The following is a 57,671-nucleotide window of genomic DNA, read 5'->3' on the forward strand; positions in this document are numbered from 1 at the left end:
CAGAGTTTGCACCAGTTGTCTTTGATCCAAATGTCCGCTCATCTGTTGTTAGTGATCGCGATACATATCGCGCAGCGGTTGAAAAATGGGTTGGTATTTCTAGTGTTATTAAACTTTCAGATGATGATATTTCCTGGCTTTATCCAGCTGAATCAATGGATGAAGTTGCACAGCGCTGGATCGTGGGCGGTGCTTCACTAGTTGTTGTTACTCGTGGTGCTAACGGAATCATTGGTTATACCGAACATGGCTTCGAAGAAGTTGAAAGCGCAAAGGTTATTGTGGTTGACACAGTTGGTGCGGGTGACACAGTTGGTGCGATTTTGGTCGAAGGAATTATCAATCACTCTGTTTCAGGGTTACAAGGACAGGTACTAAACGCTGTGCTGCATCGCGCAGCAATTGCAGCAGGAATTACCGTTTCACGTGCTGGCGCTCAGCCTCCACGACTGCACGAATTAGTAGAAGCGTTGGATGCATAATGCAATTTATTGATGATGCCGAATTTCAGCTGGCAATTGATGATGACAATGGTGCGCGTATAACATCGCTTAAATGGCGGGAAAATGAATTTGCTGTTCCCTTTCGCGGACAGGTTCATACCTCAGGGTGGTATTCGATGGCTCCGTGGGCTGGCCGCATCAAAGAAGGCTTAATTACCAATAGCGCAGGCCAACAAATTCAACTGCCCGCAACAATTGATCCACCACATGCAATTCATGGTTTTGGAATTATCTCTTCATGGCAAGAAATTGGGCCTGGTCGCTCATTGCTACATCTGCCATCTCCATATGGAAACGCAACAGTGGAACAAAAAATTGAAGTCTTAGATGATGCAATTCGTTGGTCGCTTGAATACGACGACAATGGCTGCGATCTTCCTGCCTGGCTTGGCTTTCATCCTTGGTTTGCACGTGATCTAGAACGTGGTGGTAGCGCCGAAATTGAATTTGAAGCAACTGAGATGTTGATTCGTGGCAGCGATGGAATTCCAACTGGACAGCGCAGTGCACCAACACCACCGCCATGGGACGACGCATTTACCGGCATCAAAGGTACGCCGGCAGTTGTTTGGGAAGATGTTGCACGCATTTCAATTGAATGTGATGCACCGTGGTGGGTTGTTTATTCTGAAGATTCTGATGGAGTTTGTCTGGAGCCACAAACCGCACCACCTGATGCGCAGAACTTAGGAATCACTGGTGAGAATTACATCGAAGCTTTGTTTGTTTTTGAATCACTGGAATAGACCATTTAACTAAAGAGTAGGATTTAGAGATGATTAATCGCGATCGTTTAGCCCAATTACGAACAATAGAAGATGAACGCTTTCTGGCATTACATCCAAAATCTGGCGAGCTCTTTAAAAAGGGTCAAGCAAATATGCCTGGTGGAGTTCCGATGTCATGGATGGCTAAGTGGCCGGGTCAGTACCCAATCTTTATTGATCAAGCAAAGGGTGCGCGCTTTACCGATGTTGATGGCAATACCTACATAGATTTTTGTTTGGGCGATACCGGATCTATGACAGGGCATTCACCTGATGCAACGGTTGCTGCAATTCGCGAGCAAGCAGGCAAGGGAATTACGGCGATGTTGCCTACGGCGGATGCGTCAATTGTTTCTGCTGAACTGTCACGTCGCTTTGGTTTGCCGCTATGGCAGTTCACTGTGTCGGCAACTGATGCTAACCGCCACGTTATTCGCTACAGCCGCATGATTACGGGGCGCTCAAAAATTGTCGTGATCGATCGTTGCTATCACGGATCAGTAGATGAAACCTTTGCAACCCTGGATCAGGCTGGAAATACAGTAGCCCGTGAAGGAAATATCGGTGCTCCTGTGGCACTTGATCAGACCACACGCGTAGTTGAATTCAACGATATTGCAGGTATGGAAAAAGCTTTGGCGCACGGTGATGTTGCCGCGATCTTGATGGAACCAGCCATGACAAATGTCGGCATCGTATTGCCACAAGCGGGTTATCTAGAAGCGGTTGCACAGTTAGCAAAGAAGTACGGCACCATTTTGATTATTGATGAGACCCACACAATCTCAGTTGGTCCTGGTGGAATGACTGCAGACCTTGGATTGAAACCAGATTTCTTAACTATCGGCAAAGCAATTGGTGGCGGAATTCCAACTGGAACATTTGGAATGACTCAGGCGATTGCAGATTCAATCAAGAAGATGGTTGAACTAGAAATTATTGACACTGGTGGAATCGGCGGAACGTTGGCGGGTAATGCGCTGTCATTGGCTGCAATGCGTGCAACCTTGACGCAGGTACTGACTCAAGAAAACTTTGATCACATGATCGATCTTGGTACCCGTTGGTCAGATGGCGTAGATGCTGCGATTGCCGAATTTGATTTACCCTGGAGCTGTAATCGTTTAGGTGCACGCGGTGAATACATTTTTGGCAAGGTTGCACCGGTCACTGGCGCAGATGCCAACAATGCCGGCGACTTTGAATTAGAGCAGTACATACATTTGCGTATGCTCAATGATGGCTTTTTGATTACGCCATTTCACAACATGGCGTTGATGTGTCCAGATACAACTGCCGAAGATGTGGATGCTCATACAACTGCTTTTCGCACAATGTGCGCTGAATTAGTCCAGAATTAACCAAATTCGCTAGTACTTTTTCGGGCAACTTAGTTACTCTCTGGGAATGCGTAAAGCCCTATCCGCGTTGGCGGTACTTGTCCTAGTTGCTTCACCATTACAAGCATCTGCTGCTGTTGCAAAAGCAGGTGGCGTTTGCACAAAGGCAGCGGCCACTTCAACTGTTAAGGGCATCAAATACACCTGTGTAAAGAGTGGCAAAAAGTTAGTGTGGAACAAGGGCGTAAAGGTGGTTGCTGCTGCAAAGCCAACACCTACAGCCACCCCCACGCCAACTCCTACGCCTGCAAAAACCTTTAACTCTTTATGGGAAAAATACAATTTAATAAAGCCAACCAGTGCTGAAGCAGTTGCAACTGCAGCGACCAAAGCCTTTAACACATATACAGATGTAGTGCGTTCACCAAATCAAGTGGTGATTGTAAAAACACAAGAAGGCGTTGATCCATTCTGGAACAACTTGCTGACTTCTGGAATGGGACTTGTTGCAAAGTCCTTTGCATATCCAAGTTTTAACGAACCTGTTTATGCGGTTGCCGGCTTAGATGCCGACTGGATGGTTAATACATTTGTTTCGCTGGGTTTTTCTAAAAATGTCGCCGAAGACAGAGGCCGTAGAGGCTTTGATGATGTTGTCGCAAATGCTGGCGGAAACACTGCGATTTGGAATATCGCAAACATTAATAAGAAGAATTTGTTGACTACCGATAAAGTCGGAATGTATCAAACGGCAGGACATGAATTTTTCCACCCAATCCAACAAAAACTTCTCGGAGCCGGAAATCTATTTCCTCCTGATGGATCAGGTGGTCCGCAGTGGTTTAATGAAGGAACCGCCGAATTTATAGGAATCCAAACAGTTAATAAATTAGGGCTGCTTAGCTATGAAAAAGAGGGCAGACCATATCTAGTTCGAAACGTGCTTTCTGATCCATCAACTAAGAGCGGAAAACTGGAAGATGCAAAATACAATTTAGGAAGACGAACCGATGTTTTCCCTTACAACATAGGAACTCTTGGCGCTGAATTCTTAGTTGCAAATGTTGGCATTCAGAAGATGGTTGATGTCTTCAGCCAAATGGGCACCGGAAAATCTTTTCCTATTGCCTTTAAAGATGCGACCGGTATTGAACTAGTGGAATTCTATTCGATGTTTGAAGAATCCCGGGCAATACTGGGCTTTCCTTTAAGTTAGTTAAAACCTAACGAGCCGTATAGCTTCAAGCCTTTTTCATTGTCAGCATCTACATACAAGATCGCATGCTTTAACCCTTTGTCTGCAAGGTAATTGATCGCCTCAACTGACAAGGCACGTGCAATTCCTCGGCCCGCGTGATCGGGGTGGGTGCCAACAACGTATAGCTCTCCCACTGGATCCTGATTGATTAAGTCTTGATGAATCTTGGTCCACACAAATCCTTCAATGACACCGTTTTCTGTCGCCAAAAAGAAGCCGCTGGCATCAAACCAGTGCTCGGCCATGCGGTTGTCGAGATCTTGCATAGCCCAATTACCTTGATCTGCGTGGTGAGCAAAGATGTAATTGTTCAGTTCTAGCCACTGTTGCTTGTGAAGAGCGGGTTCGAAAGTTTCAATTGTGTAATCGTGATCTGCTTGCGGCAGAGAATCTGCATTTAGATCGCGGTGCAGCTTAAGTGTGTGACGCATTGTTAGACATCAACGGTAAAGCGGTAACCAACATTTCGAACTGTACCGATGATCGATTCAAATTCAGGACCAAGCTTGGAACGAAGTCGACGGATGTGAACATCAACGGTGCGAGTTCCACCGAAGTAGTCGTATCCCCAAATTTCTTGTAGCAGTTGCGCACGTGTGAAAACGCGGCCTGGGTGTTGTGCCAGGTGTTTCAGTAATTCAAACTCCTTGAATGTTAGATCTAAAACTTCTCCACGTAATCTGGCGGTGTAGGTGGTTTCATCAATGCTGACTTCACCACTTCTAATTTCTGTGCCATGTGGATTTGCCGCAACCATTTCAATTGCATGCTTGCCAAGTGCGATACGAATTCGCGTATCAACTTCTGCCGGCCCTGCTGTATCAAGGATGACATCATCGATTCCCCAATCAGCGTTCATGGCTGTCAATCCACCTTCAGTTGTGATTGCAATAATTGGGCAACCAACACCTGTTGAATGAAGAAGTTTTGTTAAAGATTTAGTTGCCGGTAGATCGCGTCGTGCATCAATTAACAGGACATCGACTTCTGGAGCATCAACAAGGACGCTAGCTTCGGCAGGCAAGATGCGAACTTGATGCTGCAGCAAACCAAGTGCTGGAAGCACTTCTGCGCTGGCACCAAGAGTGTTCGTAAGTAGAAGAACTCTCGCCATTGGTACAGACTACCCCTGTGAAATCTTTGCTTCCAATCGCAATTGTGCTGGTCTTGGCTACTGGCTACGGGCTTTGGTATCAGCGTTCTCGCGGCAAGGTTGTCGTTAAATCAGACAAAGGTCTGATCACGCACAGCATGATTGGGGCGGCTTTAGGGTCGCGTGCGACCTTGGTGCAATTTTCATCAGCCTTTTGCAGTCCCTGCCGGGCCACCAGAATGTTGCTGGAAGATGTCACCGAGGACATGGGTGATGTTGTTTATGTCGAAATTGATGCCGAGACCAATCTAGAACTTGTACGTACCTTGGACATTCGCAGCACCCCGACCACATTGTTTCTAGACCGAACTGGTCACGAAGTTGGCCGAGCTATGGGCGCACCTAAACGAGACCAGGTTTTGAGCGCAATTTCTGCCATTCGTTAATGCGAATTAGTTGCAACTCGCAATAGTCCTGCAACTTCTTTACTCTTAGCGCATGTTGTTAGCAGCTACTAAGCGCCGTGTAATTGATTACGGCCGTATGTCTGCATCTTTGTGTATTGCTTAATTGTTTCTTCATTTAACAATTAACGCTGATTGACCAAACACACAACGACAAGGAAATTAAAATGACACAAACTTTGAATTTGAGTAAGAACACGACAATTATCGATGCACGCGGACCGCGTTTTGGCGCAGTTATTACAACCTTAGTTTTAGCAACTGCGCTTGCGACAAATAATGTGTGGGTAATTGGTGCCCAAGCAATTGTTTTTGCAATCGGTGCAATTAAAGGTCCACAATTCACACCGTATGCATTCATCTACAAGACTTTGGTAAAGCCTCGTCTTAAGGGTGAAACACCAGCTGAAGATGTGCGTCCACCACAATTTGCTCAATCCGTTGGATTGCTCTTTGCACTAACTGCAATTGTTGGATTAACCACTGGCATCGGTGTGCTCTTTACAGTGGCAGTTGCTTTTGCGCTTGCTGCAGCCTTCTTGAATGCAGCCTTTAACTTCTGCCTTGGGTGCGAGATCTACCTTCTCCTACTTCGCGCTCGAAGCAAGTAAGGGTAGGCTTTCTACATGGCTGCAAAACACGAGCTCCATGAAAAAGGATTGCGCTTAACACCACAGCGCGAACTTGTTCTGTCTGCTGTGCGCTCTCTTGGGCATGCAACACCTGAAGAAGTTGCAGAAAAGGTTCGTCAAACACATCCTGGAATCAACCTTTCAACTGTGTATCGAAACCTGGAAACCCTTGAAAACGTTGGTCTTGTGCAGCACACCCACTTGGGTCATGGCGGTGCTACCTATCACGCGGCTGAAGAGTTAACACATTTACACCTTGTGTGTGGCACCTGCGGTTCCGTTGGTGATGCACCAATCGATGTAGCAGCAAACTTTGTAAATGCATTGGCCGATGATTACGGCTTTAAAACAGATGTCACACACTTTGCGGTGTACGGCACCTGCGCTGCATGCGTTAAGCCCTAGTTTAATTTTTTGCGGGTACCCTTCAGCTATGAGCGCCGTTCTGGTTGAAGCAGGTCCTGATAAAGGCGCTGTGTGGCATTTTGGCGAACCAGTTAAAGAACAACGCGCACTAGAAGCCGGAACAGCGTGGGCGGATTTATCTCACCACAATATTGTTGCTGTTAGCGGCCAAGATCGCTTGAAGTGGTTACATGATTTAACAACACAGTTCGTAAGCGATTTGCAACCTGGTGTGTGGATGCCAAACTTGATCTTGGATGCAAAGGGTCATGTCGAATATCAATTCAACCTAGTCGATGATGGAACAACCACCTTCCTTGTTCTAGATCCTGGATATTCAGAGCAATTAATCGAGTATTTAACAAAGATGAAGTTCATGTTGCGCGTTGATGTGCGTGATGCAAGTAGCGAGTACGCAGTCTTGCGCGCACCTGGCAAACCAACTGAGATCGGTGGACCATTTGCTTTGGTTCCTCGCGGCGAAGTTGAAGAAATGAAAAAAACATTTGGTGGTGTTGCTACGCAGGCAGGCACCTGGGCATTAGATGCTGAAAGAGTTGCAGCACACCGTCCACGCATTGGTTTTGAAACAGATCACAAATCTATTCCAAACGAACTTGGTGTTTTAAATGGCGCTGTCCATATGAAAAAGGGCTGCTACCGCGGGCAAGAAACCGTGGCAAAGATTTATAACTTGGGCAATCCACCTCGCAGATTAGTGTTGCTACACCTTGATGGCAGCGATGTTGGATTTCCAGCCGTTGGCACAAAGATTGAAAATGATGGAGTTGTTGTTGGATTCATCGGCACAGTCGCCCGTCACCACGAATTAGGAACAATCGCATTGGCAATCGTGAAAAGAAATACGCCAATTGATGCAACGCTTAGCGTTGATGGCGTTCCTGCGGCACAACAGGTAATTGTTTAACCGCTATTCTTAAGCCATGGAGCTGTTCACCTCAATAATCCTTGGCCTTGTTGCCATCGTATTGGGTGTGGTGCTCATTGTTTATGCATTTAAAGGTCGCCAATCTCAAGCGCGACGAAGCACTAACTGGAGGCAACGTCCCTAATGGTTTTTACAATCCCTGAAGGTTTGCATCCAGATTTAAATCCATTGGCGTGGATGGTTGGTACCTGGCGCGGTAAGGGCCGTGGTGAATACCCAACTATCCCGGGTTTTGAATTCGCATCAGAGGTTGTCTTTAACCACGATGGTCGCAACTTCCTTAATTACTTTTCACGTTCCTGGATTATTGATGCTGAAGGCGAGATCGTTCGACCAGCAGCATCAGAAGTTGGCTTTTGGCGCGTTAAGCCAAACAACGTTCTTGAAGTTTTGATTTCACACAGCACCGGTATCACCGAAGGTTGGGTTGGAACATTTGATGGCCCGAAGATTCAACTAGTGATGGATCAAGGATATTCAGCACCTTCAGCCAAGATTGTTACTGCAGGAGTTCGCTTGTATGGCCTAGTTGCCGGCGAACTGTTTTATGCATACGACATGGCTGCTGAAGGTCAAGAGCTACAAGCACACGTATGGTCGTCACTAGAACGCCAATCAGAATAAATGTCTGAAAAACTAACATTGGGCGAAGTTTTAGCTGAGGTCACACGTAGCAATATTGTTGAATCTGTTCATTCAGGTCATATGGTTTTGCTTAATGCAGACGGTTCGATCCTTTTTCAAAAAGGTGATCCAACTTTAGATATTTACTCTCGATCTTCACTTAAATCAATTCAGGCATCTGCCATGGTGCGTGCTGGATTAGATATCGAACCACGATTGTTAGCACTTGTGTGTGCTTCGCATGCCGGTACGCCCATGCATCAGCAGGGAGCGCAAGCCATTTTGGCAAAAGTCGGTCTCGATGAACATTCGCTGCAATGCGTTTTAGACCGTCCGCTGGATGAAGAACTTCGTCGTACAGCTGAACCAACTCGGCTTGCCATGAACTGCAGCGGAAAGCACGCAGGAATGCTTGCCACTTGCGTTATTAATGGCTGGCCAACCGATACATATTTAGATCCAACACATCCATTACAACTTGCAATAAAGGCTGAAGTAGAACAAATGAGTGGCGAAAACATTGCAGGCATAAGTGTTGATGGATGTGGTGCTCCGCTATTTCTGTTTTCATTACTAGGTCTTGCCCGCGCTATTCGCAACTTAACAATCAGCACAGATCAAGTGCATCAAGAAGTAGCACAGGCATGTCGTGATTTCCCTGAAATGGTTTCTGGTCCCGGTCGTCTTGCAACACGCATGATGCACAATATCGATGGGCTATTTATGAAAGATGGAGCAGAAGCGGTCAACGTTGCATCACTCGCGGATGGCCGTACCTTGGCAATAAAAATCAGCGATGGCAATGCACGTGCAATGCCTGCAATAACAGCGGCAGCTTTAGCGAAATTTGGTATCGATGCACACGAAGTCCCCGTTAATACATTGGGTGCAGGCCTGCCAGTAGGCACCATTCGCGCAACGCTCTAGAGGCGCGTACCCTTACATACATGAGCGGGCGTATTGCAGTATTAATGGTGCATACATCACCCCTGGAACAACCAGGTATTGGTGATGCTGGCGGCATGAATATTTATGTTGTCGAATCTGCTCAACGCATGGCAGCTATGGGAGTTTCAGTAGACATCTTTACTCGCCGAACACATCCAAGTGAAACTGACATCGTGGAAATTTCTGCAGGTGTTCGGGTGCGTTACTTTGAATGTGGACACGGATCGTTAACGAAAGAACAGTTACCAGCTCATATTGCAGGTTTATCTAAAGAGTTTTTGCGCATCATTAAAGATGAAAATTACGATGCTATTCATTCCCATTATTGGATTTCGGGAAAAGTTGCGATGCCTGCGGCAAAAGAGCTCGGGATCCCGCTGGTTCACACTATGCACACAATGGCCCGCGTAAAGAACTTGAACTTAGCCGAAGGTGAATCACCAGAGCCAATGATCCGCGTGCAAGGTGAAACACAGGTTGTTGCAGCAGCAAATGCGTTAGTGGCAAATACTGATGCCGAAGCTGCCAGTCTTGTGTCTCTTTACGATGCTTGCCCAGACATTGTGCATGTTGTCAGCCCAGGTGTGGATCTGTACACATTCACGCCAGGCCAAGGTCGCAGTGCGGCACGTGAAATTGTTGGACTCCCACATGATTCATTAATTGTTTCATTTGTTGGACGAATCCAGCCACATAAAGGTCCAGAAGTTTTAATCCGTGCAACTAGCGAATTAGTAAAGCATTCACCACTATTGCGTCATAAATTAATCGTCAACATTATTGGTGGAGCATCTGGTGCAAATACCGAAGAAGTTGATCGTTTGAAAGAGCTGGCAACTTGGCTTGGTATCGATGATGTTGTTCGCTTTGCACCCCCTGCTCCTCGTGCAGAGTTAGTGCATTGGTATCGCGCAGCAGATTTAGTTGTTGTTCCTAGCTACAGCGAAAGTTTTGGTTTAGTCGCACTAGAAGCTCAAGCATGCGGAACACCAGTTGTCGCAACAGCTGTTGGTGGACTTCGCACTGCAGTTGCCGATGGTATTTCAGGTGTTCTTGTGGACGGACATGATCCAAAAGCTTGGTCCTCTGTCATTTCACGCTTGCTGCAAGAACCACAGCGCCGTGTGCTGTTATCAATGGGTGCTATAGAACATGCTTCTCACTTTGGTTGGGATGCAACCGCTCGCGGAACTTTAGATATTTACGATCAGGTAATTACTCAAACCCGCAAATCGCTGGAAGCGTAAATGGCTGCGATCGACCCCCGCATCACAATTGAAGAGTTTCTAGCTTCTCATGATCTGGAATACGAACGTAAAGATGACAATACCTTTTTAGTTTCACTCCCTGGTGAAAAGAAGTTACAGACACACTGCGCGCTAATAGTTGGCGACCATTCCTTAAGCATTAACGCTTTTGTTATCCGCAAACCAGATGACAACGAAGCTGGTGTTCATGCCTATTGCATGTTGAAAAACGCTGGCATGTATGGCATTGCATTTGCTACCAACGAACTTGGTGATATCTTCTTAGTTGGCCGGTTGCCTTTGTTTGCCGTCACAGATCGCGAGCTAGATCGATTGGTTGGATCTGTTTTACAGTACAGCGACAGTTCATTTAACCCACTTCTTGAACTGGGATTTGCTAATGCAATCCGTCGTGAATGGGCCTGGCGGGTTTCACGCGGAGAGTCCTTGGCCAATTTAGATGCCTTCAAGCATTTGGTTTAGACTGCAGCCATGACTAACTTCGAACTTGTACTTCTGCGCCATGGCGAATCTGAATGGAATGCCAAGAACCTTTTCACTGGATGGGTTGATGTTCGACTTTCAGATAAAGGTGAAGCAGAGGCCCGTCGCGGAGGTGCGATGTTGGCAGAGCGGGGATTGCTGCCTGATGTACTTCACACATCAATGTTGCGCCGTGCAATTCATACATCTCAGTTAGCACTCGATGCATGTGATCGACATTGGATTCCTGTGCAGCGGTCATGGCGGTTAAACGAGCGTCATTACGGCGCGCTGCAAGGCAAGGACAAAGCACAAACTTTGGCGCAGTACGGTGAAGAACAGTTCCAGTTGTGGCGCCGCAGCTTTGATGTGCCACCTCCACCAATCGATGACAACGATGAATTCAGCCAGGCTAATGATGCGCGTTATGCCGATATCCAAGCACCAAAGACTGAATGTTTGAAAGATGTTATTACTCGCATGCTTCCTTATTGGGATTCAGCAATTGTTCCTGATCTAAAGGCAGGCAAGCGAGTTCTTGTAACAGCACACGGTAATTCGCTCCGTGCATTGGTAAAGCACCTTGATGGAATTAGCGACGAGGATATTGCTGGATTAAACATTCCTACCGGTATTCCGCTGTATTACACATTGGATGAAAACTTTAAGCCAGTTGTTAAGGGCGGGGAGTATTTAGATCCAGCGGCTGCTAAGGATGCAATTGCAGCTGTTGCCAATCAGGGAAAGAAGTAAGGTTTAAGGAGTTACGCCAGAGTAATCATCGCGAGTATCGCGAACGATTGCATCTAGTGTTATTGCTCCAGCCTTGGCAAAGAACAAACCAACCTTCACGTTTGATCCAGCCACTCCACCAAATCCAGCCAAAACAGCCTTTGCGTTTGCTCTGTCACCTTCAAAAATAATTGGTGTGTTTTTTGGCAAAGCATTGTTGCCTGTGTAAGTAAGAGTAGTGCCATTAATTGCGATACCTAATAGTGCATCTTCAGCATCGCCATTATTAACAATAGTTCCTACCAAAACCGCGTTTCCACCATCTGCTGCAACTACAAGAAGGTTAACAATCTTGATGTTATTTCCATCTTTGATGATTGAACCTTCTACGCCATCTGTTACTTGCTTTACCTGGCGAGTCGAGGCGTTGTTACCTGCACCGCATCCAGTAAGTGAGACGGCTAATGCTGTAATAGCTAATACTGAAATAGTGCGACGCATAAGCGCAATTGTCTCACACCGAATAAGCAGTATTTAACGCTACTTTTACCGGGTTTTATGATCTTAAGATTGCTGGTAGAATTGACCCTCTAGCGAAGGGCATCACATGACATTTAAGGTCGGCGAAACCGTTGTTTATCCTCACCACGGGGCAGCATTAATCGAAGCTATTGAAACTCGTGTGATCAAGGGTGAAGAAAAGACCTACCTAGTGTTAAAAGTTGCTCAAGGCGATTTAACCGTCCGCGTTCCTGCAGACAACGTGGATTTAGTCGGAGTTCGTGATGTTGTTGATTCAGCAGGCCTAGATCGCGTGTTTAGCGTATTGCGCCAGCCATATACAGAAGAGCCAACAAACTGGTCACGCCGTTACAAGGCAAATCTAGAGAAGCTTGCTTCAGGTGATGTTATTAAGGTTGCCGAAGTTGTTCGTGATCTTTACCGTCGCGATTTAGATCGTGGACTATCAGCTGGTGAAAAGCGCATGCTCGCCAAGGCGAAGCAGATCCTGGTATCAGAGCTTGCTCTTGCAGAGCGCACTGATGAAGAAAAGGCTGCAGTAATCCTTGACGAGGTCTTAGCTTCCTAATTGATGAGCACACCTTCTCTGAAGGTTGTTGTGGCGATTACATCGCCAATTGCTTTCCATGAATTAAAGAATCAAAGCATCTTACAAACCTGTTGTGATACTGCAGGTACATTTGTTACCCGTTATGGTTTAGGTGCCCGCTTAGCTATTGCAGGAACCAAAGAATCTCTTGGACAGGTTTTAGATCTTGATTGCGAAAAGATTCAATGCGATCCAAACAATGCTCAAGAGTTTGCACAATCTCTGCGCAATTCCATACCTGCTGATTTAATAATGATTCATGATTCACAAAGAGCGCTAACCACAGCCGCCCAGTTTGATCGAGTTGTGCAGGCCCTAGCGCCAGGTATCGATGCGGTACGACCAGTTTCGGCCTTTACCGAGACCCTCAAATCAATTGGCACTGATAAGCACATTGAGGGCACTATTGATCGAAATTCAATGAAGAAAATCTCTACACCCGAGCTCATTCGTTACGGTGCAATCGACTTTGAGGGCACATCATCAACCTGGTTTGTTCCGATTAAAGTTGATGCGCAAATAGCCACAGTTGAAGCTGACTCAGAAAGTGCTCGAATTAACTCAGAAAAAGAGATTAATTTAATGAAGCATTTATTGGATAGGAACTAACAGCTCTGCAGTAGCTAAGTCCTGAGGGTACGTGATTTTAAAGTTAAAAACATCTCCAGCAACAGCAAGTATTTTTACATCTGGAAAAAACTCTTCCATGCAGGCGGCTGTATCTGTACCTACAAATCCTTTTTCAATTGACTTTTCGTATGCTGCTAAAAGGGGTTGCGCTCTAAAGCCTTGTGGAGTTTGAACACGTGCAACAGTTTCTATCCGCTCGGTATCCATCTCTCGAGGATCAAGAGCAATAGTTGGGATTGCCCCACCATGTTGCGCCGCACCAGCTGCAATTGCAGAGAACAGTTCTGGTGTCGCTAATGGCCTTGCACCGTCATGGATTAAAACAATGTCAATTTCTCCAGCAAGTATCGCTGGCTTCAAATACTGCAAAGCATTGAATTCGCTCTCGTGGCGGCTGGCACCACCATAAACAATTTCGATGTTTGTTGGCATTTCATCGGCTACTAACGCTTTTCGGGCAAACTCTTCATCATCTGGATTAATCACCAAAATTATGCGTGCACCTTCAAAGCTTGCAGCTGCATTTGTAAGTGATCTAGAAATAATGTGACGCCCATTCAAGGGCAACCACACCTTGTTTATGTCATGGCCAAAACGCGTTCCAGAACCCGCAGCCAAAACTATTGATGCAACTGTGGGCCGTAAACTCATATTTACTTCTGATCTGGTGCGTAGGTAAGGCCTAGTTCATCTTGCTTTTTGCGCAGCTGCACAATAAATGAATCCTGGTCTAATTCAACATGGTCATAGGTCAGCAGTTCGCCAACTCCAATTGGCTTAATGATTTTTGCCCCAGCGATTAATCCAATGGGTACCAAGTTGTCGCGCTTCGCATCAACTGCGTTATCGGCATAGCCACGCACTGTGTATCCACCGATTCCATCAATAACATCGCCTATTTCAAGGTTTTTCTTTGTCATTGTTACTACTTCAGCGTTTAGATGTGGTGCATACAATGATGATTCTCGGTCCAAGATTGCGCGATACACAGTGATCGGCGCTTCAATCGATGCTAAATGAAATGGACGATACAAAGCAAAGTAAGGACCTGGTCCCATGGCAAGATAACTCATCTCATGTGCAATGTAAGGATCGTTGTGTCGAACAATCACAAAGACTCCGGGCGCAACATCGCCTGTGCAGTAATCAACAACACCTGGTCGATCTAAAACGCCACCATCAGCAGCTAAAGCAAAAGTATCCTGCAGGGTTTTAACAGATGATGCAGGTCCATACATCCCACGCTTGGAAAGTTGTAATCCAGTCGTATTGGCAAGTGCGACCATTTCGGTCATTGTTTTTGATCCATCAGTAAAAGAGCACAACATCTTTGGATTCATCTTCTTTTTGACGGCAATTTCCCGAACCGTATCCGGAGTACTCAATGGCTCAAAGGGATTGTTCTTGCCCTTACCTGCACAGATAATTTCAAAGTTTAAATCACGAGCGTAATCAACTAAGACTTTAGCTTCAATTGGCTCGTCACCATGGCAAACTGCATAGATGACTCCATTGTCAGTTGCAACCTTGTGCAGCAAAGGTCCAATGGTTACATCCATTTCAACATTAAGTACCGCTACATCTTTTTTTGCCAGCAGAGATGTGTAGGTAATCTGCGCTCCAATATCTGGGACTCCAGTACCTTCAACTACTAAATCAACTGGAAGCTCCGAAACCAAAAGAGCGTTGGTGCTTCCGGTGTGCTTGCCCTCTAAAATTGCTTTCGACAAAACATCTTTATCGTCACTGAAAACAACATCTGTAATACCTAAATCTGCATACACAACTTTGACGCGCTCTAGATCTGAATCAACAACTATGGATAACGAAATTCCCTCTTTACGGCCTAATTGATTTCCAAAGCCGCGACCCATCTGGCCAGCACCCACCAGCGCAATACGGGTATCGCGACCCGTTGTGAGTGCATGATCTCGAAGTCGAGATGTATAGGTCACTAGTAACTCTTTTCCATGAATACAGCCTGTATGCGTATTAAACACCACCACAGAAGCCGATACGCTTAGACAATGAACATCTCCAAACTTCGTACCGGTGTCGGAGTTGATGCCCACAAATTTGGGGACAACGGTCCATGTTCACTTGCAGGGCTGCAATGGCCCGAAACTCCGCGCTTACTTGGACATTCAGATGGTGATGCAGCAGCACATGCTTTGTGCGATGCAGTTCTATCTGCTTGCCAGCTAGGTGATGTTGGGACTTTTTTTGGAGTCGATAAGCCCGAAATGGCTGGCGCATCTGGAATTGCAATGATTTCAACACTTCGCGATTTTGTGACTGCTCAAGGTTTTGTCATTAACAACGTCTCTTTGCAGATTGTTGGAAATCAACCAAAGATTACTGCCCGTCGTGATGAGGCACAAAAAGTATTGAGCGATGCACTAGGTGCGCCAGTTTCTGTTGCTGCCACAACATCAGATGAAATGGGCTTCACCGGTCGTGGTGAAGGAATTTACGTAATCGCTAATGCATTGGTCTTGGCACCATGAGTTTGAATTTGTATGACACTGCAACCCGTGAAGTTAGTGAATTCAAACCATTAGTTGCAGGGAAAGTTTCAATGTATGTTTGCGGCGCAACAGTTCAAGCTGCACCTCATATTGGCCATGTTCGAAGCGGAGTTAACTTTGACATTTTGCGTCGTTGGCTAACCAAGAGCGGTTATGACGTAACCTTTATCAGAAATGTCACCGATATCGATGACAAGATTTTACAAAAGGCAGTTATTGAAAAGATGCCGTGGTGGGCACTTGCCATGAAGTACGAGCGAATCTTCACAGATGCATACGCATCATTGAATGTATTACCACCAACATACGAGCCTCGCGCAACTGGCCACATCACCCAAATGATTGAGTTAATGGATCAGCTCATTGAAAATGGCGCAGCATATGCACCAGGCAACGGAGATGTGTACCTAGAAGTTCGTAAATTGAAGAGTTACCTAACTTTGTCTCGTCAAAACCTCAATGATTTACAACCGGCATCAGATGCCGATGAAACCTATAAAAAAGATGTGCGTGATTTTGCACTATGGAAAGCGGCAAAACCTGGAGAACCATCATGGCCTACGCCGTGGGGACCAGGTCGTCCTGGTTGGCACCTCGAATGTTCAGCAATGGCACATGCCTATCTTGGTGAAACTTTTGATATTCATGGAGGGGGATTAGATCTTGTCTTCCCTCATCATGAAAATGAAATTGCGCAATCAGAGGCAGCTGGATATGGGTTTGCACAACGTTGGTTACACAATGCATGGGTTACGCAATCTGGTGAAAAAATGTCAAAGTCACTTGGCAACACTTTGCAGGTTCATGAAATATTAAAAGATGTTCGTGGAATCGAATTACGGTGGTATTTGGGTAGCGCGCATTACCGATCAATGCTGGAATATTCACCAGAGGCTTTGCAAGAAGCAGCCGTCAATTTTAAGCGCATCGAAAACTTCTTAAATCGCGCAACCGAACTTGTTGGGGCTAAACCAACACCACGCATTAGCGCAGAATTTACCGCCGCCATGAATGATGATTTAGCGGTACCGGCAGCTTTAGCAACCATCAGCGAAAACCTGCGTTTAGGCAATCAAGCAATTACAGATGATGACATCTCTACGATCTCTAAAAATGCTGATGAAATTCGTGGAGCGCTAGAAATACTGGGTTGTGACCCATTTGATGCAGCATTTGCGTTATCTGGTGGCACAGACCTATCCGAAGCACTAGATGGCGTCATCACATTAGCTCTTGCGGAGCGTACATCTGCGCGTGAGCGCAAGGATTTTGCTGCTTCAGATGCCATCCGTGATGGGCTTGCTGCTTTAGGAATTACAATTGAGGACACTGCTCAAGGGCCTCGCTGGTCTATTAATTAATTACTGAAACGAGATCTGATCATGGCTGGCAATTCATCCCGTAAAGGCGCTATTCGCCAATCAAAAAAGGGACCATCTGCCGGTACTGGTGGAAATAACAAGCGTCGTCTTGAAGGAAAGGGTCCTACTCCGAAGGCTGAAGATCGTCCGTATCACGCAGCTGCAAAGCGAAAGAAAGCTGCAGAGAAAAAAGAAACACGATCTCCTCGTATCCCTAAAGGTGATCGTCCACGTGGTGAAATTGTTGCAGGACGTAACGCGGTACTCGAAGCACTTCGCGAAAATGTTCCATCTACAGAATTATTAGTTGCCCGCAGTATCGATGTTGACGATCGCGTCGCCGAAAGTTTAAAGCTAGCTCTGCACCATGGTTTGCCTATTCGCGAAGCACACCGTGCCGAAGTAGAAGGCATTTCACCAAATAGCCAAGGAATCATCCTTGCGATTAAACCTTTCCAGTATTCAAGCTTTGAAGAAATTATGGAACGTGCAAAGTACCCATCATTAATTGTTGCTCTAGATGGCGTCACAGATCCACGTAACCTTGGTGCAATCATTCGTTCCGCTGCAGCATTTGGCGCAGCAGGTGTGATCATGACAGAACGTCGCGCAGCAACAATGACAGCATCTGCTTGGAAAGCATCATCTGGCGCAGCAGCTCGCTTGCCTATTGCACAAATTACAAATCTTGCACGAACAATAGATGCAGCCAAGAAAGCTGGAATGTTCGTTGTTGGCCTCGATGGGGAATCTGATGACACAATCAGCAATATGAAGGTTGCAACTGAGCCTTTAATGATCATTGTTGGCTCTGAGGGCAAGGGTCTTGCACGATTGACTAAAGAAAAGTGCGACCTTGTTGTGTCGATTCCGATTAGCACCACAACTGAATCTCTTAATGCAAGCGTTGCAACCTCAATCGCACTGTTCCATGTAGATCAGCAGCGTCGTGCACAGTAGGTAAAAAGCCGTGAAATACAACCGTTTTATAGCCATTGGTGATTCATTCACCGAAGGCATGTGTGATGAGAAAAAGTACGGGCAATACCGTGGCTGGGCTGATCGCGTTGCCGATGTTATGGCTGCGAATCAAAACGGTTTTCAGTACGCCAACCTTTCAATCCGTGGCAAGTTGCTAAAGCAGGTTATTGATGAGCAAATTGAACCTGCGATCGCACAAGTAATTGATAAGACAACACTAGTTTCTTTCCACGCTGGCGCGAACGATGTTATTCGTCCCAAGTACAACCCCAACATCACTTTGCCCATGTATGCCGAAGCGGTTCGCAAAGTTGCAGCCTCTGGTGCCACAGTGATGTTGTTTACGGTTCTTGAAGACAGCGGCAGTACGGGACGCCTTGCGGAATCATGGCAATCTCGTTTCAAAGATTTTAATAACAATGTTCGCGCGATGGCAGATGAGGTTGGGGCAATTCTTTGCGATGCAAACGATGAAGAGGCGTTCAAAGACCCACGCTTCCTAGCTTTTGATCGATTGCATTTAAACCCAATGGGTCATGATCGAGTTGCACAAGCTGTCTTGGAAACAATCGAACTTCCATTTGATCCTTCATGGCGTCGTCCGCTAGCGCCACAAGAGCCAGTACCGCAATTTGTTAAATCTGCAATAACGATTGCCTGGTTTGCAACCTTTGCGCTTCCTTGGATGTGGCGACGTGCGCGTGGTAAATCATCTGGTGATGGGCGCACATGCAAGTATCCAATCGCAATCAATTGGCCACTAGCTCACTTAGATTAGAACTAGTGAATTAAAGCTGCGTAACGGTCCATTCCCAGGTGTGAACCCCAGTTTTAATGATGTATTTATCCAAAGTATCTGGACCGCAGGATGCAGTACCAACACCACGATGAGCAGCATCAATATGCACAACGGTGTTTCCGCATGCTTTTACTTCTACATCGTGGGTGGCATCGGCTAATTCTGCATCCCTGTTAGGCGTTACAGATACCTGAGCGGGCTTGGACATTTCAAAGCGCAGTCCGTTACCTGCAGCATTTGTCACCTCAAACCAACGTACAGCCGCATGTCCACCATTTTCTTGAGGGCGTACATAAGGAATATATTGTGCAGCTACTGTCGAAACATAACGCGCGATACGCCCAAGCTTGCGATCAGGGTATGACTCATGCGAACCAGTACCGAAGTACACAAGGCCACTTAAGGAGCCATCTATTTCAAAAAGTGTTCCAACGCGGGCAAGATCAGCAAATGCTTTTGGAATAGTCACTGATTCTTTAACAGTAAATCCTCCAACAACAGGTGTAATCAACTGTGTGTGTTTGAATGAAACGCCAGTGCTTGTTTGCAAGGTGTTAGCAATCTTGATCGAAGTTGAAGATTGCGTCACAACACAATCAGTACGCGAGATCTCACGTACACCGTAACTCTCCCACTTCGTTGCGATATGTCCAATACGATCATTATCTGTAGGTGCTCGCCAGAGTGAAACTGATGGCGCAACGATTCCGTACGGCATAACGATTTGGCCACGGTCATCAACAACATCACCAATTTCATCAGCCTTCTGAACAGGTGCTAACGCTGTCGATGGCAATGCAATTTGACTCCAGGCGATTTCTGACATTGGAAAGGCCCAAGGGGTACTTGCTAGACAAACAAGTGTGAAAGTAACAAAACGTTCACCACGAGATGATCCCTTCGCAAGATCTGTCGAAGATATTTTGAAATTTACCGTCTTGCGGGGAGCAACTGTAGGAAGTTTTACAACTCCACCATCTTGAATAACTCCATCGCAAGTGATTGACCACTGAAGTTGGTATTGACTCAGGTCTGCAAAGAAGTTCTTATTAAAGATCTTAAATTGACCAGTGGAAGCATTTGTGGCAGTGATGACGATAGGTGCGGCAATAGCCTTAAATTCATGCATTGCTGGCTTAGCTGTACGGTCTGGAAAGACCATTCCGTCGCAGCAGAAATTACCGTCGTGCTTGGTCTCGCCGTAATCTCCACCGTATGCGTTGCGCTTTGAACCATCGGGCATTGTTTGAACAGGACCGTGATCCCACATCTCCCAAATGAATCCACCTTGCAAGCCACGTGTTGATTCAATTACTTCCCAATACTCTGCCAATGTTCCATTGCTGTTGCCCATGGCATGCGAGTATTCACACATGATCAGTGGTCGATCAGCTTTTGGAGATTTTGCGTACTCTTTGATTGCATTAATCGTTGGATACATCGGTGCAATCACATCTGTTAGTGAGTGACTTCCCATCCAGTTGCCGCGGATTCCACCTTCGTAATGCAAAGGACGTGATGGATCAAAACTACGTGCATATGCGGCAGCTGCTTCATGGTTAGTACCTGCACCTGATTCGTTGCCTAGTGACCACATAACAACAGATGGATGATGGATGTCGCGCTGAACCATGCGACCAACACGATCTACAAACGCGCTCAGATATTTGGTGTCATTACAGATAGATGAAATAAAAGCATGTGATTCGATATTTGCTTCACCAATTACATAAAAACCAAGCTCGTCACACAAATCCAAAAATGCTGCATCATTGGGATAGTGCGATGTGCGGACAGCATTGAAGTTCCAACGCTTAAGTTCCAGCAAATCTTGTCGCATGTCATCATAAGTTAACGCACGCCCTGTGAACCGATTAAAGTCATGGCGATTGATGCCATAGAAAATAATTGGTTGGCCATTTACCAAGAAATCTTGTCCTTTTATAACAATTGACCTGAAGCCAATGCGCTGCTGAGAAACTTCAATCACTGTTCCTTGGGGATCGATAAGTTCAATACTGAGTGTATAAAGATTGGGGATCTCTGCAGACCAAGGATTTACCTTTGGAATTCGGGTTTCTAGCAGCACCTTTCCGTGCGGCCACGGCTCATTTTCCATGATGGCTGCTTTTGCATCAGCCGGCAGTCTTCCATCCCAGAATTTTCCGTGGAAGTAGTCATCGCTGCGTTTTTTCAGGTTTGCATCTCGCTCTGTCCACTTTGGAGATGTGAAATTCTTTACCGTCTTTGAAAGATTGGCGCTCTTGACCTTAGGTAGCTCGCTAATAGATGCGCGAAGCGTATATCCGTCAGTTGAAAGATCATCAAGTGAACCCAGATCCGCTTCGATGCTTAGTGTCCCTGTCGAACCATCTTTTTCTAAACCAGCTACTGACTTAAATTTTTCGATAAAAACTTTATTGGTTGCGTATAGCTTGATTGATCGCGTGATTCCACCATGCCACCACTGATCTTGATCTTCAATAAAAGTTGCATCAGACCATTTTGTGACATCAATGCGTACAACATTGTTTCCATTACCAACAAATTGAGTCACATCAAATTCAGCGGCAAGGCGCGAATCTTTGGTAAGACCTACTTCTTGTCCATTGATATACACAAGTGCAACTGATTCATAGCCACCAACCTGCAAAACAATTCGCTTTCCAGACCAACTCTTTGGAAGATAAAAGTCACGTTCATAGACACCCGTTGGGTTTTCGACAGGTACATAAGGAGGCTGATGTTCAAAAGGCATTTGCGTATTTGTATAAATTGGTTTGTCAAAGAAAACTTCAGAAGGTTCCTGCATCGTCCATAAACCCGGTACCGGAATAGTTGCCCATCGCTTGCCAATTTTTTCAGTGGGGCTGTGTAACAATTGAAAGCGCCAGGTGCCATCCAAAGAGATCTGCTCAAAGTGTTCGATGTTAAGCATCGGCAACCGGTTTACAGATGTGGTCTCGGGGCTCATCCAATAGTTGTTAATCACGGACGGAAGTCTCTCAGGAATTGGGTGGAAGCACACCTTTGCTGAGCGTGAAATAAGGGGTTGGTTTGTCTGCAGGATGCCTACCGATTACCTGTTGTTCACCCATCCGCGAGAGAATTGGAGCATGAAAATCGAGCACCTGACCGACCGAGAGGTTAGTTGGCTCTCATTCGATCAAAGAGTCCTTGAATTGGCCGAAGATCCATCAGTTCCTCTTTTGGAAAGACTTCGCTTTTTGGCTATCGCATCCTCAAATTTGGATGAGTTTTTTATGGTGCGCGTAGCAACTTTAATGAGCAAGATCGAAAATGATGTAACCGCAGCAAATGTTGCAGGGCATAAGCCAAAAGAGCTCCTGGGTTTAATTAGCACAAAGGTGAATGAGTTAGTTTCGCGTCAATCTAAAACCTTACATGATGAGATTTTGCCCGAACTTAAAAAACACGGAATTGAATTTGTTAAATGGGACCAGCTCGATGAAACCGAAAGAACATATGTCTCAAAACTATTCCAGGACAGAATCTTCCCTGTTTTAACTCCATTAGCAGTTGATCCAACACATCCTTTTCCGTACATCTCAGGATTATCACTCAACCTTGCAGTAATGGTCAAAAACCCATCGACACACGAAGAATTTTTTGCACGTGTCAAGGTTCCAGAAATTCTGCCCCGCTTTATTTCAACAGCAAAGTCTGGGTCAACTCGTTTCTTACCACTAGAAGATTTGATTGCAATTCATCTACAAGAGTTATTTCCAGGAATGACGATAGAAGATCACTACACATTTCGAGTAACGCGCAATCAAGACATTGAGCTCGATGAGGACGAAGCTGAAGACCTACTGCTTTCTTTAGAGCAAGAACTATTGCGCCGCCGCTTTGGCCCACCAGTGCGTCTTGAAATTGAAGCAGGAGTTGATGAAGCTCTAGTTTCTAAACTTGGAGCAGAGCTTGGAATCGGTCCAGAAAATATTTTCCACGTAACTGCGCCGTTAAACCTGACATCGCTTCATAAAATTGCAGATTTAGATTTCTCAGAGCTAAAGTTTGAATCCTTTAGATCGCGCACTGCCAAAGCCTTATCCGAGGTGGACTCTGAAGATAGTGACATGTTTTTCTCCGCAATTCGCCAAGGCGAAATCCTGCTTCACCACCCCTATGAATCCTTTACTTCCTCCGTCGTGCACTTCTTAGAGAACGCTGCAATGGACCCACATGTATTGGCCATCAAGCAGACTTTGTATCGCACATCAGGTGATTCACCAATCATCGAAGCATTAATTGAAGCAGCAGAAGCTGGCAAGCAAGTTGTTGCTGTAGTTGAAATTCGAGCCCGATTTGATGAACAAAACAATGTGCGTTGGGCGCGAAAGCTAGAAGCTGCTGGAGTGCATGTGGTGTACGGATTAATGGGATTAAAGACTCATGCAAAGTTGTCACTTGTTGTGCGCGATGAACCACAAGGAATTCGTCGTTACTGTCACATCGGAACCGGTAACTACAACCCAAAGACTGCACGCATGTATGAGGATCTAGGAATACTCAGCGCAGATCTTGAATTAACAGAAGACTTAACTCGTCTATTCAATCAACTGTCTGGGTTTGCGCCACAGTCAACATATTCACGTTTGTTAGTTGCACCGCGCACATTGCGATCAGGATTGACTAAACGCATTGAACGCGAAATTGATCATGCAAAAAATGGAAGGCCTGCAGGAATTCAGTTCAAACTAAACTCGATTTTGGATGAAGGATTTGTTGCCAAGCTATATGAAGCATCACAAGCTGGCGTGAAGATTGAATTGTTGATTCGCGGAATTTGCGCAGTACAACCGGGCATCAAGGGTGTTTCAGAAAACATCGTAGTTAAATCTGTCTTGGGACGATTCCTTGAGCACTCACGTATTTATCACTTCATTAACGGCGGTGACGATGAGTATTGGATTGGCAGTGCAGATTTAATGGGTAGAAACCTTGATCGACGTGTTGAAAGCCTTGTTCTGGTACAAAGAAAGGAACATCAATTGCGCCTGCAAGGCTTACTTGATTTGGGTCTTTCTGAGGAATCTTCCTCGTGGCAGCTAGATAAAACAACATGGTCCCGCGCAACAAAAGATGGATTAGCAAATGTCCAGGCAACCCTCATTGATCATTACTCGAAGGATAGGTAAGTGGAAGGCCAAGTGATTCAGGCGGCTGGTGCGATTGTGTGGCGCCGGATTAATGACGAGCTTGTGCAAGTTGCTTTGATTCACAGACCTCGTTATGACGATTGGTCTTTCCCAAAAGGAAAAGTTGAAATTGGAGAATCTGAAATTGGATGTGCTTTCCGCGAGGTGCTGGAAGAAACAGGATATGAAACTGTCTTTGGTCCCGAACTATGCAAAGTTGAATACCCAGTAGGTGAACAAACAAAAACGGTTAGATATTGGTCTGCCCAGGCAATAGGTGAAGCTAAAGGCGTAATGGATGTACAAGAAGTAGACCAGCTCATTTGGGTAACTGTCGCTGACGCTTATGAAAAACTCTCACGTGAAGGTGACAAAGTTGTACTTAAGAACTTTGAAAAATTTGGAGTTGATACAACGCCGCTAGTTCTCTTGCGTCATGGAAAAGCTATTACGCGGGAAGAATGGGAAGGCGATGATGGTGATCGTCCACTTGCACAATTAGGTCAGCTTCAATCAATGAGAATGCTGACACGGTATCTGCCATTTGCAATTACCGAGATCCATACTTCAGATGCGGTTCGTTGTTACGAAACCGTGGCACCCATGGCCCGATCATTGTCACTAGACATGATTTATTGGACCGAGCTCAGTGAATATGCGTATGAAAAGGATAAGAAAGCCGCGATTAATGTTGTAAATGACATCATTGAAAGTGAAGCCCACGCAATTGTTTGTGGCCACAACCCAGTTATTCCTGGAATTGTTGCAAAGTTCATAGGTAAGAAGAACTTTAAAGAGTTAGATCACGGGTTGCTGCCAGGTGAAGCCTTTATTCTGCATCACCGCGATGGTGAAGTAATTGCAATTGACTGGATGCCAGCACCTGACGCTTAGTCGCTCAGCCAATCTAAACGACGCAAGAGGATGCCTTCACGCAGTGCCCACGGACAAATTTCAGCCTCATCAACATCCAACCTGTCCATAACAGCAAGAGCCACAATTCCACCGGCAACAATTTGTTGAGCACGGTTAGCTGAAACCCCAGGTAATTCGGCGCGAGATTTGTTGTTCATTTCGATGAGACGTGGCATGGCTGAGTTAAGTGACTTTCGCTCTATGAACTTTGGATCATCGCCGTACCATTGAGCACAAATACGTGCCAACGTTCTAAAGGTTTTACTAGTCGCAACAAAATGATCCGCATCGTGCGACTTCAATGCATTGGGCATTGAATCTCTCAGCACTTCTTCTGCGTACTTTTCCAAATTTTTTATTCCTTTAGAACTATAGGGATCACCGTTTAAGAATTCTCGAGTTAAGCGAGCCGCACCAAGCGGCAATGAAATAGTTGCTTCAGGATTTTCATCAATTCCACTTGCAATTTCTAATGACCCGCCGCCGATATCTAGAACCAGTAATTTTCCAGCAGACCAACCTAACCAACGACGCACAGCCAAAAAAGTCATCGAAGCCTCATCGTCACCGTTTAAGACTTGTAGATCTAGCTCATATTTTTTATTGATGTCGGCGATTATCTGCGCACCGTTGCTAGCTTCACGCAAGGCAGAGGTTGCAAAAGCCAAAATCTCATCAGTTTCATTGACTCGCGCATGGGCTACAGCTTCTGCAATCGCATCATTTAGAAGTTGTATTCCACCTGCCGAAATCGCTCCAGAAATATCCAAGAATTCAGTTAGGCGAAGTTCAACTTTGTAATTTGTTGTTGGTGTTGGTCGTGCTCCTGGATGGGCATCCATCACTTGCAGGTGGATGGTGTTTGAACCCACATCTAGAACGCCTAATCTCACGAGGACAACCTACCCTGAGCGCGCTCCATGGTTCCGATTTCAAGTTTTGCGCTTCGACTGCCATAATTGCCCCTGCTGTATTCGAGGCAACTCGAAGAGCAGGCCTCTCTAGCTCAGTGGTAGAGCAGCGCACTTGTAATGCGCAGGTCGTCAGTTCAATCCTGACGGGGGGCTCCGGTATGAATCCGGGGAGGAGTTGATATGTCCAATAACTCCTTTCCGCATGATTCTTTTTCTGCAGAAATCGCAGCCAATGATGAATACATCAAAACCTTTAAGTACTCTGGATTAACTGGTGTTGCTCAAAAAGGTTTAGCGATTGTTACCTGCATGGATTCACGTATTAACCCATTGTCCGTTATGGGAATGAGTTCTGGGGACGCAAAGATTTTACGTAATGCTGGAGCGCGCGTAACTGAGGACGTTTTACGTACTTTGGTGCTCGCAACTTATTTATTGGGCGTAAAGAAAATTTTAGTTATGCCTCACACAAATTGCCGTATGGCTTCGGCAGAAGAAGCAGATATTCATGAATACATTGTGAAGGAATTTGGCGTCGATACTCGAAGTCTGGAGTTTAGAACTGTGAAGGATCAGGAAGCGGCACTAGCAATTGATGTAAATAGAATCCGTGCATTTCCATTTTTGAATAAAGATGTTGTTGTTGGTGGAGCCATTTACGATGTTGCAACAGGAAAAATTACTCCGGTTGATTGTTAGTTCGTCTTATCGGGTCTCGAGTTTGCGGATAGGTCAAATCCTCTAAGAATTGCATAATGTTAGCCAACATTAACGCTGGTTTTTCTTTTACTAATCCGTGTGATGTTCCAGGAATAATTGCTAGCTGACCTAAAGGTAACGCTTCATATAAGGAAATTGTGTGATCATGCTTAATTACATCATCATCACCAGCCATAACCAGCACAGGGCACTGAATAGATGCAAGATCAGAAAGATTTATATCTGGCTCTGTCTTCCAAATGCCATTCATCCGAATAGTTTTTTCTAGAAGAGTGTGTGGCGCATCTGGGCTAATTAAGTTGTATTCAGCCTGATCTTTGTCACTAACAAAAGCATCAACAAAATCCTTTAGCGGTGCGCTGTAATGATAATTTGCACCAATAGCAACAATTGATTTAACTAAATCTGGACGCTGTATAGCAACCATCAATGCAATGATTCCACCATCGCTGTAACCAATTAGATGTGCTGGTTCTTTTACGATCGCTTCCAAGTAAGAGATTGCTTCATTAGTCTGGAACTGAAAATGAAGACTGCCAGGACGATCTCCTGTGAAGCCATGTCCAGTTCTATCGTATGCATAGACATGAAAATCATCTTCAAGTGCTGGTACGAGCAAGTAATCCCAACTAGAAGTTTTACTTAAACCACCATGAAGTAAAACAACAGCCTCGCCATCATTTTCCCATTCGTAGCAGTAGACATCATGCCCAGCTACTTTTAAATACTCGGGCATTACTGCGAATCCATAATGTGACGGTTGCCGCGATCAAAGGTTAAATAGTTATAGGTCCAGTCAGCCATTGTGCCGATCTTGTTGCGTCCACCTAAGAGATAAAACAGATGTAGCCACAACCACGCATACCAAGCTGGGATACCTGTCATACGAAGGTTTTTAACTTCGACAATTGCTTTGTGGCGACCGATTGTTGCCATGGATCCCTTATCAAGGTACTTAAAAGGCTTGAGTTCTTGGCCGGCTGCAATTCTTTTAATTTGTTGGGCAACATGTCGACCTTGCTGCAACGCAACAGGTGCAACCATCGGCAACATACGCCCGTTTTCTCCAACAAAACCTGCGATATCACCGATTGCAAAGATGTGCGGGTAATGCTTTACCTGCAGGGTATTTTCAACATCAATACGTGTATTTATTAATGGCAAATTTAACTTTGCACCGGTTGGTTCGCCTTTGACGCCTGCAGCCCAGATTGTCACCTCTGATGCAATTTTGCTGCCATCACTAATTTCAATGCTGCGTGGTTTAATTTCTTTTACAGCGGTATTTAAGTGAACAGTTACGCCAAGCTTTTCAAGATCCTTTTTACCGTGGGCCGAGAGTTTTTCAGAAAAGATCGGCAAAATTCTGGGCCCAGCTTCGATCAGGTTTATCTTTATATGTGCAGCTGCATGTCGTTGATCATGCTTTAAGGGTCCACGAACAAGTTCTGCAAAAGCGCCAGCCATTTCGACACCTGTAGGCCCGCCGCCAACAATTGAAATTGAAAAAATTGTTTCATCTTCAAAACGGCAGAGATCTTCAAAACGTCGCAAAACTTCGGCACGAATATTCAATGCTTCATGAACACTCTTCATACCAAGAGCGTGTTCGGTGACACCAGGTACTCCAAAATCAGCTGTTGCTGATCCCAGCGCAACTACAAGGTAGTCAAAATCTAAAACTTCGCTGCTGTCTAATTTTACGGACTTGTTTTTGTGATCAACTGAAATTGGAGATCCCATTCGAAATTTCACACCTGTTTTGCGTAGTGCGCCTCGCACTGGGTGAGCGACATGGTCGGCAGCTAACCCAGCCGTAGACACTTGATACAGCAGAGGCAGAAATGTTTGGAAGTTGTGCCGATCAACCACAGTTACATCGGCAAAGTTGGCCATCTTTCGAGCCGCTGTTAGCCCGCCAAAACCGGCACCCAAAATCACTACTCTCGGCTTTTGGAGTGTCTTTTGCATGGGTTAAGTCTAGGCTTCGCAGCATGAACACGCACATTGGAGACCGCAAGTACCTCGTCACAGGGGCATCTGGATATGTTGGCGGTCGATTGGTCCGTGCACTTATCGATGACAAAGAAAATGTTCGAATTTTGGTGCGCGATAAGAACAAGATCATGGGCCAACCATGGGCGCCTTTGGTTGATATTTGCGAAGGTAGTGCCGAAAACTTCAGTGATTTACAAAGAGCGCTAGAAGGAATCCATACAGCTTTTTATTTGTTGCATTCAATTAACCTAGGGCCACATTTTGATGAAATCGAAAGCGAGATGGCGCGCAACTTTGCCAAAGCTGCAGAACTAGCTGGCGTATCGCAGATCATTTATTTGGGCGGAATCGCAAATGATGTGAATATCAGTAAGCATCTTGCATCTCGTGCCATGACTGGCAGCTCGCTTGCCACCACATCTGTTGCCGTATTAGAACTTCGCGCAGGAATCATTATTGGATCAGGCTCTGCTAGCTTTGAAATGCTGCGTCACTTAACACACCGACTACCGATAATGACTACACCTAAATGGGTGATGAATAAAACGCACCCAATCGCAATTCGCGATGTTTTGTATTACTTAAAGGGTGCAGCGCATTTAGCAAAGCCCGTCAACAAGGTCTTTGATATTGGTGGCCCCGAAGTCTTGTCGTATGCAGACATGATGCAAAAGTTTGCAAAGTTGTCTGGCTTAAAAAAGCGCTGGATAATCAGGGTGCCAGTTCTTACTCCTGGGCTTTCTAGCTTATGGATTGGTTTAGTAACACCGGTACCAACCGCACTTGCCCGCCCACTTGTTGGATCGCTGATTAGCGAAGTTGTTGCAGATCCTGCAAAGAGTATTGATGCACTAATTCCAAAGCCCGAAGAAGGTTTAATTGATGTTGAAACAGCAATCTCTTTAGCGCTGTCCAAGATCACAACTCATAACGTTGAAACTCGTTGGTCTGATGCAACTATGCCAACTGCGCCATGGCAAAAAGCACAAGGAGACCCTGATTGGGCTGGTGAAATGGTTTTGCGCGATCGGCGCGAACGCATCACAGATGTCCCAGCAGAACAGGTATGGCGACAAGTTGAACGAATTGGTGGAGACAATGGTTGGTTTGGCTCTGATTTATTGTGGTGGGCTCGTGGAGTTTTAGATCGCTTCTTAGTAGGCGGTGTTGGTTTGCGTCGTGGACGACGTGATCCTGATTTCTTACGCGTTGGTGAAAGTTTAGATTTTTGGCGGGTAGAAGAGTTAGAACCAGGTCGCAGATTAAAGCTTTATGCCGAAATGGTTTTGCCAGGTAAAGCGTGGCTTGAATTTACAGTTACTCGAGAATATGGAAAAACGAAGATAGTTCAAGAGGCTACATTTAATCCTCGCGGGCTAGGTGGTCAGTTGTATTGGTATGCAATCTCGCCACTACATCTATTTGTTTTTCCAACAATGATCAGAAATATAGTTAAGAAGGCAAGAATCAATGCATGAGTTTACTCCTGCAGTAGAAGCTCTTGCTGCAGAAATTTTGAAGTACAGCCTTGAACGTTTGAAAGATGATCCACCACTTGATGGTCCTCGTTCAGCAGAAGATTTGTTTAATGAAGTCGGCAACACAATTACGGCAAAAGGTTTGGGTGGGCACGAAGCGCTAGAAGTTTTTACTAATGTTTTAGCTAAAGCATGTATTTCAACTGACCATCCACGCAATCTGGCCTTTATTCCATCTGCACCTAGTGAGTTCGCAAACCTTTTTGATTTAGTAGTCGGTGCAAGTGCCTTGTATGGCGGATCGTGGCAAGAAGGCGCTGGAGCAGTCTTTGCTGAAAACCAAGCGATTAAGTGGTTGATTGATTTGGCGGGCCTACCAGATTCAGCTGGTGGCGTATTTGTACAAGGCGGAACAATCGGAAATCTTTCGGCACTTGTTGTCGCGCGAGCAGAGGCCCGCAAGAAACATGGCAATGCAGAGCGTTGGGTAATCGCTTGCAGCGAAGAAGCACATTCATCAATAGTTTCTGCAGCAAATGTCATGGATGTGGATGTTCTTCAAGTGCCAGTAGATTCAAGTGGTCGCTTACAAGGCGCAACAGTTGCAGCAGCAATTGATCTCCTTCATTCCACAACAAACCATCGAGTTTTTGCAGTTGTAGCAACATCTGGCACAACAAATCTGGGAATCATTGATGATCTAAGAGGGATAGGCAAGGCCGCGCATGATCGCGAGATCTGGTTCCATGTCGATGGTGCATATGGCTTAGCAGCATTGTGTGCACCATCTGTGCGACACATGTTCGATGGCATTGAAGCAGCAGACTCTTTTATTGTCGATCCCCATAAGTGGCTTTTTGCCCCTTACGATGCTTGCGCACTTGTGTATCGCAATCCGGCTCTGGCAAAGCAAACACATTCACAACATGCTTCTTATTTAGATACTTTAAAAGATGACAATTGGTCTCCCTCTGATTATGCAATTCATTTAACACGTCGCACACGTGGATTACCTTTTTGGTTTTCATTAGCAGCACACGGCACCGATGCTTATGCCGAAGCAATGGAACAAACTCTTGTAGTTGCAAAGCAAGCAGCAGAATTAGTTCGCAACCATCCACATCTTGAACTGTTATGTGAACCAGAACTTTCGATCGTTGCATTTACTCGAAAAGGGTGGACAGCCCCTGATTATCAAAAGTGGAGCGATCAATTATTAGATGATCAGGTTGGGTTTATTCCACCTTCGTCACATCACGGTCAACCGATTGTGCGTTTTGCAATCGTCAATCCCTGGACCAAAATTAGTGACATCCAGATGATTCTGGACAGGCTCTAAATCCCTTCTGCAAGTTCCCACAATTTATGCTCAACCTGACCTAGGATTTAACCCATGTCCGCGCAAGAAGAGTCCGCAATGAACACTGGACTCAGTGACCTCGAAGTTCGCATCCTTGATTTTGAGGGCAACTGGTGGCGCTATGCAGGGGCAAAAGAGGCGGCAATAAAGGATCTTTTCGACCTGAGCGCTCCTCGTTATTACCAACTTCTCAACGATCTGATCGACCGCGACGACGCCCTAGCTGCTTCACCCATGCTAGTTAAGCGCCTGCGCCGCCTACGCGAGGCCCGCATGGCTACCCGCGTCGCCCGCGCCTAGCCCTTTCAAACTCTCGTTTTGCGCCTCGGAAATAAAGGCTCTAGATTTGGCGTTAGCACTCTCGGGGTGCGAGTGATAAAACGCCCCGCTTAACGCAGGACTAAACACAAGGAGCACAACTCATGGCAAAGCAGATTGCCTTTAATGAAGAAGCCCGTCGCGGATTAGAGCGCGGCATGAATATTTTGGCCGACGCGGTCAAGGTAACCCTTGGACCTCGTGGACGTAACGTCGTACTCGAGAAGAAGTGGGGCGCCCCAACAATTACTAATGATGGCGTTTCCATTGCAAAAGAAATTGAACTTGATGATCCATGGGAAAAGATTGGCGCAGAGCTAGTTAAGGAAGTTGCCAAGAAGACTGATGATGTTGCCGGTGACGGAACAACAACTGCAACTGTTTTGGCTCAGGCGTTGGTACGCGAAGGCCTACGTAACGTTGCAGCCGGATCCAACCCAATGGCGTTAAAGCGCGGTATTGAAAAGGCTGTTGCCGAAATCGTTGCCGAACTTCTTTCAATGGCAAAGGCTGTTGATTCAAAGGAACAAATCGCAGCGACCGCATCTATCTCTGCAGCAGATGCAACCATCGGCGAAATGATCGCTGAAGCAATGGACAAGGTTGGCAAAGAAGGCGTCATCACTGTTGAAGAGTCAAATACTTTTGGCCTCGAACTAGAGCTTACAGAAGGTATGCGCTTTGATAAGGGTTACATTTCGCCATACTTTGTAACTGATCAAGATCGCATGGAAGTTGTTCTAGAAGATGCATATGTCTTGATCGCTAACTCAAAGATTGCAAATATTAAAGATCTAGTGCCAGTACTTGAAAAGGTAATGCAATCAGGTAAGCCACTATTGATCATCGCTGAAGATGTCGAAGGCGAAGCGCTCGCAACACTAGTTGTGAACAAGATTCGTGGAACATTCCGCTCAGCAGCTGTAAAGGCTCCAGGTTTTGGAGATCGTCGCAAGGCGATGTTGCAAGACATTGCAATCCTTACTGGTGCAACTGTTATTTCAGAAGAAGTTGGACTTCGTCTAGATGCAGCAGAGCTTGATCTTTTGGGTAAGGCTCGCAAAGTTGTTATCAGCAAGGAAGAGACAACAATTGTTGAAGGCGCTGGTGATGATGCTCAAATTAAGGGCCGCGTACAGCAGATCCGCAACGAAATCGAGTCATCAGATTCAGATTACGACCGCGAGAAGCTGCAAGAGCGTCTAGCAAAGCTTGCTGGTGGCGTAGCGGTTATCAAGGCAGGTGCTGCAACTGAGGTTGAACTCAAGGAGCGCAAGCACCGCATTGAAGATGCAGTTCGCAATGCAAAGGCTGCAGTAGAAGAAGGAATCGTTGCCGGTGGTGGCGTTGCACTTCTACAAGCAGGTGCTGCAGTGTTCAAGCGTCTAACAGATTTAACTGGCGATGAAGCAACTGGTGCAAAGATTGTTGAATATGCAATCGAAGCGCCAATCAAGCAGATCGCAATTAATGCAGGACTTGAAGGCGGAGTTGTTGTTGAGAAGGTCCGTCACCTTCCAGCAGGACAAGGCCTAAACGCTGCAACTGGTGAATATGTAGACATGATCAAATCTGGAATCATTGATCCAGCTAAGGTCACACGTTCTGCATTACAAAATGCTGCATCAATTGCTGCGCTGTTTATTACAACAGAGGCAGTTATTGCAGACAAGCCAGAAAAGGCTGCAGCTGCCCCACAAGGCGGCGGAGATATGGACTTCTAAATCCATTCTTAACCAATAGTTACGCGTAACGCCGTCTTCAATTAACATGAAGGCGGCGTTCTGCTTTACCCTTATGCCATGGCCAAGAAATCCCTACTCTCCAAAAAGGAGAAGGCTCCTGCACAGGAGAAGGTATCAACAAGCACATCTGTTGCTTTTGATGCACAGGACCTTGCCCGAAATGCAGCCCTAGAGGTTGCTGAACAACGCGAACAAGTTGGAAGTTTTGTTTCTGTTGATTTTGATGATGACAATCGTGTTGCAACGTATTTATTTGAAGCAAAACTTTCTGGGTATAAAGGATGGCGCTGGTGCATCACCATTGCAAAGGTTGATGCTGATGCGCAACCAACTATTTGCGATGTTGTAGTTCTTCCAGGACCGGACGCGCTACGTGCACCAGAGTGGATTCCATATCGCGACAGAATTTTGCCGGGCGATGTTGGTGTTGGCGATATTGTTCCAAGTTCACTTGATGACACCCGTTTAGTTGCAGGTGCACAAGCGTTGCCACAGGATGAAGATTTAGATACTGCCATGGCAATCGAACTTGGTTTAGGTCGCGCACGAGTTATGTCTATCGAAGGTCGAGATCAAGCAGCAAAGCGTTGGTATGACGGAGAACGTGGACCAAATGCACCTGTTGCCCAGTCAGCACCTAAGCCATGCCATAGCTGCGGATTCTTTATTCCAATTGCAGGCTCCTTGCGATCTACATTTGGTGTGTGCGCCAACGCAATTTCACCTGATGATGCACGTGTAGTGAGCGTGGATCATGGCTGCGGAGCACATTCGGAAGCGACCTTCACAGAGCCGGTGTTAAACTAAGTCCCTGCTATCGCGCCCGCGATATCGATTAATACCAAAAAAGAAAACTAGCAAGGAGCCCCCCATGCCTACAGGACGCGTTAAATGGTTCTCATTAGAAAAAGGTTTCGGCTTCATTGCAAATGATGAAGGCGAAGATGTTTATCTAGCTGCTACATCACTTCCAGAGGGTGTTGCAACAGTTAAGCCTGGAACAAAGCTTGAGTTTTCAATTGCAGATAGCCGCAAAGGCCCACAAGCATTATCAGTACACATTATTGATGCACCACCATCATTAGTTGAAAACTCACGTGTTAACAGTGATGATCTTGCAGCGATGATTGAAGACACAATCAAGATGTTGGATAAAGTCGGAAATGGTTTGCGCCATGGACGTCATCCAAATGCACAAGAGGCTGATCGCCTTGGTCGTGTGTTGCGCGGTATTGCTACTGCGCTCGGAGCTTAATCTTTACTAGCGTTTTAGTTTAGAGCCCGCTACGTCGTTCGCGACGAATTGTGTAACGAATACCAATTAAGCCAAGTATGGCTCCACTGATGCATGTCCAAATAACTTTGGCATCCGCGTTCGATGCAAGTGCAATTACACCTGCAACCACCCAGCAGATTGTTCCGATAGCGACTAGAGTTACTGCATTGCGTAGTCGAGTAGTCATGGAAGAAGAGTAATGGGATTTAAGGTCAAAGAGGATGGTAATTGGCGTTCATTTCGCCATCGTAATTACCGAATTCTTTTTCCTGCCAACGCGGTTTCTAACATTGGCAGTTGGGCCCAGCGAATCGCGCAAGACTGGCTAGTCCTAGAGCTCACAAATAACAACGGAACTTATTTAGGTTTAGTGACCGCAGTTCAATTTGCTCCAGTTCTGTTCTTTTCGCTACACGGTGGAAAATTAGCGGACAGATTCAACAAACGTAAAGTTTTGATTTGGACAAATATCCTGGGCGGCAGCGCATCACTCGGCTTAGGCACACTTGTTATTACAGAGCACATTCAGCTGTGGCACGTCTTTGTCCTTGCAGGTGTTCTAGGTATTTCAACAGCAATTGATGCTCCAGTACGTCAATCATTTACCACCGAAGTTGTGGGTCAGACAGATCTACCGAACGCAGTGTCACTTAATTCAGCAAACTTTAATGCGGGCCGTTTAGTCGGACCTGCGCTATCTGGTGGGTTGATTGCTGCATTTGGTACTGGCCCTTCATTTATCGTTAACGGTCTTTCCTATTTCTTTGTTATTGCAGCATTAGCAAACCTCAATGAAAAGGCATTTTTCCATCTAGATCGACCAAAATCAGATGGAAATATTCGAGAAGGCATTGCCTATGCAAAAGCTCGTCCAGACATTTATGTGGTTATGTTGATGGTGTTTTTCTTAGCAACATTTGGTCTTAACTTTCAGATCTTTAATGCTCTGATGGCAACTCAAGAGTTTGGTCTAGGACCGGCCAGTTTTGGCTTGATGGGAACCTTTATAGCAGTTGGCTCACTAACAGGTGCAATTGGTTCTGCTCGACTTGAACGATTTAGAAATACAAAGTTTGTGATCCGCGGTGGAATTTTATTTTCAACATCCATCATGGTCCTATCAATCTTGCCTAATTACACCAGTTACGTCATTTGGCTACCAATTTGTGGCGTGACCGCATTAACTACCTTGGTATCAGCAAATTCAATTGTTCAAACCAGCACAGATCCGGCAATTCGTGGCCGCGTGATGGGTATCTACCTTTTGATCTTTATGGGTGGAACGCCTTTTGGTTCACCACTGATTGGTGCGACAACTGAATTGATTGGCATCCGTCCAACTATTGCAGCGTGTGGCGGAATTTCATTATTTGCATCTCTTTACATTTGGTTCAAGTACAAGAACCGAGTTTCATTACCTGCAGATATTTCCGTTGCCGCGGTGCTTAAAGACCGTTAATCGCAATTACAATCAAAATACCTATCAGCGCAAGCAAAGTAACTATTCGTCTAACCTTGTAACTCATTAGGCAACCTCATGCACCTTTGATGGAATAGCTTTGACAATCACAAAGGCTATTGCGATTAAGACAAAAACCATGATGTATGCACGAGAAATGCCAAAGTTATCGCCCAGAAGCCCAAGCAAGAATGGAGCGCCGGCAATTGCTACACCGGCAGCTAATGAAGCACGACCAATAGCTAAGTCTGGTCTTCCATCACTCAAGCCAATCAAGCGAATTGAGGACAGTGCAAACTGCATTGAAATTCCTAGTCCGACAGCGAAAAGACAGAACAGCGAAATAATCATGTTATGTGACAGCCAGAATCCAACGAAGCCAATAAATTGCATAGCGATTATTGACAGAAGTTGAGTATCAAGTTTTAAATGCCCAAGAACTAGTCCTCCGTACCATCGACCAATTCCCATGCCAGTACCAAGAGCCACAATTGCAACCGTTGAAATTGCAGCAGTTGATCCCACCCGATCCTTCAACAACGCGGCCGCCCAGAATGATGTGGCGAATTCGCTAGAGATACAGGCAACAAAGCCAATCCAGGCAATCCAAAAGTTACGAGAAAGTTTTCCACCTTGTGGACCATCTTCATCCGGCACATGTTCATCTTCATCTTTTTCGCGGCCAACAAAAAATAAAACTAACGCAACAGGTAAGGCAAGCAACAAACCTAAGCGCCAAAGATTTGGGAAGGCAATGGCAATTGTCCCAATCAATGCTGTTCCGGTTACAAAACCGACAGATGCAACTCCGTTTGCTTGTGGAATTGCGACTTCGGCAGCCTTTCCATAATGCGAAGACATTTTTGTAAGCATTGTGTTGATAACTACTGAAACACCGAATCCAGTTATGAGAGTGGCAGGGATAGTTATGAATACTGGGGGAGAAATAACAAAGAGCATCAATCCTGTGATGAAAATTGAAAGGCCAATCCAACTTGCTTTTGAGCGACCATAACGATGTGCAATACGGGGGTTTGCCCAACCAGCGATGATCGATGCAATTCCCATTGCCGTGCCGTGCAATCCAGCAATTGTTAGCGAAGTACCTTGATCTGCGCGCAACAATGATTGTGCAGGGCCAAAGCCGCCTAAATAGAAGTTAACGATCGCAGTTTGAACCGCCACGACCCAGAAAAAACGATCGCGATGAAAACTCTTTGGCATTAAAGCGCTGCTACAACGTGATCAATGCACTTGGTAAGTGCATCAACATCACTTGGATCAACAGCAGGGAACATGCCGATACGCAGCTGGTTCTTACCAAGCTTGCGATAAGGCTCTGTATCTACGATTCCGTTGGCACGAAGTGCTGCACATATCTTTGTTGCATCAATTGCATCATCAAAGTTAATTGTTCCGACAACCTTTGAACGCATTGCTGCATCGGTGACAAATGGTGTTGTGTAGCTAGTTTTCTCAGCCCATGAATACAAGATGTCTGATGATGCAGTGCTGCGACCTGCGGCAAATGAAAGTCCGCCATTGGCATTCATCCACTCGATTTGTTCTGCAAGCAACATCAAAGTCACAAGAGCTGGAGTGTTATACGTTTGATCTAGGCGTGAGTTTTCAATTGCAATACCCAAGTCAAAGAAGGCTGGAATCCAACGACCGCTGGCCTTGATCTTCTCTGCGCGTGCAATTGCTGCAGGGGACATGATCGCAATCCATAGGCCACCGTCAGAGGCGAATGATTTCTGAGGAGCAAAGTAATAGGTATCAAACTCTTTAGCATCAACCATTAAGCCACCAGCTGCAGATGTTGCATCAACTAGAACTAATGCTCCGTCGGTTCCTGCGGGGCGAATAATTGGCATTGCTACACCAGTGCTTGTTTCATTGTGGGTCAATGCATAAACATCGATTCCAGATTCAACAACTGATACTGGGTGAGAACCAGGCTCAGACTTAATGACAGTTGGTTCTCCTAAAAATGGAGCTTCTTTTGATGCGGAAGCAAACTTTGATGAGAACTCTCCGAAAACTAAGTGTTGTGATCGATCCTCAATCAAACCAAAAGTTGCGATATCCCAAAACGCTGTTGATCCACCATTTCCAAGTACAACTTCATACCCTTCAGGAAGATTAAACAAAGAGGTAAGACCTTCGCGGACACGCTTTACAACATTCTTAACCGGCTTTTGGCGGTGCGATGTTCCCAGAATTGAATTACCACTTGCTGACAATGCAGCTAATGCTTCTGGACGAATCTTTGATGGACCGCAACCAAAACGACCATCAACCGGCTTTAAATTGGAAGGAATAACAATGTCTGCGCTCATGGGCTAAGACTACGGGTAGTACCTATTGAGTTCCCAATCGGCGGTGGTGTTAGCCCGCTCATACCGTAATCGGTCGTGCAAACGTGAGTAGCGACCTTGCCAAAACTCAATATTCAATGGCGTCACGCGATACCCACCCCAATGTGGCGGTCTTGGAACTGTGGTTCCTTCTGGCCATTTTTGTGATGCGCCTTCGACGCGTTGTTCTAATTCGGCGCGTGATGCCAGTGGTGATGATTGATGACTTGCCCATGCACCGATTTGAGATCCCCATGGACGGGTTGCAAAGTAATCATCTGATTCTTGTTCCGAAACTCTTTCTGCAACCCCACTGATAGCAATCTGTCGTTCCATTGCATACCAAGGAAACAACAATGAAACATTTGGATTGAGATCTATTGCATGGGCTTTACGGGATTCATAATTTGTAAAAAAAGTAAATCCACCATCAGAAATATCTTTAAGCAAAACAGTTCTGGTTTCAATCTGCGAATCACTTGTTAAAGTTGAAAGCACCATTGCATTTGCTTCAACAATTAATGCATTTTCATGTGCTTGTTTTAACCACAGTGCAAAAGCTTTAAATGGATTATCGGACAAAGTTTCTAATCCAGCATCACCATAGGAACGGCGCATGGCCCTGACCTCTTCGCGGGTAACAATTTCGTCGGCCATTGCCCTATCGAACCCCAGATTCTCTGCCAATGCACCTCAAAAACGCCTCACTGTAAACTGATATGCAAGCCTTGCTCTTTATAACAATTCAATAAAAACGCCCTCAAAACCCGCTTATTTAGCAGAAGTTTCTTGCAAATGAGGGTTAAAAGGAGTGGGATGAGGTCACTAGGAAGCCAGCACCCCCAAGAAGTGGCTTCCAAATCTAAAAGGAGAACAATTAGTGAAGAACAGACTACTTAAGGGTCTTGCTCTTGCTGCAACATTGTCATTTGCCGCTGGCGTGACAATTGTTCCTGCACAAGCCGCAAGTGAAATTCTTATTTGGGCCGACGAAACACGCGGACCAAACCTAACTAAAGTTTTTGCAAAGAAGAGCGACTGGGTTCCAGGAAGCACAATCAAGGTTGTTTCTTTCTCAAGCTACGATGCTTTGAAAGATGCACTTGATAAGGCATCAGGCACAACAGGTCCAGATATTTTCGTTGCAGGTAACGACTGGGTTCCAGCACTTGCTAAGAGCGGAAAGCTTGCTCCTGTAGTTTTGACTGCAGCGCAGAAGGCACAATTCACTCCAAGCCAGTTCTTTGATCTTTCATACGGTGGAAAGCTTTACGGCGTTCCTGTAGATGTAAACAACGTTGGAATGGTTTACAACACAAAGCTAGTAAAGACAGCACCAAAGACATACGGCGAAATGGTTAAGTACTACCTAGCTAACAAGACAAGCAAGGGCCTAAAGGCTGGACTTTGTGTTGCTGGCGGCGGAATGTCATGGGGCGCTCTTTCAGGATTCTCAGCACTTGGTGCAGAGCCTTACCTAATGAACGCTGATGGAACTGTTAACTTCAATAAGAGCTTTGACCCAACAGTATTTGCTAAGAATGTAAGTTCATTACTTCTTGACAAAAAGGGTAAGAGCAATGGCTTCTGGCCAGCAACTGACACTGGTTGCCAGGATAACTTCCTAGCTGGCAAGGTTCCATTTGCAATTATTGGTAACTGGCACTGGCGTACATTCGCAGAAGCTGGCTTCGATATGAACATCATGCCTGTTCCAGGTGTAAAGGCCGGAACTTACGGAAAGATGTTCGGATCTGTTAGCGGTGCATTCCTTACTTCTTACGCAGAAGCACACGGAGTAGCTGTTCCAGCTAAGTCACTTCTAACTAGCTTCTTCGCATCAACAAAGGGCCAGGTTGCATACCAGGCTGAAGAAGGTCGTCCACCAGCCGAGAAGGGCGCTCAGAAGAGCCAGCTCGTACTCGGTGGCCAGAAGGCTATGGGAGCGGCTGCAAGCCTCTCTTCAATTCCACAGATTGGTGCTTTCTTGAACACCAACGCTGGTGGAGCTAACTACTGGGATTCAGCTCCAGCGTATTGGACTGCAGTCTTGGTAGACGGAAAGAATCCACTTGTAGAAGCTAAGAAGCTTGCTGCAATTTGGAAGGCTAACGTCGCAGCAGGAAAGGCTGATCTCTAAGAGATTTTTCTTAGGGAATGAAAGTTAGAAGTTAAAACTTTCACAGTCTAAAAGTTCAATAGCGTGGGCGGGATCAAATCCCGCCCACGCTACTACTTTCACAATCTGCAGAATTAAGAAATAAGGAAGCGGTAAAAAGTGAGCGCTATTTTTCGAGGTAAATTTGCATTAATCCTCAAGATAATCATCCTTGCATTCGTAACAGCAATATTGAGCTTATTGGCTCAGAGCGCAGTTGCTTCAGGTGAAATCGCAATCGGCGTATTTCTAGTCGTTGCGATCGTGGCACTTAACTTTACCTACTTCACAAAAATTTCAATCCCTCTTAAATTTTTCGTTCCGGGCATTTTGTTCTTTATTGCCTTCGTAATTGCGCCAATTCTTTTTACAGTTTTGATGTCTACCTACAATTATCAAACCGGTAACTATATTTCTAAAGATGCTGCAATCGAGCAGGTACTAATCCGTGGTGTTGAACCGGATGCTAATCAAACGACTTTTGATCTTGTTTCAGGAAAAGCCTCAAATGGCAAGGAAGCCATTTTGGTTTCTGATATTGCTAATCAAAAATTCTATGTTTCAACTGCAGATGAACTCACTACTTTAAACGCGAGTGAACTAACCATTAATGAATATGGTGTTGCAACTACAGCGCCTGGCTTTACCGAGCTTTCAGCTGATGAATTAGCAACCAGTGATGCCTACACCAAAATTAGATACACATACTTAGATGGCTATTACATTGTTATCGAAGGTCAAGGAGTGGGCGCAGTATTTAGACAATCTTTGGCTTACGATGCCAAATCTGACACGATGAAGAATCTGCAAACCGGAGAAATCTATGTTGATAACAACAGAGGTAACTTCGTTCTTGAAGGATCACCGCAGGAAATGCTGACGCCAGGATGGCGAGCTCCTGTATGGTTTGAAAACTATACAAAGTTAGTAACTGACTCTCGCGTGCGAACTCCGTTGATCAAAGTCTTCATTTGGACTGTTATTTTCGCTTCGCTAACAGTTTTAAGCACCTTCGCCTTCGGCCTCTTGCTAGCACTAGCGCTTAATCGAAAGATGCGAGGACGCCGTATTTATCGCTCTATTTTGATTTTGCCATATGCAATGCCAAGCATCATGAGTATTTTGATTTGGGGAGGAATGTTTAACACCGAATTCGGTGCAATCAACAATCTCTTAAACACTGATATCGCCTGGTTCTCTAGTCCCAACTTTGCCCGCGCTGCGGTTCTGCTGGTAAATCTTTGGTTAGGTTTCCCGTACTTCTACTTAATCTGCTCAGGTTCTTTACAAGCGATTCCATCAGAGCTGCAGGAGGCTGCAGCCATCGATGGTGCAAATCCACGACAAGTCTTTAGAAACATTACCCTTCCATTGTTGTTACAGATTCTGTCACCACTTCTTATTGCATCTTTTGCCTTTAATTTTAATAACTTCAATTTGATTTATCTCTTAACCGGTGGTGGTCCGCGAAACACCTTAGATGGTGAGATTGCAGGTGCCACAGATATCTTGATCAGCTATACCTACCAGATTGCGTTTGGTCGAAATGTCCTTGACTTTGGACTTGCTAGTGCAATTTCAGTATTGATTTTCTTCCTGGTGGCTTCAATTTCCTTCTATGGCTTGCGTAAATCAAAAGTAATGGAGACCTTCGGATGACAAAATGGCTTCGAGAAAATCTATGGCGCCACACATTCGCAATAATCATGTGCGTATTTGCTCTGTTTCCGTTGTACCTAGTGGTGCTGTCCTCTTTTAACCCAACCGGAAGTCTTAACCTGACTTCTTTCGTGCCACGCGAGATATCTTTTGAAAACTATAAAATGCTCTTTTCTTCACCTAAGATTCCATTTTTGGCGTGGGTAAAGAACTCTTTGATTATTGCCTCTGCAGTAGCAATCAGCTCGGTAGTAATTGGTGCTGCTTCAGCTTTCGCATTTAGCCGGTTGAAGTTCAAGGGCAAGAAATTCGGTATTCAATTACTGCTTCTCGTTCAGATGTTCCCATCTATTTTGGCACTTTCAGCGGTATACGTAATCATGGAACGTGTGTACTCATTCGCACCTGGTATTGGTCTAGGTACTCAAGCAGGCTTGATTCTTGTCTATTTAGGCGGATCCATGGGCGTCAATATCTGGCTGCTCAAGGGTTTTGTGGACTCAATCCCTGCCGAACTAGATGAGGCGGCAAAGATCGACGGCGCTAGCCCAATGCAGACTTACTGGTTGATCTTTATTCCACTAGCTACGCCTGTATTAGCAGTTGTTTGTTTACTAAGTTTTATTGGCACATTCAATGAATTTATTGTTGCGCGTTTATTCTTGGTAGAAATGAGCGGGCGAACAGTTGCTGTTGGTCTACAGCAATTTATCGGCGGTCAGTATGCAAGCAACTGGGGTGCTTTTGCCGCCGGCTCAATTCTTGCTTCTATTCCGATCGTCATCATCTTCTTATCACTACAAAAATACATTGTGAATGGGCTTACCGCCGGATCTGTTAAGGGATAACTGTGAAACGCAAGATCATACTTGCACTATTTGTTTCGGCTTTCCTTTCTCTATCAGCGATCTCATTTGGTGCGAATTTTAATTCACCGAAGGTTGGGCTTTCGCAAGACCTGATCTATTTTGTTATGCCAGATAGATATAAAGATGGAGATAAGAAGAACAACGATAATGGTGGTTTTAACACATCACTTACGGCGTTTTACCACGGTGGTGATTTAAAAGGTTTAACTGGGACATGCGAACCGGGTGATGATGGTTTAGCCAGAATTAAGTCATTGGGCTTTACTGCGGTCTGGCTGACCCCCGTAGTGACACAGCAAGAAGCAATTGGCGCTGGTTCTGGTTATCACGGATATTGGGGTACCGATTTTCTCAATGTGGATCCGCATTTGGGAACGAATGCTGACATGCTCGACTTTTCTAATTGTGCAAAAAAATTAGGACTAAAAATAATTTTAGATGTCGTAACTAACCACACCGGCGATGTTATTAAGTATCTTGGAAATGAAGCCTACCTTCCAGCTGAATCTAAGAATTTGAAGAATCCAGCTTGGCTCAATGACATTAGGAATTATCACAATGTTGGAGATGTGGGCAGATGCTGGGGAGCTGGAAATTGCACCAAGCTGGGTGATTTCTATGGCCTCGATGATCTTGCAACCGAAAAACCTGTCGTTTACAAGGGTTGGGCTGATGTCTATGGAAAGTGGATTTCCAAGTATGGGATAGCAGGTTTTAGAGTCGATACTGCGCGTCACGTTGATGATAATTTCTTTAAGAATTGGTCTCCGTTGATAAAGGCTACGGCTAAAAAATCTGACATTAAGGATTTTACAATTTTTGGCGAAGTTTTTGACTACAGCACATTGAATCTCATGACCTATGTGCGACAAAACAAAATCGAAACAGTTTTAGATTTCCCATTCCAAGCCAAAGCCACCGAATTTGCCTCGGGATATTCCAATGCGCCGGTGCTGTCTGCGCTCTTTGAAAATGATGACTATTACACAAGTGCACAATCTTCAGCTAGTAACCTTGTAACATTTTTAGGTAATCACGATGTTGGTCGAGTTGGCTACACAATTGCCAGCAAACGTATTCAACCTGCAGATCAGTTGCTACCAAGAACCAATTTAGCTAACGCTTTGATGTACTTCTCACGTGGCATACCTGTCGTGTATTACGGCGACGAAGTTGGAATGACTGGCTCAAATTCTGGTAAAGATCAATTTGCACGACAGGATATGTTCCCAACGGATATCGAACTATGGAAAAACGAAGTTCGAGTTGGTGGCTCACCGATTGGAAATGGTGACTCCTTTTCGATCACCAGTCAGAGTCCAGTTGCCAATTATTTGATCAAGTTGGCTGAGATTCGTAAGAGTAATCCCGCCCTAGCAAATGGTCCAATGCTCGAGCGCTACTCAAAGTACGCCTTGTATGTAATTTCAAAGAAAGATGTTGCAGACAACAGAGAGTACTTAGTTGCCTTTAATAACTCCGATACTGATGAGGTTGTGGAAGTAACTACCGCTACTTCGGGTGGGGAATGGATTCAAATCCTTGGTTCTACTCAGGTAACAACTAATCTAAATAAGGTCAGTTTCACCGTTCCTGCGCTATCTACGATCGTTTTAAAGGCCAGCAACACTATTAACCAATTTGCTACTAAACATTCAAAGTTAAGCACCTCCCCGGATGACTTAACGGGTTTTTACAAGGTCAAAGCTGGAATTAGTTCAAAGGACTTTTTGTCTGTTGAGTTTTTCGCCAGAAATGCAGGAAGCACCAAGTGGATTTCACAAGGTATAGATACTGGCGCTCCGTATTCAATATTCATCGACCCGCTAGATTTCCCAAAGAAGAAACTTGAATTGAAAGCAACCGCGCGCAATTCGAAAGGAGAAAGCTTTGTTTTCCCAATCACCAAACTCACTATTTCCGCACCATGATGGTAGCGAACTATATGTAAGTAATTCTGCTCCAAAAGTTGGAGATAAAGTCGTCCTTCGTGTGCGTGTACCAAAGACTTATATCTTTGCTAAAGCATTTGTCCGTCTGTATCACGACGGAGAACCACGCAGTTTTGAGTTAAATCTTGAAAAGAATGGTGAAACCGAAAATTGGTGGTCAGTAAAGGTTGCGATCGAAAATCTTTCTACCCAATATAGATTCGTTTTTGTTGATGTCAATAAGTATGAATGGTTAAATGCAGCTGGTTTTTATGATCATGATGTACATACCAATAATGATTTTCAAATCGTTGCAATACCCGCGTATCCGGCATGGATCCGATCATCAGTTTTCTATCAAATATTTCCGGATAGATTCGCTAAATCTTCGACAAAGCGCTCAATTCCTGATTGGGCAATACCGCGCGGTTGGAATGAACTTCCTACAATTGGTAGCAGAGCAACAGGTACCGAGCTATATGGTGGCGATTTAACTGGAGTAGAAGAGCATTTAGATTATGTAACAGAGCTCGGCGTCAATGGCATTTACTTCACGCCATTTTTCCCGGCCAGATCCAATCATCGATATGACGCCAGTAGTTTTACCGAGGTAGATCCCGTTTTGGGCGGCGATAAAGCAATGTTTAGGCTGGTTTCAGCGGCGAATAAGAGAAAGATCCGGCTACTGGGGGATCTAACTTCTAATCATTGCGGAGCGGGCCACCCATGGCTTGCTAAGGCACAGCGCGACAAAAAGTCGAAAGAGCGCGGCTATTTTTATTGGGATAAATCGGTAAAGCATGGATATGTCGGTTGGTGGGGTCTAGCCTCGCTGCCAAAACTGAATTTTCATTCAAAAGCTTTGCGTAAAGAAATGTATGAAGGAAAGAAATCAATTGTTAAGCAATGGTTGTCGCCTAAGTATGGAATGGCAGGGTGGCGGATTGATGTTGGCAATATGACAGGTCGCTTAGGCGCTGATGACATGCATGATGAAGTAATGCATGGGATTCGAAAAGCTATGGATGATGTAAAACCTGATGCATGGCTTGTTGCTGAAAACGGAGATTTTATTGCAAGCGATCTCAATGGATTTGGTTGGCACGGTGCAATGAATTATCAAGGTTTCATGCGACCTGTGTGGAACTGGATAAATCTCAATACGACAATAGGTGGCGGCTTCCAAGGTCTGCCATTTTCTATGCCGAAGATCAACGGACAACAATTAGTTGCCAGCATGGGTTCATTTAATGGCTCGATACCCTGGAGATCACTAGTAGCCAGCATGGTCTTGTTGGACTCTCATGACACAGCTCGAATGAGAACTGTTGTGCTTGGGGATAAGAAATTGCATCTAACTGCGATGACATTACTGTTGACATACCCAGGTGTACCGTCAATATTTGCAGGCGATGAAATCGGATTAGAGGGATCATCAGGTGAAGATTCCCGTAGAACTTTCAATTGGGACAATCAAAGCGCCTGGGATACCGAATTTCTCAATGAAGTAAAAAGATTAATCTCAATACGAAAGAAGCATGATGCCTTCATTAATGGTGGATTACGCTGGGTTTTAGTCCAAGATGACTGCCTAGCTTTCTTGCGTGAATCAAAGAAAGAAACAATTCTTGTTTTTGTCTCTAGAAAAGCTGTAAAAACAACAATTGATTTAAGCAAACTTGGCTATGTAGTTAAGGCTGGTTTGTATGGAGTTTCTGCTAACGGAGCAACAATTTCGATAAATTCAAATCAACCTGCTCAAGGTGTATGGGTTTTAGAATCTAGCCAAAAGCTAAGTGGCTGATCCAAGTACTTAGCCCACGATCTTTCGTTGTGACCGCTACGTGGGTATACACGAGAAGCAAAATCATTAGATCGATAACCACGCTTCGTCATTAATGTATCGGCATGTACTTGGAAAGGTGCATACTCGGAATCTAAACCCTTCGTTCCGTGACTCATCCATACCTTATGCGTACCTGGTTGAGGCAATGAGTTAATTGTTTTTTCCACCAGTGGATTGCCACCAAATGGCCAGTGAGGGGAAAGGGCTAGCGCTGTTGTAAATCGCTGCGGCATTTGTGCCATGGCATACAAAGTTGCTAGTGCTCCCATGGAAGAACCAATCATGGCAGTCTGCTGTGGATCAATATCAGGTTCTAGTGCCGGAAGAATTGTTTCGAAGATTTCCCTGAAATAGCTATCGCTCTGTAAAAGTGACTTATCTTCTAAGACTTTTGCAAAATCATTGTGCACTTCTAGACCTTCGCGAAAGTATTTTTCTGGCACTAAATCTTTTCCACGCCCCCACGGGTTTTCCTTAGTCGAGCTATGCCAAACCCCAATTATTGATGGGGTTGAGATACCTAGTTCGCGGCTAACGCGAATAGCTGATTGAGCCATTTCCCACGTCTGGCCACGGTGGGTAGAGGATTTGCCGTCAAAAACATTTTGTCCATCATGGGCAATAAGCAACTTATCTGAGCCTTTTTGGGGCTTCCAATAATCAACAGTTCGGGCACCAAACTTCATCCGTACAACTTCGCCCGGAACCCCACGAACTTGAAAACGCTTAATTTCTTGCATCATGATTGAATTATCCCATGTCTCTGACGAAAACATCAATCATCTGGTTTCGTCGCGACCTTCGAATAAACGATCATCCAGCACTATTTGCCGCGATCGACTCTGCTGATCAAGTCATTCCACTTTTTATTCTAGACAAGTCACAAATAAATGATGCTGGCGAAAAATTGCTGGCATATATGGGTCAATCACTAAGAGCCTTAGATGAATCACTTGGAAATAGATTGCACATAATTGAAGGTGATCAGGTTACGATTCTTAAGGAACTTATTGATCAATATGGCGTGGAAGAGGTTCATGTATCCGCAGAATATGAGCGTTATGGGGCAGAACGCGATGCACGCGTTGAAGCGTCAGGCATTAAGTTAGTCCGTACCGGAAGTCCATACGCTGTTACTCCGGGCCGTGTTCTAAAGCCAAGTGATGGGACTCCTTACAAGGTATACACACCTTTTTATCGTGGTTGGCGGACTCATGGTTATAGAGCCCCTGCAGTTACACCTAAAAAGTTTGAAATCGTTCAACCAACCGATAAGTATCGGGCTTTTCCAGATTTTCCAGTTCCGGCAGGGGTGGAAGTAATTGCAGCGGGAGAAAATGCCGCACTTGCACGTTTCAAGACATTTACTAAATCTGGATTAGATAGTTACGACGAAAATCGCAATCTCGCCTCAATTGATGGAACATCAAAGATGAGCACATATTTAAAGTTTGGCGAAATTCACCCCCGCACCTTGCTTGAAAATCTTGGAGAAAGTAAAGCTCACGACACTTTCCGAAAAGAGATTGCATGGCGCGAGTTTTACGCAGATGTCCTCTTTAACAACCCAATGACAGATCTTGAGTACTACGCACCTAAATTTGCAGAGATGCGATACGACAAGCCTGGTAAGCAGTTCAAGGCTTGGTGCGAAGGTAAAACAGGGTATCCATTTGTCGATGCTGCGATGCGCCAGTTAGCAACTGAAGGATGGATGCATAACCGCACCCGCATGGTTGTGGCCTCATTTTTAGTGAAAGATTTACACCTGGAATGGCAAATTGGAGAACGATTCTTTGCCCAGCATTTAGTTGATTATGACATTGCATCAAATGCCCATGGCTGGCAATGGACTGCAGGATGTGGCACCGATGCATCCCCGTACTACCGAATATTTAATCCCATCGAACAAGGAAAACGTTTTGACGAAAATGGGGATTACATTCGAAAGTACGTACCCGAGCTGGCACACCTTTCTGCATCCGAAATTCATGAACCGTGGTTATTCCTTGATGGTTACAGCAAGGGATATCCAGAAAGAGTTGTCGATCATGCCACTGAGCGCCTTGAATCCCTTGCTCGCTTACAAGAAATTAAAGCCGACAAACCCCTAGACCCTCGCGCTTAGCCTTATACATCGCATTATCTGCACGTACTAACAAATCCTTTTCTCCGGTGTTCTTAGCAACACCAATACTGACCCCAAGTTGTATCTCTTGGTTATTGATATGAAATGGATAAGACAAAGTTGCGCGTAATGCTAAAGCAACTTCTATGGCGCTTTCATGACCACCTTCATATAAAACCCCAAACTCATCTCCGCCAAGTCGTGCCAATAAAGCACCATGGGGTAAAGCTCGCTCAAAACGAAGTGCAACCTGTTGCAACACCTTGTCTCCTGTTTCATGACCATGGATGTCATTGATTGGTTTAAATCCATCTAAATCAAGAAGCAACAACGCTCCTTCTTTCTGAATAAAGCTATCGATCTCACTCACCAAACGCCGCCGATTTGGAAGCCCCGTTAACTCATCTGTTCTGGCCAACAATCTTTCCTGGCCGATATTTTTAGCTTGGGTCAATGCAAGTGCCATACGCGCAAATGCAAGAGCCAACGTTGCTATTGCTGGAATCAAAATAAACCTAGGGAAATAATCAGGTCGAATAGCAATTAAAGCCAACACGGTTGCACTCAGTGATACTGATACTGATACCAAAACCGGATTGATTCCCTCGCGAGCATTTATATCTATTCCTGGCTGCCAAAAACTTTCGGCAATCAACAAAAGAGCGACAACCCAACCAATGTCTAGCATCGAGCCCATCAGATAACTTCCATTAATATTTTGCCACAAAAAGAGAAAATCAGTCAGGGCAAATAGTATTACTCCCATCATTAGAAGCACTCCGCGTCTTGAATAACACTGCATAAAAACAGTTGCAATAACGACACACACAAGAATCAGATCTGCAATGGGATACATAATTGCAAAAAAGGTTTCGCCAATGTTGCCATCAAAATGTGGAAGCACTGGTTTTGCAACTAGAGCAGAACATAGGGTGCTTAGACCTAAGCCAAATATTGAGGAATCTACAAGCTCAATTACTGTTAGTTTTCGGTTTGCTGCAAGAAGGCGTGGCAATCCAACAATTGCAAGTGGGTAAAATAGTAAATACATAATGCCAGAGACCGTATTAGAAACTGTTTGCGATGAATAGAAGATTGCGACGCTTGCAATAACAGATCCAATTGCCCAAAACCCGACGGCGATAGCAACACTTGGCTTGGCAACTCTGTCGCTAATGTGTGGTGCACACGAGATTGCGACAATAGCCGCAGCTGGAATGATGTTGAATGCAAATAATTCTGACCATACTGTTGGGAACAGCAGATGAAGGAATAGATAGACAGCCAACAGGCAGAATCCTGAAAATCTCACTACCCGCATGTTGTGAGAATAGGAAGATCACAGCAACAATGAAATAGGGGAATCCATAGGTAAGAAAAAACCCGCCACCGGGTAGGTAGCGGGTTTTAACTAAAGATCTAAAGAATTAGAGACCCTTTGTACAAATCAACTTTGCATTTTCGCGAGCACTGTTAACGTTCGAAGCAAGCTCGTTAGGCTTGTTAACTGCCAGAAGCTTTGATGCCTCTAGCTTCTTGATTAACTGATCAATGCCACGGATCTTGCTTGCATATGCTCGAGTCGCCGATTTCCATGAATTAACAGCAGTTGTTAGCACTCTTTTGTCTGCATCAGTCTTTGCTGCCGCAAGTTTTGCCTCGGCACCGGTAAGTCTGAGAGTTGCAGCATCTAATTTCACTTGGACCTCTGCACGATTGGCAATTTCTGTCGTTATCCCAAGGTCAATTACAGGAATTTGCGCCTTGAATTGTGCTGATGTTGCTGCAGCAGCCTTTTGCGCTTTCACAGCAGCATTTGCTGTTGTTAAGCAATCAACTGTTAGCCAGGTTAATTTAGAACTCGTTGTTACAAGTGGGTTCTTCGCGCACTTATATGTCACGCCGCTTACCTTGGTAGTTGATCCGGATTTTGTACATGCAACACCATTTGAAACCTTGGTTGCAGCGTGTGCCGGAACAGCGACCATGACGCCACCTGCGACGATGAGTGCTACTGATAATGATGCGATTTTACGAAACATGAATGAACCCTTCGTTGTAATAGGGGCAATACTATCGATTGGCTACTTAAAGAAGACTGAAAACGCGCCGAGAATCAGAAGGTATGACCGTTACTTGCGTTGTTTTCTCCGCACACTCATGCCAACTTTTCTGACAATTGAACGTGGGAATCTTTTAATTACAAAGACCAATACTTGGTATTGCCAACCCGGAATCGATATAGCCACTCCCTTGAGCGCATCGCTCCATGCTTTTGCAACTAATTCATCAGAATCAAGCCACATGAAGCTCGGCAAACCTTTCATGGACATTCGACCGCGCTGGTGAAACTCGGTCCGAGTAAATCCTGGACACAAGGCGCTGATCTTTACATTAGTACCAGTTAGTTCAGTATGAAGTGATTCGGACAACACAGTTAGATATGACTTTGATGCACTGTACGTGCCACCGGCTATAAAACTTGCAACAGATGAAACATTGATGACAACACCCTTGTTTCGCTGCTTCATCAGCGGAAGCGCCACATGCATAAGGCGCATTGGGGTCCCGACTAAAACGTCAAGCAACTGTTGTTCAGCATCTAGCTGCGAGACAGTAAACGCCTTGTTAATTCCAAACCCCGCATTATTGATCAATACATCAACTTGATTGTTTGCGATGTACTGCTCGACCACACTGCAACCAGAAGCTGTCGCAAGATCTGCCTGAATAATGTGGGTTTGGATTTTGAACTTAGCCTGTAATTGTTCAGCACGCTCTTGCAAACGCGGCAGATCGCGAGCAACTAGCACGATGTTGTAATTGTTTTCCGCCAACAACCTAGTAAAGCTTTCACCGATTCCAGATGTTGCACCTGTAACGAGCGCCCACGATTGCATTTATGCCACGATTCCTGCGGGATCTTCATCCCGAATATGCCAGCTACTGCCGTACGACTCAATTAAGTCTAAGAATGGTTTTGGTTCTAGCCACTCTGGACCAACAACCCCAGCAGGCTTCCAAGCGCCATTAGAAATCAACTCCATTGCAATGACTGGATTAATGGCTGTCTGCCACACAACTGCTTGATCGCCATAATTTTTCATCGACCATTCATTGTCAACAACGTTATAGATGTAGCACGCATATGGTTTGCCCTCTTTATTTAGACCAGCAACATGAGCACCTGCACAGGTTTTGCCGTGCATAACAGGACCAATTGTTGCTGGATCAGGTAATAAAGAAGCCAAGAAGTCACGAGGTGCGATCTGCATTCCACGATAGTTAATTTTTTCTTTGTTTGAAAGACCAAGTGCGTGAATAGTTTTTAACTTCTCAATAAAGTCATTGCCAAGGCCGTATTTGAAGCTGACCTTCTTTGCTTTAACTTTTTGTGGAATCAAAACAACTTCTTCGTGTTCAACATCAACACATTCAACCGGGCCGATACCTTCGGGAAAATCAAAGGTCAAACCGCCAGTAAATGGCTTAGTGGTATGCCAACCTTCATTCCACATTAGTGGGGGATTGAGACATTCTTCGATAGTTGTCCAAATTGAAAATGATGGAGCAAAGTCATACCCATCGACAGTAAGACTTGATCCATCCAAAATTGTCACAGCATCAATTTCGCTGAATAAGTAATCTTGGGCATACCGTGCAAAAATGTCGCTCATACCAGGTTCGATTCCGATTCCGATAAGTGCGTAGTTGCCTTGGTTTAACCATTCATCATGTTGGGCAAATTGATCATCGCCTAATTTCACGCCGACTTTATTAAATGGATCTGTTGGGTGTGCAATCGAAAGTGACAAAGCCATATCGATGTAATTAACGCCCGCATTTTTTGCTGCATTAAAGATGTTCATGACAAAGCGAGGGTCCACTGCGTTGATTACAACCTCAGGATTGACCTTTCGGATCAATCCCTCGAGAGCCGCCAGATCGCCGGCATCCACCTCCACTGAAGTAAATCGTGGGTCTTGGATTTTCTGGGTGACAGCGTGCGCTTTTGAAGCATCGTAATCAGCGATAACTAACTCAGTGATAAATGACTTACGGGATGCGATATTTGCGATTGCACTGCCAACTCCGCCTGCGCCGATAACGAGCGCTCTCATGGTTGGCCTTTCGGGTAGTTTTCAAACCCAATGTGGATTCAAGGGAAGGTTATCTATACCGCTAACCTTTGCCAAGCACGCTAGCCCTTTTGAAGAGCACTGCGTGTTTTGGTCCCCGTAGCTCAGTGGATAGAGCAACCGCCTCCTAAGCGGTAGGTCGCAGGTTCAACTCCCGCCGGGGACACGCAATTAAAGTTACGAAAAAACTACTGTTCGCTTTCCAACGATAAATACTTTGTCATCTGCATAAAACTTCACAGCTTTTGCTAATACTCTCCGCTCAATATCGCGACCGATTGCAATTAATTCTTCAGGTGAAGCGATGTGAGTGACATGTGCAACATCTTGTTCGATGATTGGGCCTTCATCAAGATCACTTGTTACGAAGTGAGCGGAAGCGCCAATAATCTTTACACCACGTTCATGCGCCTGGTGATACGGCTTTGCACCTTTAAATCCAGGTAAAAAAGAATGGTGAATGTTAATTATCTTTCCAGGCAGTTTGTCGCAGAACTCCTTAGACAAAATTTGCATGTAGCGAGCAAGAACGACGAAATCAATTTTTAGGTCTTTAATCTGATTCAGAATCTCAGCCTCTTGAGACACCTTAGTTTCTTCGGCAACCGGTAAACATAGAAACTTGATTCCATGGGATTCAACTAAGGCACGTAAATCTTCTCGGTTTGATATCACAAGAGGGATTTCGACATTTAGCTCGCCAAGATCTTCTAGGTACAAAAGATCTCTTAAGCAATGGCTCTCTTTAGTGACCATTACTAGTGCGCGAGGCTTTTGTGAGGTTGGGCGAATGTGTAAGGAAGGATTGAACTTAGACAAGCCATCATTCAAACTCTTTGTTGCACCCTCTAGCCCTTGCGCCGTTTCAAAACGGGTTCGCATTACAAAGGTTTGTGTTGTGGGATCTGTGAACTGCTGATTTTCAATAATGTTTCCACCACAGGCAAGTACAGCAGAAGTCATCGCATGAACGATGCCAGGCTGATCCTCACATTGCAGGGAAGCGATTAAATCCATGTCCGTAGGGTACGCGACCTTAGTGATGAAGAGTAAATCGCTGCATCCATTTAGGTGCCCACCAGTTGCGCTCACCAAATAAACGCATAAGTGCCGGCACTAATAGACCGCGAACAATGGTTGCATCCAGGATTACGGCAAGTGCAACACCAAAGCCCATGGATTTAATCGAAGTAACTCCGCTTGTAATAAACGATGCGAAGACAACGGCAAGCAACAATGCCGCGGCTGTAATGATGCGAGCTGATCTTTGTAGACCAACTGCTACAGATTCAACATTAGTTTTTCCAGCTAAGTGTTCTTCGCGGATACGAGAAAGTAAAAAGAGTTCGTAGTCCATTGATAATCCAAAGACCACGACAGCGATCAAAATAACAATGGAGGTATCTAACGTTCCAGTAACCGTGAATGAACCAACTAGCCACTGAAGGTGTCCATTGATAAAGACCCACGTTAGTGCTCCCATGGTTGCGCCAAGGGAAAGGAAGTTCAGGAGCACCGCCTTGATTGGCAAAATAATTGATCCAGTAAAGATAAATATCAGTACAAGGACGGAAAGAATCACCCAACCCAACGCCCATGGCAAGGTGCGCGAAATACCATCTTGTGAATCTGTGTAGTCAGCAGCAACACCACCAACTAAAGTGCCAACAGGTGCCTCAACATCTCGAACATTATGAATGAGCGCTTGTGCTTCAGGTGTTCGTGGCAACATTTCTTGGTAAGCAATGACTCTTACATCTTTACCAATAATTGCTGGTGGCAACACAGCAACAATTCCTGAAACCTTTGCTACCTTGGCTGCGTATGCATTTATCTCCTCAAGCTTGTCCGAACCATTTCTGATCACAATTTCAATTGGATTTCCTGTTTGGCCTGGAAATCTCTCAGCTTGAAGGGCAGTTGCAATTGCTGCTTTGTTATCGGCAGGCAGCATTCGTGAGTCACCTTGTGAAAATTTAATGTTAGTAATTGGCGCAGCCATGATTCCAAGAATTACTAAAGAAAGAACTACTGCAGCTACCGGACGCCTCATTACTAAGCGAGCTGTTTGCGCCCAACGTCCGTCTTCCTTTGGAGTAATTGCAGAACGACGAACAACACCCTTATCAATCTTTGAGCCCATAAGTGCAAGGATTGGAGGTAATCCGATAATTGCTCCGACTACTGCAAGTGCCACAACTGAAACACCGGCGTATCCAAATGACTTTAAGAAAGGCAGCGGGAAGAAAGTAAGTGACAATAAAGTCACGAGCACAGTCATACCAGAGTAAAAGACCGTCTTTCCGGCACTTCCCATTGTTGTGACTATCGAATCTTCTACACTTTTTCCACGATGAAGCTCCTCGCGGAATCTATTCACCATCAATAATGCATAGTCGATACCAAGTCCAAGGCCCATACCTGTCGTTAGATTGAGGGCGTAGATACTCACACTTGTAAAGAGTGTGAATAAGTAAAGAATAAAAAATGCCCCCAAGATTGCTGCCACACCAACGATGAGCGGCATTGCTGAAGCAGCCAACGCTCCAAAAACAAGTGTCAATAAAATGAATGTAAGCGGGATAGAAATCAGTTCTGCAACCTTAAGATCTTCCGAAATCTTTTCTGTAATTGCATGTCCTACAACAGAGGCTCCACCCGCATACAGAGTTAGTCCGTCATAAGGTCCATCATAATTTTTCTGGAATAGTTCACCAAGATTTTGCCCCTGTGCTGAAAAAGGATCGCTATCACCATAAACAAGAATGTAGGCGGCTTTTCCGTCACTCGATTTCAAAGTCGGTTCGCCACCACTTGTCCAATAAGAAAGTGTTTTTGAGACCCCGGCTTCTTGACCAATTTTCTTCTCTAACGCTAAACCTTTTTGAGCAATAGCAGGATCATTCACATCAATTGAACCTGAATCAACGACAACAACAACTGCTGGATCAGACAACTTCAATTCATCATTTAGGTACTCGTAAACTTTGTAAGAATCGCTTTTTGGGTCAGAATAGCCAGCTGAATCGAGACGGCTAAATGCCAATGAACCGAATCCGCCTGCTACAAGAATGCCAACAACAAAGAGCACAACAGCGCCTTTACGGTGCTTAACTAAGTAGTGGCCCAATTTCTCAAACATGTTCTTCTCTTCTCTTTAACGTTGTAGAATCAATTCCATGAGCGATCTCTTTCCTAACGTAACTTCAGATGAGATCGATCCTGAAGCTGCTGCCGAGCGGGCTCGACGCGAAGCAGAAATTAAGTCAGACAAACCACCACATCACGAGGATTAATCCGTCTTGGGTGCTGGCGCTACCTTTGGCACATCAGCGACGGTGGACTTTTTAACTGAATCAGTTTTATAAAACCCTGAACCTTTAAATACAACGCCTACTGCGGTGTAGACCTTTCGGATCTCACCCTTGCACAGCGGGCATTCGGTCAAAGAATCATCTGAGAAGGATTGAATTGCCTCAAATTCATGGTCACATGCGGTGCATGCATATTGATATGTAGGCATCACAGTCTCCATTCAGGAAATAAGGCTAGGCAGTAAGTGTAAAGAAGTGAGACGATAGGCGCGAATTGAGGGACTTCCCAAGTCCTTCCGAAAGGGAAAAGTGAGCCGCACACGGATTGCAGCGATTCTGCTACTTACATTTTTAGGGGTGACAAACGTCTCTGCAAATACATTAGTAAGCACCAATCCAATTAGTGGCTCAACTCTCTCGGTTTCCCCTACAAATGTGACAGTTACCGGTCAAGTTACTTTGCTAGCTGATGCACCTGATGCAAGTTCAATTACCGTGACAGATCCCAATGGAGTGCGGGTTGATGATGGCACTATCTACATCAGCGACATGAGTGCAACTGTTGGTATTAGACCTTTAGATGAATCAGGGTTTTACACAGTCACATATTCCTTGGCTGCCGAGGGCGATGCGCCACTTGAAGGAAGTTTTACATTTAAGTATCAAGCACCCAGTGTAATTTCTACGGCTAACCCTTCTCCAGAACCAACACAATCACAAACACCTGCAAGTAGTAGTTGGGGAACAAATGTTTTCGTTATTGTTTTGCTCTTCGCTGCAGTTCTTGTGACGGTTGGCCTTTCGCTATATGCGCGTAAATTATTTGCTGATCGATGAATTTTTTAAATACCGCGTTTAAATATTTAAATCTACTTGGTGGTTTTGCAACCATCGGCACGCTTATAGCCATGACCTTTTTGCTCCTCGATATTGAGGGTAAAGTTTCAACTTCCAGTGAAAAGTTACGGAATTTTCTAAAAGCATCTGCAGCTGCCTGGTTTTTCGGAGTTTCGGGTTCAATTCTTTTCACCCTTGCTCAGATTTTAGATACACCTTTATCTGGAGCG

General features: G+C 45.1%; 58 protein-coding genes, 2 tRNA genes and 1 pseudogene (1 of these 61 running past the window's edge). 40 read left to right on the forward strand and 21 right to left on the reverse strand.

The window, feature by feature from the left end:
* From AC9UGD_RS02705 to AC9UGD_RS02720, 4 genes are all read left to right on the forward strand, one after another.
* Positions 1-482: PfkB family carbohydrate kinase (locus AC9UGD_RS02705; RefSeq protein WP_509569198.1), on the forward strand; the 482-nt coding region annotated here is incomplete at its 5' end.
* On the forward strand, positions 482-1,249 hold the full coding sequence (locus tag AC9UGD_RS02710; protein WP_509569200.1) for an aldose epimerase family protein: 768 nt from the start codon (positions 482-484) through the stop codon (positions 1,247-1,249). The genes AC9UGD_RS02705 and AC9UGD_RS02710, both read left to right, overlap by 1 nt.
* A 29-nt stretch (positions 1,250-1,278) precedes the next feature.
* Positions 1,279-2,631, forward strand: a complete 1,353-nt coding sequence (locus AC9UGD_RS02715; RefSeq protein ID WP_509569203.1) for a transaminase — start codon at positions 1,279-1,281, stop codon at positions 2,629-2,631.
* A gap of 46 nt (positions 2,632-2,677) precedes the next feature.
* On the forward strand, positions 2,678-3,826 hold the full coding sequence (locus AC9UGD_RS02720) for a hypothetical protein (RefSeq protein WP_509569206.1): 1,149 nt from the start codon (positions 2,678-2,680) through the stop codon (positions 3,824-3,826).
* Here the strand turns inward: AC9UGD_RS02720 and AC9UGD_RS02725 are convergent.
* Together AC9UGD_RS02725 and AC9UGD_RS02730 are read right to left on the reverse strand one after the other, a co-directional pair.
* Positions 3,823-4,299: a GNAT family N-acetyltransferase gene (locus tag AC9UGD_RS02725; RefSeq protein ID WP_509569208.1), complete on the reverse strand. Its 477-nt coding sequence runs from the start codon at positions 4,297-4,299 to the stop codon at positions 3,823-3,825. The two genes, AC9UGD_RS02720 and AC9UGD_RS02725, sit on opposite strands and share 4 nt — an antisense overlap.
* 2 nt (positions 4,300-4,301) lie before the next feature.
* Entirely contained in the window at positions 4,302-4,982 is a 681-nt protein-coding gene (locus tag AC9UGD_RS02730) for a winged helix-turn-helix transcriptional regulator (RefSeq protein ID WP_509569210.1), read from the reverse strand.
* 17 nt (positions 4,983-4,999) lie between these two features.
* Between AC9UGD_RS02730 and AC9UGD_RS02735 the strand changes: the two genes are divergently transcribed.
* From AC9UGD_RS02735 to AC9UGD_RS02780, 10 genes are all read left to right on the forward strand, one after another.
* Complete coding sequence (locus AC9UGD_RS02735) at positions 5,000-5,407, forward strand: thioredoxin family protein (RefSeq protein WP_509569213.1); 408 nt, start codon at positions 5,000-5,002, stop codon at positions 5,405-5,407.
* 185 nt (positions 5,408-5,592) lie between these two features.
* Positions 5,593-6,036 carry a DUF4395 domain-containing protein gene (locus AC9UGD_RS02740; RefSeq protein ID WP_509569216.1) on the forward strand — a complete coding sequence of 148 codons (444 nt, stop codon included), beginning with the start codon at positions 5,593-5,595 and terminating at the stop codon, positions 6,034-6,036.
* Positions 6,037-6,051: 15 nt separating this feature from the next.
* On the forward strand, positions 6,052-6,462 hold the full coding sequence (locus tag AC9UGD_RS02745) for a Fur family transcriptional regulator (RefSeq protein WP_509569219.1): 411 nt from the start codon (positions 6,052-6,054) through the stop codon (positions 6,460-6,462).
* 28 nt (positions 6,463-6,490) lie between these two features.
* A complete protein-coding gene (ygfZ, locus tag AC9UGD_RS02750; RefSeq protein ID WP_509569222.1) occupies positions 6,491-7,390 on the forward strand; it encodes a CAF17-like 4Fe-4S cluster assembly/insertion protein YgfZ in 900 nt (299 codons plus the stop codon).
* Between the two features lie 16 nt (positions 7,391-7,406).
* A complete protein-coding gene (locus AC9UGD_RS02755; protein ID WP_509569225.1) occupies positions 7,407-7,535 on the forward strand; it encodes a hypothetical protein in 129 nt (42 codons plus the stop codon).
* Positions 7,535-8,035, forward strand: a complete 501-nt coding sequence (locus AC9UGD_RS02760; RefSeq protein WP_509569228.1) for a heme-binding beta-barrel domain-containing protein — start codon at positions 7,535-7,537, stop codon at positions 8,033-8,035. Before AC9UGD_RS02755 ends, AC9UGD_RS02760 begins: the two co-directional genes overlap by 1 nt.
* A complete protein-coding gene (locus tag AC9UGD_RS02765) occupies positions 8,036-8,962 on the forward strand; it encodes an asparaginase (RefSeq protein ID WP_509569230.1) in 927 nt (308 codons plus the stop codon).
* Positions 8,963-8,982: 20 nt separating this feature from the next.
* Complete coding sequence (gene mshA, locus AC9UGD_RS02770) at positions 8,983-10,230, forward strand: D-inositol-3-phosphate glycosyltransferase (RefSeq protein WP_509569233.1); 1,248 nt, start codon at positions 8,983-8,985, stop codon at positions 10,228-10,230.
* Positions 10,231-10,713, forward strand: a complete 483-nt coding sequence (locus tag AC9UGD_RS02775) for a type III secretion system chaperone family protein (RefSeq protein WP_509569236.1) — start codon at positions 10,231-10,233, stop codon at positions 10,711-10,713.
* Positions 10,714-10,722: 9 nt separating this feature from the next.
* Complete coding sequence (locus AC9UGD_RS02780; RefSeq protein WP_509569238.1) at positions 10,723-11,466, forward strand: phosphoglyceromutase; 744 nt, start codon at positions 10,723-10,725, stop codon at positions 11,464-11,466.
* A gap of 3 nt (positions 11,467-11,469) precedes the next feature.
* On the opposite strand, the gene AC9UGD_RS02785 is transcribed toward AC9UGD_RS02780, so the two are convergent.
* The gene (locus AC9UGD_RS02785; protein ID WP_509569241.1) at positions 11,470-11,946 is read right to left on the reverse strand and encodes a lipoprotein; all 477 of its coding nucleotides are present in this window, start codon (positions 11,944-11,946) and stop codon (positions 11,470-11,472) included.
* A gap of 106 nt (positions 11,947-12,052) precedes the next feature.
* Here AC9UGD_RS02785 and AC9UGD_RS02790 point away from each other — a divergent pair, with 106 nt between their 5' ends.
* Positions 12,053-12,535, forward strand: coding sequence for a CarD family transcriptional regulator (locus AC9UGD_RS02790; RefSeq protein ID WP_445821849.1), 483 nt, complete (start codon positions 12,053-12,055; stop codon positions 12,533-12,535).
* A 3-nt stretch (positions 12,536-12,538) separates the two neighbouring features.
* Positions 12,539-13,165, forward strand: a complete 627-nt coding sequence (locus AC9UGD_RS02795; protein ID WP_509569244.1) for a 2-C-methyl-D-erythritol 4-phosphate cytidylyltransferase — start codon at positions 12,539-12,541, stop codon at positions 13,163-13,165.
* Here AC9UGD_RS02795 and AC9UGD_RS02800 read toward each other — a convergent pair.
* Both AC9UGD_RS02800 and AC9UGD_RS02805 read right to left on the reverse strand, forming a co-directional pair.
* On the reverse strand, positions 13,148-13,837 hold the full coding sequence (locus tag AC9UGD_RS02800; RefSeq protein ID WP_509569247.1) for an IspD/TarI family cytidylyltransferase: 690 nt from the start codon (positions 13,835-13,837) through the stop codon (positions 13,148-13,150). The genes AC9UGD_RS02795 and AC9UGD_RS02800 overlap by 18 nt on opposite strands.
* A gap of 2 nt (positions 13,838-13,839) precedes the next feature.
* Positions 13,840-15,141 carry an NAD(P)H-dependent oxidoreductase gene (locus AC9UGD_RS02805; protein ID WP_509569250.1) on the reverse strand — a complete coding sequence of 434 codons (1,302 nt, stop codon included), beginning with the start codon at positions 15,139-15,141 and terminating at the stop codon, positions 13,840-13,842.
* Between the two features lie 72 nt (positions 15,142-15,213).
* Here AC9UGD_RS02805 and ispF point away from each other — a divergent pair, with 72 nt between their 5' ends.
* Genes ispF through AC9UGD_RS02825 form a run of 4 tightly spaced genes read left to right on the forward strand, consistent with a single transcriptional unit; the run spans position 15,214 to position 18,834 of the window.
* Entirely contained in the window at positions 15,214-15,693 is a 480-nt protein-coding gene (ispF, locus tag AC9UGD_RS02810; RefSeq protein ID WP_509569253.1) for a 2-C-methyl-D-erythritol 2,4-cyclodiphosphate synthase, read from the forward strand.
* Positions 15,690-17,075, forward strand: a complete 1,386-nt coding sequence (gene cysS, locus AC9UGD_RS02815; RefSeq protein WP_509569256.1) for a cysteine--tRNA ligase — start codon at positions 15,690-15,692, stop codon at positions 17,073-17,075. Before ispF ends, cysS begins: the two co-directional genes overlap by 4 nt.
* A gap of 21 nt (positions 17,076-17,096) precedes the next feature.
* Complete coding sequence (gene rlmB, locus AC9UGD_RS02820; RefSeq protein WP_509569258.1) at positions 17,097-18,035, forward strand: 23S rRNA (guanosine(2251)-2'-O)-methyltransferase RlmB; 939 nt, start codon at positions 17,097-17,099, stop codon at positions 18,033-18,035.
* A gap of 10 nt (positions 18,036-18,045) precedes the next feature.
* Entirely contained in the window at positions 18,046-18,834 is a 789-nt protein-coding gene (locus tag AC9UGD_RS02825; protein ID WP_509569261.1) for an SGNH/GDSL hydrolase family protein, read from the forward strand.
* A gap of 10 nt (positions 18,835-18,844) precedes the next feature.
* Here AC9UGD_RS02825 and AC9UGD_RS02830 read toward each other — a convergent pair whose 3' ends face one another.
* The gene (locus AC9UGD_RS02830) at positions 18,845-21,847 is read right to left on the reverse strand and encodes a glycoside hydrolase family 2 TIM barrel-domain containing protein (RefSeq protein WP_509569264.1); all 3,003 of its coding nucleotides are present in this window, start codon (positions 21,845-21,847) and stop codon (positions 18,845-18,847) included.
* Positions 21,848-21,971: 124 nt separating this feature from the next.
* Between AC9UGD_RS02830 and AC9UGD_RS02835 the strand changes: the two genes are divergently transcribed.
* Both AC9UGD_RS02835 and AC9UGD_RS02840 read left to right on the forward strand, forming a co-directional pair.
* Complete coding sequence (locus tag AC9UGD_RS02835; RefSeq protein ID WP_509569267.1) at positions 21,972-24,017, forward strand: RNA degradosome polyphosphate kinase; 2,046 nt, start codon at positions 21,972-21,974, stop codon at positions 24,015-24,017.
* Positions 24,018-24,911 (forward strand): NUDIX hydrolase, encoded by an 894-nt coding sequence (locus tag AC9UGD_RS02840; protein WP_509569270.1) that lies wholly within the window; start codon positions 24,018-24,020, stop codon positions 24,909-24,911. It begins immediately after the preceding gene.
* Here AC9UGD_RS02840 and AC9UGD_RS02845 read toward each other — a convergent pair.
* Positions 24,908-25,825, reverse strand: a complete 918-nt coding sequence (locus AC9UGD_RS02845) for a Ppx/GppA family phosphatase (protein WP_509569273.1) — start codon at positions 25,823-25,825, stop codon at positions 24,908-24,910. The two genes, AC9UGD_RS02840 and AC9UGD_RS02845, sit on opposite strands and share 4 nt — an antisense overlap.
* 102 nt (positions 25,826-25,927) lie before the next feature.
* Between AC9UGD_RS02845 and AC9UGD_RS02850 the strand changes: the two genes are divergently transcribed.
* Both AC9UGD_RS02850 and AC9UGD_RS02855 read left to right on the forward strand, forming a co-directional pair.
* Positions 25,928-25,999: transfer RNA gene (locus AC9UGD_RS02850), tRNA-Thr, on the forward strand.
* Between the two features lie 27 nt (positions 26,000-26,026).
* Positions 26,027-26,545, forward strand: a complete 519-nt coding sequence (locus AC9UGD_RS02855) for a beta-class carbonic anhydrase (protein ID WP_509569276.1) — start codon at positions 26,027-26,029, stop codon at positions 26,543-26,545.
* Here AC9UGD_RS02855 and AC9UGD_RS02860 read toward each other — a convergent pair.
* The gene (locus tag AC9UGD_RS02860) at positions 26,526-27,302 is read right to left on the reverse strand and encodes an alpha/beta fold hydrolase (protein ID WP_509569279.1); all 777 of its coding nucleotides are present in this window, start codon (positions 27,300-27,302) and stop codon (positions 26,526-26,528) included. The genes AC9UGD_RS02855 and AC9UGD_RS02860 overlap by 20 nt on opposite strands.
* Entirely contained in the window at positions 27,302-28,537 is a 1,236-nt protein-coding gene (locus tag AC9UGD_RS02865) for an NAD(P)/FAD-dependent oxidoreductase (RefSeq protein ID WP_509569282.1), read from the reverse strand. The genes AC9UGD_RS02860 and AC9UGD_RS02865 overlap by 1 nt, the downstream gene beginning before the upstream one ends.
* Before the next feature lie 23 nt (positions 28,538-28,560).
* On the opposite strand from AC9UGD_RS02865, the gene AC9UGD_RS02870 reads away from it, so the two are divergent.
* The 6 genes from AC9UGD_RS02870 (at position 28,561) to AC9UGD_RS02895 (ending at position 34,720) form a co-directional block, all read left to right on the forward strand.
* Positions 28,561-30,042 (forward strand): SDR family oxidoreductase, encoded by a 1,482-nt coding sequence (locus AC9UGD_RS02870; protein WP_509569285.1) that lies wholly within the window; start codon positions 28,561-28,563, stop codon positions 30,040-30,042.
* Positions 30,035-31,381, forward strand: coding sequence for a pyridoxal phosphate-dependent decarboxylase family protein (locus AC9UGD_RS02875; RefSeq protein WP_509569288.1), 1,347 nt, complete (start codon positions 30,035-30,037; stop codon positions 31,379-31,381). The genes AC9UGD_RS02870 and AC9UGD_RS02875 overlap by 8 nt, the downstream gene beginning before the upstream one ends.
* 54 nt (positions 31,382-31,435) lie before the next feature.
* Complete coding sequence (locus tag AC9UGD_RS02880; protein ID WP_509569291.1) at positions 31,436-31,702, forward strand: DUF3263 domain-containing protein; 267 nt, start codon at positions 31,436-31,438, stop codon at positions 31,700-31,702.
* A 122-nt stretch (positions 31,703-31,824) separates the two neighbouring features.
* Positions 31,825-33,444: a chaperonin GroEL gene (gene groL / locus AC9UGD_RS02885; protein WP_509569293.1), complete on the forward strand. Its 1,620-nt coding sequence runs from the start codon at positions 31,825-31,827 to the stop codon at positions 33,442-33,444.
* Between the two features lie 78 nt (positions 33,445-33,522).
* The gene (locus tag AC9UGD_RS02890; protein ID WP_509569296.1) at positions 33,523-34,272 is read left to right on the forward strand and encodes a DUF3027 domain-containing protein; all 750 of its coding nucleotides are present in this window, start codon (positions 33,523-33,525) and stop codon (positions 34,270-34,272) included.
* Positions 34,273-34,336: 64 nt separating this feature from the next.
* Positions 34,337-34,720, forward strand: a complete 384-nt coding sequence (locus AC9UGD_RS02895) for a cold-shock protein (protein WP_509523851.1) — start codon at positions 34,337-34,339, stop codon at positions 34,718-34,720.
* A gap of 19 nt (positions 34,721-34,739) precedes the next feature.
* On the opposite strand, the gene AC9UGD_RS02900 is transcribed toward AC9UGD_RS02895, so the two are convergent.
* A complete protein-coding gene (locus AC9UGD_RS02900; protein ID WP_509569299.1) occupies positions 34,740-34,928 on the reverse strand; it encodes a DUF2530 domain-containing protein in 189 nt (62 codons plus the stop codon).
* 12 nt (positions 34,929-34,940) lie between these two features.
* On the opposite strand from AC9UGD_RS02900, the gene AC9UGD_RS02905 reads away from it, so the two are divergent.
* Positions 34,941-36,200, forward strand: coding sequence for an MFS transporter (locus AC9UGD_RS02905; protein WP_509569302.1), 1,260 nt, complete (start codon positions 34,941-34,943; stop codon positions 36,198-36,200).
* A gap of 66 nt (positions 36,201-36,266) precedes the next feature.
* On the opposite strand, the gene AC9UGD_RS02910 is transcribed toward AC9UGD_RS02905, so the two are convergent.
* From AC9UGD_RS02910 to pdxH, 3 genes are read right to left on the reverse strand one after another with little or no spacing between them, the layout of a single operon-like run.
* Positions 36,267-37,424 carry an MFS transporter gene (locus tag AC9UGD_RS02910; protein WP_509569305.1) on the reverse strand — a complete coding sequence of 386 codons (1,158 nt, stop codon included), beginning with the start codon at positions 37,422-37,424 and terminating at the stop codon, positions 36,267-36,269.
* Complete coding sequence (gene serC / locus AC9UGD_RS02915) at positions 37,424-38,542, reverse strand: phosphoserine transaminase (protein ID WP_509569308.1); 1,119 nt, start codon at positions 38,540-38,542, stop codon at positions 37,424-37,426. Before serC ends, AC9UGD_RS02910 begins: the two co-directional genes overlap by 1 nt.
* Positions 38,543-38,551: 9 nt before the next feature.
* On the reverse strand, positions 38,552-39,217 hold the full coding sequence (gene pdxH, locus AC9UGD_RS02920) for a pyridoxamine 5'-phosphate oxidase (protein ID WP_509569311.1): 666 nt from the start codon (positions 39,215-39,217) through the stop codon (positions 38,552-38,554).
* Between the two features lie 223 nt (positions 39,218-39,440).
* Here pdxH and AC9UGD_RS02925 point away from each other — a divergent pair, with 223 nt between their 5' ends.
* The 5 genes from AC9UGD_RS02925 (at position 39,441) to AC9UGD_RS02945 (ending at position 46,981) form a co-directional block, all read left to right on the forward strand.
* Positions 39,441-40,700: a sugar ABC transporter substrate-binding protein gene (locus AC9UGD_RS02925; RefSeq protein WP_509569314.1), complete on the forward strand. Its 1,260-nt coding sequence runs from the start codon at positions 39,441-39,443 to the stop codon at positions 40,698-40,700.
* 138 nt (positions 40,701-40,838) lie between these two features.
* Positions 40,839-42,377, forward strand: a complete 1,539-nt coding sequence (locus AC9UGD_RS02930; protein ID WP_509569317.1) for an ABC transporter permease subunit — start codon at positions 40,839-40,841, stop codon at positions 42,375-42,377.
* Between the two features lie 164 nt (positions 42,378-42,541).
* Entirely contained in the window at positions 42,542-43,225 is a 684-nt protein-coding gene (locus AC9UGD_RS02935; RefSeq protein ID WP_509569319.1) for a sugar ABC transporter permease, read from the forward strand.
* A gap of 2 nt (positions 43,226-43,227) precedes the next feature.
* A complete protein-coding gene (locus tag AC9UGD_RS02940; protein ID WP_509569322.1) occupies positions 43,228-45,177 on the forward strand; it encodes an alpha-amylase family glycosyl hydrolase in 1,950 nt (649 codons plus the stop codon).
* Complete coding sequence (locus tag AC9UGD_RS02945) at positions 45,137-46,981, forward strand: glycoside hydrolase family 13 protein (protein WP_509569325.1); 1,845 nt, start codon at positions 45,137-45,139, stop codon at positions 46,979-46,981. The genes AC9UGD_RS02940 and AC9UGD_RS02945 overlap by 41 nt, the downstream gene beginning before the upstream one ends.
* Here AC9UGD_RS02945 and AC9UGD_RS02950 read toward each other — a convergent pair.
* Positions 46,936-47,766: an alpha/beta hydrolase-fold protein gene (locus AC9UGD_RS02950; RefSeq protein ID WP_509569328.1), complete on the reverse strand. Its 831-nt coding sequence runs from the start codon at positions 47,764-47,766 to the stop codon at positions 46,936-46,938. The genes AC9UGD_RS02945 and AC9UGD_RS02950 overlap by 46 nt on opposite strands.
* A 14-nt stretch (positions 47,767-47,780) precedes the next feature.
* Here AC9UGD_RS02950 and AC9UGD_RS02955 point away from each other — a divergent pair, with 14 nt between their 5' ends.
* The gene (locus AC9UGD_RS02955; protein ID WP_509569331.1) at positions 47,781-49,151 is read left to right on the forward strand and encodes a cryptochrome/photolyase family protein; all 1,371 of its coding nucleotides are present in this window, start codon (positions 47,781-47,783) and stop codon (positions 49,149-49,151) included.
* Here AC9UGD_RS02955 and AC9UGD_RS02960 read toward each other — a convergent pair.
* From AC9UGD_RS02960 to AC9UGD_RS02975, 4 genes are all read right to left on the reverse strand, one after another.
* A complete protein-coding gene (locus AC9UGD_RS02960) occupies positions 49,117-50,463 on the reverse strand; it encodes a GGDEF domain-containing protein (protein WP_509569334.1) in 1,347 nt (448 codons plus the stop codon). The genes AC9UGD_RS02955 and AC9UGD_RS02960 overlap by 35 nt on opposite strands.
* Before the next feature lie 115 nt (positions 50,464-50,578).
* Complete coding sequence (locus AC9UGD_RS02965) at positions 50,579-51,193, reverse strand: hypothetical protein (RefSeq protein WP_509569337.1); 615 nt, start codon at positions 51,191-51,193, stop codon at positions 50,579-50,581.
* 90 nt (positions 51,194-51,283) lie between these two features.
* Positions 51,284-52,051, reverse strand: a complete 768-nt coding sequence (locus AC9UGD_RS02970; RefSeq protein ID WP_509569340.1) for an SDR family NAD(P)-dependent oxidoreductase — start codon at positions 52,049-52,051, stop codon at positions 51,284-51,286.
* On the reverse strand, positions 52,052-53,272 hold the full coding sequence (locus AC9UGD_RS02975) for a saccharopine dehydrogenase family protein (protein ID WP_509569343.1): 1,221 nt from the start codon (positions 53,270-53,272) through the stop codon (positions 52,052-52,054).
* Positions 53,273-53,383: 111 nt separating this feature from the next.
* On the opposite strand from AC9UGD_RS02975, the gene AC9UGD_RS02980 reads away from it, so the two are divergent.
* Positions 53,384-53,456 (forward strand) — tRNA-Arg (locus AC9UGD_RS02980).
* 11 nt (positions 53,457-53,467) lie between these two features.
* On the opposite strand, the gene purU is transcribed toward AC9UGD_RS02980, so the two are convergent.
* The 3 genes and pseudogenes from purU to AC9UGD_RS02995 form a co-directional block, all read right to left on the reverse strand.
* Positions 53,468-54,307, reverse strand: coding sequence for a formyltetrahydrofolate deformylase (purU, locus tag AC9UGD_RS02985; RefSeq protein WP_509569346.1), 840 nt, complete (start codon positions 54,305-54,307; stop codon positions 53,468-53,470).
* 19 nt (positions 54,308-54,326) lie between these two features.
* Positions 54,327-56,432 (reverse strand): MMPL family transporter, encoded by a 2,106-nt coding sequence (locus AC9UGD_RS02990; RefSeq protein ID WP_509569349.1) that lies wholly within the window; start codon positions 56,430-56,432, stop codon positions 54,327-54,329.
* 186 nt (positions 56,433-56,618) lie between these two features.
* A pseudogene (locus tag AC9UGD_RS02995) lies at positions 56,619-56,813 on the reverse strand (FmdB family zinc ribbon protein); the annotation flags it as partial.
* Positions 56,814-56,913: 100 nt separating this feature from the next.
* Between AC9UGD_RS02995 and AC9UGD_RS03000 the strand changes: the two are divergent.
* Together AC9UGD_RS03000 and AC9UGD_RS03005 are read left to right on the forward strand one after the other, a co-directional pair.
* Positions 56,914-57,441: a copper resistance CopC family protein gene (locus AC9UGD_RS03000; protein WP_509569352.1), complete on the forward strand. Its 528-nt coding sequence runs from the start codon at positions 56,914-56,916 to the stop codon at positions 57,439-57,441.
* Positions 57,438-57,671: the 5' end (the start) of a bifunctional copper resistance protein CopD/cytochrome c oxidase assembly protein gene (locus AC9UGD_RS03005; RefSeq protein WP_509569355.1), read on the forward strand. Its footprint extends 1,614 nt past the window's final position; the window shows 234 of its 1,848 coding nt (coding positions 1-234); its start codon is at positions 57,438-57,440; the stop codon falls past the right edge of the window. The genes AC9UGD_RS03000 and AC9UGD_RS03005 overlap by 4 nt, the downstream gene beginning before the upstream one ends.

This window comes from Candidatus Planktophila sp. (assembly GCF_044232745.1).
Classification (GTDB): Bacteria; Actinomycetota; Actinomycetes; order Nanopelagicales; family Nanopelagicaceae; genus Planktophila.

Bases quoted from the DNA above. Each gene is read 5' to 3' on its own strand.
- AC9UGD_RS02880 (WP_509569291.1), top strand. From the start codon at position 31,436: ATGTCCGCGCAAGAAGAGTCCGCAATGAACACTGGACTCAGTGACCTC.
- pdxH (WP_509569311.1), bottom strand. From the start codon at position 39,217: ATGGCCGACGAAATTGTTACCCGCGAAGAGGTCAGGGCCATGCGCCGT.
- AC9UGD_RS02745 (WP_509569219.1), top strand. From the start codon at position 6,052: ATGGCTGCAAAACACGAGCTCCATGAAAAAGGATTGCGCTTAACACCA.
- AC9UGD_RS02910 (WP_509569305.1), bottom strand. From the start codon at position 37,424: ATGCCAAAGAGTTTTCATCGCGATCGTTTTTTCTGGGTCGTGGCGGTT.
- ispF (WP_509569253.1), top strand. From the start codon at position 15,214: ATGAACATCTCCAAACTTCGTACCGGTGTCGGAGTTGATGCCCACAAA.
- AC9UGD_RS02975 (WP_509569343.1), bottom strand. From the start codon at position 53,272: ATGAGAGCGCTCGTTATCGGCGCAGGCGGAGTTGGCAGTGCAATCGCA.
- AC9UGD_RS02935 (WP_509569319.1), top strand. From the start codon at position 42,542: ATGCTCTTTTCTTCACCTAAGATTCCATTTTTGGCGTGGGTAAAGAAC.
- groL (WP_509569293.1), top strand. From the start codon at position 31,825: ATGGCAAAGCAGATTGCCTTTAATGAAGAAGCCCGTCGCGGATTAGAG.
- AC9UGD_RS02775 (WP_509569236.1), top strand. From the start codon at position 10,231: ATGGCTGCGATCGACCCCCGCATCACAATTGAAGAGTTTCTAGCTTCT.
- AC9UGD_RS02725 (WP_509569208.1), bottom strand. From the start codon at position 4,299: ATGCGTCACACACTTAAGCTGCACCGCGATCTAAATGCAGATTCTCTG.
- AC9UGD_RS02900 (WP_509569299.1), bottom strand. From the start codon at position 34,928: ATGACTACTCGACTACGCAATGCAGTAACTCTAGTCGCTATCGGAACA.
- AC9UGD_RS02795 (WP_509569244.1), top strand. From the start codon at position 12,539: ATGAGCACACCTTCTCTGAAGGTTGTTGTGGCGATTACATCGCCAATT.
- AC9UGD_RS02890 (WP_509569296.1), top strand. From the start codon at position 33,523: ATGGCCAAGAAATCCCTACTCTCCAAAAAGGAGAAGGCTCCTGCACAG.
- AC9UGD_RS02800 (WP_509569247.1), bottom strand. From the start codon at position 13,837: ATGAGTTTACGGCCCACAGTTGCATCAATAGTTTTGGCTGCGGGTTCT.
- ygfZ (WP_509569222.1), top strand. From the start codon at position 6,491: ATGAGCGCCGTTCTGGTTGAAGCAGGTCCTGATAAAGGCGCTGTGTGG.
- AC9UGD_RS02865 (WP_509569282.1), bottom strand. From the start codon at position 28,537: ATGCAAAAGACACTCCAAAAGCCGAGAGTAGTGATTTTGGGTGCCGGT.
- AC9UGD_RS02710 (WP_509569200.1), top strand. From the start codon at position 482: ATGCAATTTATTGATGATGCCGAATTTCAGCTGGCAATTGATGATGAC.
- AC9UGD_RS02755 (WP_509569225.1), top strand. From the start codon at position 7,407: ATGGAGCTGTTCACCTCAATAATCCTTGGCCTTGTTGCCATCGTATTG.
- cysS (WP_509569256.1), top strand. From the start codon at position 15,690: ATGAGTTTGAATTTGTATGACACTGCAACCCGTGAAGTTAGTGAATTC.
- AC9UGD_RS02835 (WP_509569267.1), top strand. From the start codon at position 21,972: ATGAAAATCGAGCACCTGACCGACCGAGAGGTTAGTTGGCTCTCATTC.
- AC9UGD_RS02730 (WP_509569210.1), bottom strand. From the start codon at position 4,982: ATGGCGAGAGTTCTTCTACTTACGAACACTCTTGGTGCCAGCGCAGAA.
- AC9UGD_RS02760 (WP_509569228.1), top strand. From the start codon at position 7,535: ATGGTTTTTACAATCCCTGAAGGTTTGCATCCAGATTTAAATCCATTG.
- mshA (WP_509569233.1), top strand. From the start codon at position 8,983: ATGAGCGGGCGTATTGCAGTATTAATGGTGCATACATCACCCCTGGAA.
- AC9UGD_RS02875 (WP_509569288.1), top strand. From the start codon at position 30,035: ATGCATGAGTTTACTCCTGCAGTAGAAGCTCTTGCTGCAGAAATTTTG.
- AC9UGD_RS02780 (WP_509569238.1), top strand. From the start codon at position 10,723: ATGACTAACTTCGAACTTGTACTTCTGCGCCATGGCGAATCTGAATGG.
- AC9UGD_RS02765 (WP_509569230.1), top strand. From the start codon at position 8,036: ATGTCTGAAAAACTAACATTGGGCGAAGTTTTAGCTGAGGTCACACGT.
- rlmB (WP_509569258.1), top strand. From the start codon at position 17,097: ATGGCTGGCAATTCATCCCGTAAAGGCGCTATTCGCCAATCAAAAAAG.
- AC9UGD_RS02720 (WP_509569206.1), top strand. From the start codon at position 2,678: ATGCGTAAAGCCCTATCCGCGTTGGCGGTACTTGTCCTAGTTGCTTCA.
- AC9UGD_RS02715 (WP_509569203.1), top strand. From the start codon at position 1,279: ATGATTAATCGCGATCGTTTAGCCCAATTACGAACAATAGAAGATGAA.
- purU (WP_509569346.1), bottom strand. From the start codon at position 54,307: ATGGATTTAATCGCTTCCCTGCAATGTGAGGATCAGCCTGGCATCGTT.
- AC9UGD_RS02955 (WP_509569331.1), top strand. From the start codon at position 47,781: ATGTCTCTGACGAAAACATCAATCATCTGGTTTCGTCGCGACCTTCGA.
- AC9UGD_RS02785 (WP_509569241.1), bottom strand. From the start codon at position 11,946: ATGCGTCGCACTATTTCAGTATTAGCTATTACAGCATTAGCCGTCTCA.
- AC9UGD_RS02860 (WP_509569279.1), bottom strand. From the start codon at position 27,302: ATGCCCGAGTATTTAAAAGTAGCTGGGCATGATGTCTACTGCTACGAA.
- AC9UGD_RS02970 (WP_509569340.1), bottom strand. From the start codon at position 52,051: ATGCAATCGTGGGCGCTCGTTACAGGTGCAACATCTGGAATCGGTGAA.
- serC (WP_509569308.1), bottom strand. From the start codon at position 38,542: ATGAGCGCAGACATTGTTATTCCTTCCAATTTAAAGCCGGTTGATGGT.
- AC9UGD_RS02855 (WP_509569276.1), top strand. From the start codon at position 26,027: ATGTCCAATAACTCCTTTCCGCATGATTCTTTTTCTGCAGAAATCGCA.
- AC9UGD_RS02905 (WP_509569302.1), top strand. From the start codon at position 34,941: ATGGGATTTAAGGTCAAAGAGGATGGTAATTGGCGTTCATTTCGCCAT.
- AC9UGD_RS02740 (WP_509569216.1), top strand. From the start codon at position 5,593: ATGACACAAACTTTGAATTTGAGTAAGAACACGACAATTATCGATGCA.
- AC9UGD_RS02950 (WP_509569328.1), bottom strand. From the start codon at position 47,766: ATGATGCAAGAAATTAAGCGTTTTCAAGTTCGTGGGGTTCCGGGCGAA.
- AC9UGD_RS02895 (WP_509523851.1), top strand. From the start codon at position 34,337: ATGCCTACAGGACGCGTTAAATGGTTCTCATTAGAAAAAGGTTTCGGC.
- AC9UGD_RS02870 (WP_509569285.1), top strand. From the start codon at position 28,561: ATGAACACGCACATTGGAGACCGCAAGTACCTCGTCACAGGGGCATCT.
- AC9UGD_RS02990 (WP_509569349.1), bottom strand. From the start codon at position 56,432: ATGTTTGAGAAATTGGGCCACTACTTAGTTAAGCACCGTAAAGGCGCT.
- AC9UGD_RS02965 (WP_509569337.1), bottom strand. From the start codon at position 51,193: ATGTTTCGTAAAATCGCATCATTATCAGTAGCACTCATCGTCGCAGGT.
- AC9UGD_RS02790 (WP_445821849.1), top strand. From the start codon at position 12,053: ATGACATTTAAGGTCGGCGAAACCGTTGTTTATCCTCACCACGGGGCA.